The following is a 56880-nucleotide window of genomic DNA, read 5'->3' on the forward strand; positions in this document are numbered from 1 at the left end:
CAGCCGGTAGCTGTGGACGTGTTCCGGGGCGCGCTCAAGCTCGGCGAAGGCGGCAATCGCGTGCCGCGCCTCGGTGGACTGTTCGTGGTCCACCTCGAGCAGGATGGTCTTGTCGCTCTGGACGATCAGTGGGCCGTCAGGCATCGGTTGCTGCCCCTTCATCGAGTGTCAGTAGTTCAACGTCCATGATCCGGTGGATCGAGACAACTTTTTCCACCTCGTTGGCAGGGTCGATGACCCGCACCCTGCCGCCGGACACTGATAGTGGAACAAGGACCTGGCGGGTGGAATTCCCCTGGCTGTCGGCAAAGCCGAGCCGGACCGGGCTGCGGAGCCGGATGGCCTTGCGGAGGGTTTCCAGCCCCAGCAGGGTATCGCTCTCCGCAGTGGTCATCCCGTTGGCCGGTGAGGTGCCGGCGCCGCGCAGCACTTCGACCTGGTGCGTGATGTCCTCCGCCGACAGCGTCCACGGGTTCACGGTCACCCGCGACGACGACGGCGACCCCGCGCCACCCGCCGAGGCGGACCGCCCGGCTGTCGGCTGCAGGGGTGCCCCTTCAAGGGCGGGAGCATAGCCGAGGTCGCGCAGGACCGCCGCGAGTTCGGGGCCGGACGCCTGCGACACGACCACGGTGGGCGCGAGCTGCACCAGGCCCAGGGCGGCGGCCCGGGGGTCGGTGAGGAGCGCTGACAGTGCGGCGTCGTCGTCGCTGCGGACGTAGCTATTGGCCCGTCCGACGCGAAGCCTGCCGTACCTGGATGCGGTGTCATCCACCAGGTACTTCAGGGGCTGCGGAACGTCGGTAGCGGAGTGTCGCCCCAGGAACGCCAGGATGGATGGGGCGTCCTGCCCGGCGTCGAAGGCGCGCCGCAGCGAGTCAGCCGAGAACCGGTAGATGCTGGCCGGTCCCTGCCCCTCGGGGGTCGACAGGAGTGCCAGCTCGGCTGCAACTTCGGGTTCCAGGTAACCGGGGGCGACGGCGGTCAGATCGGCCTGGAGCATGAAGTGCCGCAACGGTGCGGGAAGGGCGGAGCGCAGGACGGCGGCGGCGTCGTCGAGCTTCCCCTCGGCGGTCAGCGCACCCAGCTCGGTGAGCGCGCCGGATCCGAGCAGACCCAGTCGTGTGGCCTCGGCCATCATGCCCGGAACCAGGCGCACAAAGCGCCTCTGTAGCCGGGGCTGGCTCCACGTCAGCCGTTCGACCACCGCGTTTTCCGTGAGGACCGGAGCCCGCCCGTCGTCGCCGGGTCCCCCCTCGGCGGCGGTGCTCAGCGCCGTCAGCGCCGCGAGCATCCGGGACCTGATGTGCGGCGCGTCCGGCCTGGCGGCCTCCGCGGCCAGCGCGTTGATGGTGGTGCCTGCGGTCAGCTGGGATCCGACGAGGGCTGGTGCGCGCTGTGCGTCCTGCCAGGCTGTCACCAGCCGCCGCCATTGCTCCACCCGGTCCTGGGTGAGCCAGGGCATGCCCGGTTCGACCCGCCAGCGGGAGGTATCCACGTCGAGGGCCAGGAGGCCGGCAATGGCGCCAAGCTCCACCAGCCAGGACGCCTGATCGGTGTCCACCCGCAGGGCCTCAGCGAGGCGGCGGATCTCCCTGACGCCCACCCCTCCGGACCGCAGGGTGGCGATCGGGTGCTCGCCGACCACTGCCACCAGTTCGGTGATCAGGCGGAGGGTCTCGGCGACGGCGCCGTGCGCCGCGTTGTCCCGCAGGCTGGTGCGAATGGCGCCCAGGTCCGGGGTCGGAGGGGCAGCCCGCAAGCGTCCGATGATCACGTGCCCCCGGGAGGCACGGCCCACCTCACGCGGCAGTTCCACGTGGTTGGCGTCGAGCCGGGCCAGCAGCCCGTGCCGGATCAACCACTGGATGGGAGAGGAATCGTCGCCGGCGGCGGCCGGTGAGGTGCCCACCGCCGAGACGCTGAGCCTGCCGAGGAGGTCGCCGGTCCGCTCGGGAGCCTTCGCCAGAAGCGTTTCCCAGCTGGCGGGGGAGGACACCGCCCGCTGGACAACCGCCGCGGCGTCGTCGGTGGTGGCTGCAGTGCCGGCCACGGGAACGTCGAGGCCCAGCCCGCGGAGCAGTTCCACAGCGGCCGGGAGCCGCTGGGCGTAGCTGGGCAGCAACCGGGCCAGCTGCGGCAGTTCGCGGCCGAGCCCGGCGGGGTAGGGGCCCAGCGCCTCGCCAAGCGATTGCACTGGCAGGTAGAACCGGCGGTTCCGGTCGGCGTCGGGGGCGTCCCCGGGGGGCGGGGCGCGGCGGACCAGGGCGAGGGAATGCAGGTGGGCGAGGATGCCGTCGAGGACCTTCACGGTGGCGCCAGCGATTTCCGTGCGGAGCCAGCCCGCGGTGGTGCTTTGGCCGGTGTCTGAGTGAGCGGTCAGCTGTACGGCCGTCAGGACGTCGAGTTCGGGTTCGGTGAGGTTTTCCAGGGCCCGCTGGACGCTGATCCGGGTGGATGCCCTGGCGGCAAGCGCGGCGAAGTCGGGCACTGGAGGAAGAATCAGATCCGGGCGCGCCGTGAGAAGGTCACGGAGCCGGGCGTCGCTCCGTGCAGCCAAATCGGAGGCCAGATCGCGGATAGCGGACATTATGACAACGTTACCCCGTCTACCTGTGACGGCACCTCCCTCGAAGGGCCGTCAGTAGACGGGACCGAGCTGAAAGGACTAGACCCGTCGTCGGGAGCGGACCCCAGAAAGCACCAGCGCAATCATGAGGACGAAAGCGATCGGGAGGCAGAAGTAGGCTCCAGCCATGAAGCCCGGCCAGACGTCGCCCTGCAGGAAGGCGGTGATGAGCACTGCCGTCAGACAGAGCAGGCCGACGGCGGCCAGCACCACTGCTGTCACCATCAGCACCAGTCGGGGCATACCCGGTGCAGGTTCGCGGGAGCCATGGTCAGGGGCGGGGCTATGGGAGGTATTTGACATAACGCTAACAGCGTACACAGAGTGTCCCCTTCACAGAGCACCCCGGTATAGGGGATATTCTGGAGGATAGAGACTTCCCCGACGAGACGCTGACCCGCCGCAAGAACCTTGGGCACCGGATCCTTACCATGGGATCGGCACGGTAATCGCAGCGTCCGACGCAGAACCTAAAGAACGAGGTAACGACGTGCCTATTGGCAAGGTCAAGTGGTTTGACGCTGAAAAGGGTTTTGGTTTCCTGGCTACCGACGACGGTCAGGAGGTCTTCCTCCATGCCTCGGCGCTGCCGGCGGGTGTGACCGAGGTGAAGGTGGGCACCAAGCTGGAGTTCGGCGTCGCCGACGGTCGCAAAGGGCTGCAGGCCTTGTCCGCGCGCATCCTCGAGGCGCCGCCATCAGTGGCGAAGGCGTCCCGCAAGAGCGCCGATGACATGGCGGTTATCACCGAGGACCTCATCAAGTTGCTCGACGACGTCTCCAACGGGCTGCGCCGCGGCCGGTACCCGGACAAGTCGCACGCCGGCAAGGTGGCAGCGGTGCTCCGCGCCGTCGCCGACGACCTGGACGCGTAGACCCCGATGGACTCCGACCTCGAGATTGTCGCCCACCCGGACACCACCGCGGGCTCCGACGCTGGACCCGGTGACGCCGGGACCGCCGTCGTCCCGCCGAAGCGCAGGGCGCCGCGGAAACCGTCGAAACCCGACTCAGTGCTGGCCGCCGCGGTGGAGTTCGCGCGGAACGGTGTGCTGCAGGTAGCCGAACCGGGGCAGGTCGGCGACCATGTGGGCGCCTACCCCGACGCCGAACGGGTGGTCACTCACCGTTTCGTGGCCCACCTGCCTGGGTACGGCGGCTGGCACTGGTTTGCCACCCTGGCCCGGGTCCCGCGCGGCAAGGAACCGACACTTTCCGAGGTGGGACTCCTGCCGTCGGAGATCTCGCTCCTCTCTCCGCCCTGGGTTCCCTGGGCTGAGCGGGTGCGCCCCGAGGACTCCGCTACCGACGACGATGCCGGCGTTGAGTCCGGCGAGGGCTCGTCCACTGCGACCGGCTCCCGGCACGACTCCGCCGGGGAAGAATCTGCCACCGGCGACACACGCTCCTCCGACGCTGCGCCCGGAGGCGAATAACCAGTTGACTCACGGTAGACGTGGAGTGCACCGAGCGGAATCCACCTAATGGGGATGTTCCGTTCGCTGCATATCCACAACTACCGGGTCTGGTTCTTTGGCGCACTGGTCTCCAACATTGGGACCTGGATGCAGCGCACCGCCCAGGACTGGCTGGTGTACGACATTCTCACCGACCAGGACGCCGCGGCGATGGGCATTGTGATGGCGCTCCAGCTGGGTCCCCAGCTGCTCGTCGCCCCCTGGGCCGGACTGATCGCCGACTCCGTCGACCGGCGCAAACTGCTGATCCTCACCCAGCTCTCAATGGCCGCACTCGGCGTCGGGCTGGGCCTGATGGTGGTCCTCGGAGTCGCCGAGCTGTGGCACGTCTACGCGTTTGCCCTGGCGCTCGGCTTCGTCTCCGCCGTCGACGCTCCAGCGCGCCAGACCTTCGTCTCCGAACTGGTCCGGGATGATTACCTGCCCAACGCGGTGGCCCTGAACAGCGCGTCGTTTAACGGCGCGCGGATGGTGGGCCCGGCGGTGGCGGGGCTGCTGACGGTGGCGGTCGGCGCCGGGTGGGTTTTCATGATCAACGCGCTGACCTTCGGTGCGATGATCTTCGTCCTGATGACCATCAGGCGCTCCGAGTTGCGGGTCCTGGAGAAATCACCGCCCGGCAAGGGCCGGATCCGTGAGGGCTTCCGCTATGTGCGCAACCGCCCGGATCTGATGATGGTGATGCTTGCTATTTTCATTGTCGGGACCTTTGGGCTGAATTTCGCTGTCTACATCGCGGCGATGGCCCGCACCGAGTTCAACAGTGGAGCGGGCGTTTTTGGTGTGCTGTCGTCGGTGATGGCCGTCGGCTCGGTGGCGGGCGCACTGCTTTCCGCCCGGCGCAGCAAGCCGCGCCTGAGGTACATCTACGGGGCAGCGGCCGCCTTCGGCGTCGCGTGCGGGGCCGCCGCGCTGGCCCCCACCGTCTGGCTCTTCGGGATCACGCTGGTCCCGGTGGGCCTGTTCGCCCTCACCCTGATGACCAGTGCCAACGCCTACGTCCAGACCACCACCGAGCAGGTGATGCGCGGTCGGGTGATGGCGCTGTACTTCGCCATCTTCCTGGGCGGCACTCCGATCGGCGCCCCGATCGTCGGCCTGGTCTCCAACGCCTTCGGTCCACGGTGGAGCCTCGCCGTCGCCGCGGCAGCCGGGATCATCGCGGCACTGGCCGGGATGATCTGGGCCTGGCGCGCTCATCACCTCAGGCTGCGGTACGACCCCGCCCCACGGCGACGGTTCCGGATTGAGACCGACTTCGGGAAACCGGCTACGGACCCCTGACGGGCCGGTTCCCCCCGCTTACCAAGCGAACCCGATCACTACTTCCCGATGACGAAGTCGATGCACGCGAGCAGGGCCGACACGTCGTCCGGGTCAATCGAGACGAACGTCGCGATCCGCAGTTGGTTGCGACCCAGCTTCCGGTAGGGCTCGACGTCGACAATCCCGTTGGCGCGCAGCACCTTCGCGACCAGTGCGGCGTCGATGGATTCGTCAAAGTCGATGGTCGTGATGACGTTGGAGCGGTCCTCCGGGCGAGCCACGAAGGGGGTGGCGACGTCGGACGCCTCCGCCCACCGGTAGATCCTGCCCGCCGAGTCGGCCGTGCGGGCGGCAGCGAACCCCAGCCCGCCGCTCTGGTTCAGCCATTCGACCTGGGCGTTCAGCGTGACCAGGGTGGCCAACGACGGAGTGTTGTAGGTCTGGTTCAGCAGCGAATTGTCGATGGCAGTCTTGAGGCTCAGGAAATCGGGGATCCACCGGTCCGTGGCGGCGATCCGCTCAGCGCGTTCCAGTGCGGCCGGGGAGAACAGGCCCAGCCAGAGGCCGCCGTCGGACGCGAAGTTTTTCTGCGGGGCGAAGTAGTAGACGTCGGAGGCGCTGACATCGACGTCGAGGCCACCGGCCGCCGAGGTGGCGTCGATCAGGACCAGCGCATCGGGTGCGGCGCCGTCGACCCGGTGTACGGGTGCGGCGACGCCGGTGGAGGTTTCGTTCTGCGGCCAGGCGTAGACGTCGACGCCAGCCTCGGCCTCCGGGCTGGGCCGCGTCCCGGGAGTGGAGGTGATCACCGACGACGCCTGCAGGAAGGGTGCCCGGTTGGTCGCCGACGCGAACTTGGACCCGAACTCCCCGAACGACAGGTGCTGTGCCTTGTCCTGCACCAGCCCGAAGGACGCGACATCCCAGAATGCTGTCGACCCGCCGACGCCGAGCACCACTTCATAGCCGGCGGGCGCAGAAAACAGCTGGTTGAGCCCCTCCCGGACCGAACCGACCAGGTTGCGCACCGGTGCCTGGCGGTGGGAAGTTCCCAGCAGCGTCCGGCCAGCCTGCGTCAACGCCTCCAACTGGGCGTCGCGAACCTTCGACGGGCCAGCACCGAAGCGCCCGTCGGCGGGGAGGAGCCCCGCGGGGATCTGTTGGTCCGGGGAAATGCTCATGGTCTCTCCAAGCGGTTGGTGCGGGACGTCGTCGGGATACATTCTGCCGCACGGCTGCCCAGCCCCCGCATTTATGAACAGCCCTCCGCCGCACCCCTGCTTGGGCGGCCAATTGCCGTGGCCAGCCCGAAATGGGTTAACCTTGGGAGGCGTAGAACTTGTGTTCGGCGCTGGCATCCGGCGCCGCGTTTGTACCGCGAAAGCTGCCGCTGTTCCATCCCGCACCAGTGCCTAGGAGCTGAACCGCATGACGGACCTCATCGATACCACTGAGATGTATCTGCGGACCATCCTGGAACTGGAGGAGGAGAACATTGTTGCCCTCCGCGCCCGGATCGCCGAACGGCTCCGCCACTCAGGCCCCACCGTCTCCCAGACCATCGGACGGATGGAACGCGACGGACTGGTGGTGGTGTCCGGCGACCGGCACCTCGAATTCACTGACCTGGGACGACGCCGCGCCATTGGTGTGATGCGGAAGCACCGCCTCGCTGAACGGCTGTTGTCGGATGTGATCGGCCTCGACTGGGCCTACGTCCACGAGGAAGCCTGCCGCTGGGAGCACGTGATGAGCGAACGGGTTGAACAGCGCCTGTACGAGCTGCTCGGCAAGCCGACCGAGTCGCCCTACGGCAACCCCATCCCCGGATTGGAAGCGCTTGGAGGCCCGCCCGCTGAAGACTTCTCCGTCGGGGTGCGCAGCCTGTCATCGGTGATCGGCACGTCCCCGGCTGGATCAGTGATCACCCTGGTCCGGCTTGCCGAGCCCATCCAGGTGGACCCGGAGCTGCTTTCCCAGCTGGATGAGGGCGGATTGCGCCCCGGAACCGCCATCTCCGTGCAGTCGGTGGGGGACTACGTCTCGGTTCGCGTGGACGGGATCGAGGGTGCGCTGGAGCTTCCACCCGAGGTGGCCGCGCACGTGTTCGTGTCAGTCTCACCAGCCGCCATCTAGCGCCCAAGGGCAGCCGCGTAGCGCCGATCCACGGATAGTCCAGATAAGTTATCCACATGAGGATAACGAACGCATCTCTTTTGCATCTGTCTTCGTAAAATGGAAAACTACCGTTGATACGTAAGCGTTATCTAATCAGCAGGATCTAAATCTTTGCGCTTTATCCTGCATCGTGCCAATCCCGTTGAGGGGTCCATGGCCGGGGCGCGAGTTGCCCGGGGGCAGTAAGTCACTTCGCCCTGAAACTGCAGTTCGATTTCGGTGCCGCACCGCGGCGTGGATCAGAGCCGAGTTCTCCGAATTCGCATCATTGACCCATTTCACCCGGCCTTTTGGAAAGGGAGCCTTTGTCGGAGGACAACGTTGTGGACGGCCAACGCCTGGCCATCCCGGATCAGACCCAGCGGCCCCGGGATGCCAGGCGGGACGAACGGCGACGCCGGGCCTCGCGCAGCGCCGATGGTGGGACCCTCGCGCGGATCGGCCAGAAACTGGCGATCTCCGCCGCGGTGTCCGGTCTGGCCCTGACGGTCACTCTGCCCACTACGGCAGCGACCCAGCCCATTGCGGTTCCGGCGCCCACGAGTGTCAGCGTCCTTCCCTCAGGCGAGGTGCATGCCGACTCCGGCGGGATCAGGGCGCCATCAACGGCGCCGGTCGACTTCAGCCGCACAGCCCTGCGGAGTACCTTCGACCCCGAGGCCAAGTTGAGTGAGATCCTGACCGCCGGCGACGGCGGGGTTCCCACCGCAGCCAAGGGATCCCTTTCTTTACCGGTCAAGGACGTAGAGATCTCCTCCCCGTTTGGGAATCGCATCAGCCCCATCACCGGCATCGGCGGCGAGCATCACTCCGGGCAGGACTTCAGCAGCCCGTGCGGCTCCGCTGTTCTGGCCGCGGCCTCAGGCACGGTCACCTTTGTGGGGTGGCACGGCTTCGGTGGAGGCAACCGGGTGGTGATCGATCACGGCAACGGACTGGAATCCAGTTACAACCACCTCGCCGTCAGTAGCGTCGAGGAGGGTGAGTCAGTTGACCGCGGCCAGACAGTGGCACAGACCGGCAGTACTGGTGCATCGACCGGCTGTCACCTGCATTTCGAAGTACTAGTCGACGGTGACCCGGTCGACCCGATGGGGTGGCTGTAACCATCTCCATACCGTTCCGTGACCGGAATGTGACATTAGGTCTGATCTGTTGTACCGTCGATCTCGTGCCCAATTCTTATAGGTTGGGCACTCTCGAGTGGATCGCCTAGCTCTGCCACTGCTCGAGATCCGTTCGCACAATTCGCATGGCAGAGGCGGGGGAACCACATTATTTGGATTTCGCAAGAAGTCCTTGGGGTTAAGTCGTGCCATTCCGAAGAGGAATTGCGCGGCCGGGTGACTCCCATCCGAATCCGACAGCTCACCTCGCAGGCAATTGGGAGAGGCAATCGAACGTGTCAAATAACTCTGCTCTGGGCCGCCACCGGGCCGCCCGCACCCACACCAGCGGTTTGACCGCCATTTCAGGCGCTGTCTCCTCCAACGCTGGATCGGTTGGCCGCCAAGCCGCGGTCATCGTTGCAGCAACCGGCCTGGTCCTGGCCGCCGGACTTCCCGCACACGGCATCGGCGAGTCGGAGCGCGTAGTACTCTCCACCCCCCTGAACGCGGCCGCCGTGACCGTTGACGAAGTCAGCGCCCCCGCCACCGCCAAGATCACCTTCGAGCGTGCGGCAGTCAAGGCGACGCCGGCCCCCGCCAAGACCGCCCCCGTGGTCGAAGCCAAGGCTGAAGCAGTCGAGCCGGTCGAGGTTGTCGAAGCAGCTGCCCCCGCAGCTCCCGTCGTCGAGCCCGTGCAGGCAGTCCCAGCCGTAGCGGTCCAGCCCGCCGTCGAGGAGTCCGCCCCCGTCGAGGCTCCGGTTGAAGCCCCCGCACCGGCCCCCGCCGCAGCACCAGCCCCAGCCCCGGCGGCTCCCAAGGCAGAAGCCCCGAAGGCAGAAGCCCCGGCAGCTCCCTCCAGCAACATTGCGGCCGGTCTGGTCGGATCCGCCTACTCCCAGATCGGCGTCGCGCAGGATTGCACCGCCATGGTCGAAAAGGCACTCCGTTCGGTCGGCAAGTCAGTGGGCGACATCGCTCCCAGCGGCTTCTTCGCCTTCGGTTCAGTGGTGGGCTCCCCAGCTCCCGGCGACCTGGTAATCACCGGTGGCCATGTCGCGATCTACGTCGGCAACGGCCAGGTCATCAGCGGCGGCCTCAACGGCATGAACACCGGTCTGCATTCCCTCTCAGATCTCCCCGGCGCCAGCTTCGTGCGCGTCAGCTAAGACATTTTCCCTAATCTCTGGAGTACGCAAGAATGACATCACGCGCAGCTAATGCACGTCACCGTGCCGCTAAGAGCAATACCGCCAGCCTCTCGGCACTTTCCAAGGCAGTTTCCGACAACGCCGGCGGGGTGGGCCGTCAGGCAGCAGTCCTCGCTGCAGCAACCGGCCTGGTACTGACCGGCGGAGTGTCAGCCAACGCAGCTGATCTGTCCCCCCAGGCTGCCGAGCGCGCCACGATCGCCTCCACCCTGGAAATCCAGGCTGCACCGGCAGTTGTCGAAGCTCCAGCAGACGCCAAGATCGCCTTCAACCGCACACCGGTCAAGGCTGTCGCCGCCCCCGAGGTAGTCGAAGCCCCTGCCGTCACGGTTCAGTCCGAGACGGTGGCCGAGATTGAGGAAGCCCCCGCAGCGGCACCGGCAGCAGCGCCTGTGGCTGCGGAGCCCGCAGTCTCCGAGCCTGTGACGGCACCAGCTGTCGTAGCTGAGCCCGCCGCGCCCGCTACCCAGGCAGCCCCCGCCGCACAGGCTTCACCGGCTGCCCCGGCACCGAAGGCCCCCGCCGCCAAGAAGACCCCGGCCGTATCCTCAGGCGTTGCAGCCACCATTGCTGCCGCAGCCCAGGGTCAGCTCGGCGTCACCCAGGACTGCACCCGCCTCGCGAGCAACGCCCTGGCAGCCGCAGGCATCAACTTCCACGGCTGGCCAGCCGGATACCTTTCCCTTGGCCGCACGGTCAGCGCTGGCGAGGCCATCCCCGGCGACCTCATCTACTACGCTGATGGCGGCGCGGGCGTTGCCCACATCGCCGTCTACATCGGCGGCGGCAAGGCCGTCCACGGGGGGTTCAACGGCAACCAGACGGTAGTCGCCCCCGCCGATCTCGGTTCCGGCCCGGTGTACATCCGCGTCGGCGGCTGACACACCACGAACCACCAGAAAGGACCCGGAGGATTTCGATCCCCGGGTCCTTTCTGCGTCCTGGACCGCCACCCCATTGGACGACACGCACGGCCACCATTGGGGAGAATTAGCAAACCAGGTGCCAGCCGAACTACCCTTACATAAAATAAGTCAGTTGTAGTCCTGTTTCCCCGGACCACAGGGACGCGGGCAATGGTCGGCAAAGAGGAATGTGCATGCGCACTCTCGTTCTGAATGCTGGATATGAGCCACTGGCGGTAGTGACCTTCCGCCGGGCGCTGGTCCTTGTGCTCGCGGGCAAGGCAAGCGTCGTAGCGGAGGGTGAGGAACCGGTGATCGGACCCAACGAGATCCTCGGGCGGCCCTCCGTCATCCTGCTGAACCGGTACGTGAAAATTCCCTACCGCCACACCCTCGTCGCCACCCGGCGCGGCGTCCTGCGGCGCGACAACCACCTGTGCGCCTACTGCGGCAAGGCTGCCGCCACCATTGACCACGTTTTCCCCCGGTCCCGCGGCGGGGACTCCAGCTGGGAGAACCTGGTGGCCTGCTGCCTGCGCTGCAACAACGACAAGGGCGACAAAACCCTCGCCTCGCTCGGGTGGCAGCTCCGGGTGACCCCGCAGCCTCCCCACGGCAACCCCTGGCAGCTTCGCGAAATTGAGAAGCCTGCCCCACAGTGGAGCGCCTTCCTTCGCTCGGAGACCGCCGCTTGAATCTTTCCCCACCCGCGATCTTCAATGCTGTAGTGCTGTCCGGGGGGCGCTCCTCCCGGCTGGGAGGCACACCGAAAGCCCGCCTGGAACTCGACGGGCGGAGCCTGCTCGACCTCACCTGCCTCGCCGTGGCAGACGCACGCCGTGTGGTGGTGGCCGGACCCGAGGAACAGCCGCTGGCCGCTGGAGTGGGTGAGCACAGCGAGAACACCCGTGAATTCGTTCGCGAGTCGCCGCCCTTCGGCGGGCCTGCCGCAGCACTGGCCGCCGCCGTCGACCATCTGGGCGACGACGACGCCCCATGGCTCCTGGTCCTGGCCTGCGACATGCCCCGGGTCCACCAGGCCATTCCTGCCCTGCTGGCAGCAGCGGCCGACGACGCCGACTCCTCGTTCATGGCCCACGACGGCGGGCGGGACCAGCCGCTGGCAGCGCTCTACCGAATGGATTCCCTCCGCGACGCGGTGGCAGCGGTCCACCGGAGCGGCGGTGCCCAGAATCTATCGATGAAGGCACTCCTTGCTAGGGTGCAATGGAGAGCAATCGACGTTCCGCCGGGTAGCACCGCCGACGTCGACACCTGGGCTGACGCCCAATCCCTCGGTGTCTCAGCCACACCGACCTAGACCTCAGGAGCAGCGATGAAAAAACAGGATCAGATCCTCCAGGAGTGGAGCGCCCAACTTATCAAGGCCTTCGAACTGGAAGGGACAACCATCGACATCGATGCCATCCTCTCCCTCGCAGGGGATGCAGCCCATTCGATCGTGCGTCCGGCAGCACCCCTGACCACCTTCATCGCCGGTTACGCTGCAGGCCTTGCGGTGGCCAGCCAGCAGGCCACCGAAGAAGTGGCCATGGAATCGGCCATCGAGGCGGCGCGGCGTCAATGCCCGCCCCTGGAGGAAAGCCCCACAGCGACGGACGCCCCGTGAGCGAATCCCCGACGGCGGCACCAGCAGCAGACGGGGCCGAAGCGCCGGCGACCGCACCGCCGAACCGCCAGAACCTCAGCTGGGAGCAGGCCCGACGGGCCGCTTTCCACGCCGGCAGCCCGCTGGCACACCAGACGGTCCCCCTGTCCGAGGCGCTCGGGCAGACACTGGCGGAACCAGTCACCGCGCTGCAGGCGATCCCGCACTACGCCTCCTCCGCAATGGATGGCTGGGCAGTCAACGGTGCCCCACCCTGGAAACTGGTCAGCCACGCGCCCAAGGAAGAACACCCGTGGCAGCGTCCTTCCCCGCACCGGGACTCCGGGGCGGGCCCATTGGCGCCCGGGGAAGCGACCTTCATCCTTACCGGTGGTGTGGTCCCCGGCGGCGCAACCGGGATCCTGCGCACCGAGCACGGGATGGTGCGCGGCGATGTCCTCGACCGCAACGACTCCGCCCGCCCCGACGAGCCCAGGCCCCAGGAACACATCCGGCCGGCAGGTGAGGAAGCGCCCGAAGGCAGCGTGACCATCCCCGCGAACGTGACGCTGAACCCCGCCCAGATCGCCCTGGCAGCAGTGTGCGGGTACGACACCCTGCCTGTGCTCCGCGCGCCCCGTGTGTCCCTGCTGCTCACCGGCGACGAAGTCATCGAAGCGGGCCTCCCCGAACCGGGACAGGTTCGCGACACCTTCGGCCCGCAACTTCCCGGGCTCGTCCAGCTGATGGGTGGCCACGTGGACACCTCCGGCCGGGCCAGGGACGATCTTGACGACGTCGTCGCTGCCATCAGTGCGGAAGCCCTTGACGAGCTCTCCCTCGCCCGGGCCTCCGGCGACGTGTTGATCACCACCGGCGGGACCGGCAGCTCCTCGGCGGACCACATCCGGCGAGCCCTGGAGACCCTTGAGGCGGAGTTCATCATTGATGGCATAGCAATGCGACCGGGTCACCCGACCCTGCTAGCGCGGCTGCAGGACGGCCGGTTCCTCGTGGGTCTTCCGGGCAACCCCCTGGCCGCGATGATGGCCATGTTCACGGTCGTGGGTCCGCTCCTCGCCGGACTGCGGGGCGCACCGTTCCCCGAAACCGAAGAAACCACCGTGGGGGAGGACTTCGACGAACTCCCCGGCCGCAGCCGACTCGTTCCTTACAAACTGGAGGAGGGCCGGGCGGTGGCTGCCACACATCAGCGTTCGGGCATGCTCCGCGGACTGGCCTCAGCAAGCGGCGTGATGGTGGTACCAGCCGAAGGCTGCGTCGCCGGGGACCGCCTCAAAGCTCTGCGCCTGCCCTGGATCAGCTGACGCACCCGCTCCTGAACACAAGACGCCCCCGTTCCGAGGAACAGGGGCGTCTTTTTATTGAGGTCGTCGAGAAGGTTACGCGATCTTTTCCAGTCGGATGATCACAGACTTGGACGTCGGGGTTCCGCTGACATCGGCGGTCGAATCCAGTGGCACCAGGACGTTGGTCTCCGGGTAATAGGCAGCTGCACAACCCCGGGGCGTCTGATAGGTGACCGCACGGAAGTTCTCCGCCCGGCGCTCCACCCCGTCGGAGAACTGTGACACCAGGTTCACGATCTCGCCGTCGGCAATACCTGCCGCGGCCAGATCATCAGCGTGAACCATGACCACACGTCGTCCGCCATGGATGCCGCGGTAGCGGTCGTCCTTGCCGTAGATGGTGGTGTTGTACTGGTCGTGCGACCGCAGTGTCTGCAGCAACAACCGTCCCTCAGGGATCTTCGGGTACTCCAGCGCGTTGCCCGTGAAGACCGCCTTGCCGGAGGGGGTAGTGAACTTCCGGCCGTCGCGGGGGCCGTTCGGCAGCACAAACCCACCGGTGTCAATCCGGGTGTTGTAGTTCTCGAAGCCCGGAATCACTGCCTCAATGTGGTTGCGGACCACCGAGTAGTCGGCCTGCGCCGCAACCCAGTCGATCTGCGGCGCGTTGTCGCGGAACGGGCTTTGCGGCCGGGCGAACAACCGGTCGCCGAGCTCGCAGACGATCGCGATTTCCGAACGCACGTCCGGTCCCGGGGGACGCAGCCGTCCACGGGAGGCATGCACAGCGCTCATTGAGTCCTCGACTGTCACGCGCTGGTCACCGCTGGCCTGGGTGTCCTTGTCCGTCCGGCCCAGGGCCGGCAGGATCAGGGCGCGGCGGCCGGTGATCAGGTGCGAGCGGTTCATTTTGGTGGACACCTGCACCGTGAGGCGCGTGTTGCGCAGCGCCTTGTCGGTGACGTCGGAGTCCGGGGTGGCGCGCACAAAGTTGCCGCCCATCGCCATGAAGACCTTCGCCTTGCCATCGCGCATCGCCCGGATGGCGGCAACGGTGTCGAAGCCGTGCTTCCTCGGTGAGGCGAAGCTGAAGTGGGAGTCAAGGGCGTCGTGGAAGCCGTCAGGCATCCGCTCGAAGATCCCCATTGTCCGGTCACCCTGAACGTTGGAGTGCCCGCGGACAGGGCAGACGCCCGCGCCCGGCTTGCCGATGTTTCCCTGCAGCAGCAGCACGTTGACGACGTCGCGCAGGGTCTTCACCGAGTGCTTGTGCTGGGTCAGGCCCATCGCCCAGCAGACGACTGTCCCGGGGGAAGCGATCATCCGGTCGCCCACCGAAGTGATCTGCGACTTCGGGATCCCACTTGCTTCGACGATCTCATCCCAGGAGACGTCTCGCAGTTCCTGCAGGTACTCCTCCAGGCCGGTGGTGTGGGCCTTGATGAACTCGTGGTCGAAGACCGTGCCGGTCTTCTCCTCCTGCTCCAGCAGGTACTTGCCGAGGCCCTGGAAGAGGGCCTGGTCCCCGCCGAGGCGGATCTGCAGGAAGTCGTCGGCCAGCTGGGTGCCGCCGCCGAACTTGGTGCCGAGGATGCCGGAGATCTTTTGCGGGTTTTCGAACCGCAGCAGCCCTGCCTCGGGCAGCGGGTTGATCGCGACGATCTGGCCGCCGTTCTTCTTCGCCTTCTCCAGCGACGTCAGCATCCGGGGGTGGTTGGTACCCGGGTTCTGGCCGGCCACCAGAATCAGCGGCGCCTTGTCAACGTCCTCCAGGGATACCGTTCCCTTGCCGATCCCGATGGTCTGGGTCAGCGCCGAGCCGGAGGACTCGTGGCACATGTTGGAGCAGTCCGGGAGGTTGTTGGTGCCGATCCCGCGGACCATCAGCTGGTACAGGAACGCCGCCTCATTGGAGGTTCGCCCCGAGGTGTAAAACACCGCCTCGTCCGGGCTGTCGAGTGCTGCCAGTTCCTCGACGATGATGTCGTACGCCATGTCCCAGGTGACCGGGCGGTAATGGGTGCCGCCCTCGTCCAGAAGCATTGGGTGGGTGATGCGGCCCTGCTGACCCAGCCAGTACTCGTCGCGCTCGTTGAGTTCGGCGACCGAGTGCTTCTCGAAGAACGACGGCGTCACGATCCGGCGGGTCGCCTCTTCAGCAACGGCCTTCGCGCCGTTTTCGCAGAATTCGGCCGTGTGTCGTTTGTCACCTTCGGGCCAGGCGCAGCCCATGCAGTCGAAACCCTTGACCTGGTTGACTGCCAGCAGCGTCTGCGCGCTACGCACTGGACCCATCTGATCCAGCGAAATTTTCAGGGAGTTCAGGACAGCAGGAAGACCTACTGCTTGCCTCTTGGGCTTACCGACCTTAATCTCGGCTTCGTTGATTCCATCTTTCGGCGCTCGAGTCGCCATAGCCATCACATCCTCGTGTCAGAAGTCCACTAGTCTCATCCTAGGACAATGGCAGGAGTAGAAATTGAAAAAGCGCGTCAGTCAGCGCCGCCAGATCACCCGATTCCGTCTCGGCGCTACAGAAAATGGCACCAGCAGGCGCGAGGACGTGCTCGCCGGTGAGGAACCCCTGGAGATCAGATTGGGGTCAAAGTCCTTCTCTGTGACCATGCGCACACCCGGTGACGACTTTGACCTGGTAGCCGGGTTCCTGGTGTCCGAAGGCATCGTTTGGGAGAGCGGTCAGTTGATCAGCCTGCGGTATTGCGCGGGGGTCGACGACGCCGGACAGCAGACGTTCAACGTGGTCGAATCCCAGCTCCGGCCCGACGTGGTCCTCCCGGACACCACGATGGAACGCCACGTTTACACCTCCAGTTCCTGCGGGATCTGCGGGACCGCGTCGATCGATGCAGTGCGTAAGTCATCGCGCTTCGACGTCCACGACGACGACGCCCAGGTCGCCCTGCCGGCCCTCGCCGCCCTGCCCGACCGGCTGCGCGAATCGCAGAAACTCTTTGACAGCACCGGTGGCGTGCACGCTGCGGGTCTGTTCACCCGTGAGGGCGAATTGTTATGCCTTCGTGAGGACGTAGGACGACACAACGCCGTCGACAAGGTGGTGGGCTGGGCACTGCGGGAAGGAATGCTGCCGCTGAAGGGCACCATCCTGCAGGTGTCCGGCCGCGCGTCGTTCGAGCTGGTGCAGAAAGCACAGCTCGCGGGGATCCCTGTCCTCTCGGCTGTCAGCGCGCCGTCGTCGTTGGCTGCCGATCTGGCTGAGGAAACCGGGATCACGCTGGTCGGCTTCAGCCGCGGCACCTCGCTGAACTGCTACACCCACCCGCAGCGGATCGCCGCCTAGGGTCCACCGACCTACCCGCCACAGGAGCTGCTCATGGAACTTGGTATCTACAGCTTCGGGGACATCCACCCCAACCCGGTGACGGGGGAGCGGGTCTCGCCGCAGCAGCGCATGACCGATCTGTTGGAGCGGGCGCGGCTCGCGGACCAGGTGGGCCTGGACTACTTTGGCATCGGTGAGCATCACCGGCCGGACTACGCCGTGTCATCGGTGGTGCCCGTGCTCGCCGCCGCCGCAGCGCAGACGTCCACCATCCGGGTCGGGTCTGCCGTCACCGTGTTGAGCACCGAGGACCCAGTCCGGGTCTACCAGCAGTTCGCCACCCTCGACCTGCTCTCCGGGGGCAGGGCGGAGCTCACCGCCGGCCGGGGGTCCTTCATCGAGTCGTACCCATTGTTCGGTGCGGCCCTCGGGGACTACGAGGAGTTGTACGAGGAAAAGATCCGGCTACTGCTGCAGCTCGACGATGCTGAACGCATCACCTGGCGGGGCAAGTTCAGGCCAGCGCTGGACGACGCCCTGATCCTCCCGCGTCCAGTATCCGGCCACCTGGACATCTGGATCGCGACCGGCGGTACCCCGGCGTCGTCGGTGCGGGCAGCACGGCTGGGCACACCGGTCATCTACGCGCTGCTGGGCGGGGCGGTCGGGAACTTCGCCCAGCACGCCCAGCTGTACCGTGAGACGGCTGCCCAGGCCGGGCATGACCCGTCGACGCTGAAGGTGGGGCTGAGCGGCGTCGGGCTAGTGCTGCGGAAGGACGCCCGAGCCACCTTCAAGCCGTATTGGCTGGACACGATGAAACGGATCTCCTCGGAGCGGGGCTTCCCAATGCCGAGTGACGTCACCTACAACATGCAGGCCGCGCGCTCCGGCGCGATCTTCGTGGGGAACGCCGAGGAAGTGGCGGAAAAGATCGTCCTCGCCCACTCCCAGATGGGCCATGACCGGCACATCCTGCAGCTCGACTGGTCCTCAGTGCCGCAGGCACAGGTCCTGGAGTCGATCGAGCTGCTCGGCACCGAGGTGCTGCCCCTGGTCCGCCGCGAACTGGGCTAGGCGGGGATGCGCTCGCCGGCCTCCACCGGGACACTCACCCGGTTTCCTTCCACCGGCATAGGGCAGGTGCCAAAGGGCGTGAAGGCGCTCGGGTAGTTCAGCGAACGGTTGAAGTCGAGGGTGACCTGACCCTCGGGCGCCACCCGGCCGGTGACGAGGAACCGCCACCCAGCGGTTGAGCGGCCGTTCGTCTCGTCGTGGAACGCCACTTTCAGGGACCCATCTGGCTGCTGCTCGGCTCGCAGCGTATGCGTGGTGCCGCCGAGGGTGAACGACACGGTTCCGGTCGCGTGAACCACATCGTCGACGTCGGGGTGCGCCGTCCGGATCGGGACGGCATCCGGCGTCGGGTAGGCGGTGTAGGAACCTTCGACCACGGCGGACGGGTCATAGGCGTAAGCGGGAACGCCGTCGAACCCGGTCAGGGTGGGCGCCGAGTTGTCACGGGTGCGCACCACGTACCGGTTGCCGCGGACGGCGAGCTCGACGACCGTGTCGCGGAAGCGCACCCAGTTCTCAGAGCCGCCGTCGGACAGGGACAGCGTGATCGTCCCGACGACAGGGTCGCCGGTGCTCACCAGCGTCAGGGAGTCCGACGCGCGGGCAGTGAGCGTGGCGGCCCCCGGCCCGGCGTCGGGGATGCTGGCACTCCACAGGCCGGGCACCAGTTCCAGCGCCGTAGGCTCAGCCGGCAACCACTGCAGGGAGGTCAGTGTCAGCCAGCCGTGCCCGACGGCGAGGGAGGCGTCCCGGCGCTCGCGGAAGCGGCGCCACTGCCCAACCTCGGAGAGCTGGGCGTCGTTGGGCTGGGTCATGGTTGGTCTCCTTGGATCAGAACGCTGGTTCCCGTGGATCAGAGCGAGGTGAGGTGGATCAGGAAAAGTGCCACGGGCTCCCTGGGCGCCCGGGTCAGAACGGGTGAAGGAGGCGTTGGACGAACCGTTGGGTGCGCTCCTGCCGGGGATTGCGCAGCACTGTGTCGGGGTGGCCGCATTCCACCACCACGCCGCCGTCCATAAATACCACCTCGTCAGCGACCTCGCGAGCGAAGGCGAGCTCATGGGTGACGATCATCATGGTCCATTGTTCATCGGCGAGTTCCTTGATCACGCCCAGAACCTCGCCGACCAGTTCGGGGTCGAGCGCGGAGGTGGGCTCATCAAAGAGCAGCAGCGCGGGCTTCAGGGCGAGCGCTCGCACGATTCCTACCCGCTGCTGCTGGCCGCCGGACAGCTCGAACGGGTACTGGTCCTTCTTGTCCGCCAGGCCCACCCGGGCGAGCAGTGACTCGGCGTCCCTGATGGCATCAGCGCGGCGCATCTTCTTCACCTGGATGGGGCCCTCGATGACATTCTCGAGGACTGTCATATGCGGGAAGAGGTTGTAGTGCTGAAAGACCATCGCGCTCTGGTCGCGCAGGTCCGAGAGGTCCTTTGCCCTGACTTTGCCGCCGAAATCCACTGTGGGTCCGCCGGCGACCGACACGATTCCGCCGTCGGGGGTTTCGAGCCCGTTGAGGCATCGCAACACGGTGGTCTTACCCGAGCCCGAGGGGCCGATCAGGGCCGTCACCTGACCGGGCCGGATGGAAAGGTCAATCGATTTCAGCACGACGTTCTCGCCGAAGGCCTTGCTGAGGCCGGTCACGGTCAGCAGGTTGCCGTCTTGACCGGCGGCTGCCGGGGTGGGCTCAATGTGCGACATAGCGATCCAACCTTTTCTCCAGATAGGACTGCCCGCTGGAAAGCACGAAACAGAACACCCAGTAGACCAGGGCGGCCTCCAGGTACAACATCATGAACTGCTGGCTGAACGCCGCGATTTCCTGGGCCTGCCGGAACATCTCGGTCACCAGGATCAGGGACGCGAGCGAGGTGTCCTTGACCAGGCTGATGAACGTGTTGGAAAGCGGCGGGACGGACACCCGGGCAGCCTGCGGCAGGATAATGCGGCGCAAAGTCCGGGTGCGGGACATCCCGATGGTGTGCCCTGCCTCCCACTGGCCCTTGGGAACCGACAGGATGGCTGCCCGAATGATCTCCGCCGCATAGCCCGCCACGTTCAGGGAGAAGGCAATGATGGCGCTCGGCCACGGGTCGATCACCAGTCCGATCGAGGGCAGGCCGTAGAAGATCACGAACAGCTGCACCAGCAGGGGGGTACCCCTGATGATTGACACGTACACCCGTGCCGCTCCCGACGCCAGCCGGTTCCGGCTCAACCTCATCAGCGCAATCAGGAGCGCCAGGAGCAGACCGAGAACAAACGACGCCAGGGACAGCGGGATGGTTCCGGTCAGGCCGCCCAGGGCCAGGGGCCACAGTGATTCCCAGAACAGTGTCCAGTCGATGGTGTTCCTCCGTGTACCTAGCGGGTGCTATTCGGTGACGTCGGAGCCGAAGTACTTCTCCGAGATCTCGGCAAGCGTACCGTCTGCACGCAGGCTGGCGAGCGCCTCGTTGACCGCGGCGATCAGGTCGTCGCTGCCCTTGACGAAGGTGAAGGCGCTGAGCGACTCTTCATCGGTCTCCGCGGCAATCTTGATCGCATCGGTGGGGTTGGTCTGCTGGTAGTCCAGGTAGGTCAGCGTGTCGTTGATCGTGGCGTCGACCCGTCCCTGCTCCAGCAGGGTCACTGACTGCGCCCAGCCTTCGACAGCCTCGATCTCCGCGCCGCTTTCCTGGGCCAGCGCATGCCAGTTGCTGGTCAGCGACTGGGCGGTGGTCTTGCCCTGAAGGTCCTCGAAGGAGGTGATATCGGTGTTGTCTGCGGTGGTCACAATGACACCGGTGCTGACCGTGTAGGGATCGGAGAAGTCGTAGTTCTCGAGACGCTCATCGGTGATGGACACTTGGTTCGCGATGACATCGAACCGCCCTGCGTCAAGTCCGGCGAAGATCGCGTCCCACTGGGTTTCCTCGAACTCGGCTTCCACACCGAGTTCCTCGGCGACGGCGGTGATGACCTCGACGTCGAACCCGGTCAGGTCGCCAGCGCCTCCCTCGTGGAAGCTGAAGGGGCGGTAGGTCCCCTCGGTGCCGACGGTGATGACCCCTGCATCCTGGATTTCCTGCAGGCTGGTGGGTCCCGCGGAGGCGCTGCTGTCAGCTGGCTCTCCGGTCGACGCGCCGCCGCCGCAGGCCGCCAGGCCCAGGGTGAGAGCGGTGGCTGCGCCAAGGATTGAAAGACGACGGGTCAACATTTTGCGGGTCCTTAATAACTGGGGATGGTTCAGGGGTCTCCTGCCGTTGTACAGGGCAGGGTTATGTGGCACAACGTGCGGAGCCACATAGTGCAACAAAGCCGACAGCGAAAATAGTTCCGGGCGCCCGTGTGATCCGCCCAACTCGCCCATTGGCGGGGGCTGGGCGGGCATAAGCTGAGGACCTGAGCAATGGAGGCAGTACATGAGTATGGAAGGCGCGGCCTGGAACTCCCTTTACCGGATTTCCACCGCCAAGGACAGCAACAACAAGTTCTCCAAGGAGACGCTGAAGCGGATCCTGAGGTTTGCTGTGCCGTACCGGACCAAACTGATCTTCTTCATCGCGCTATCGGTGGTGTCCGCGTTCCTCGCGGTCGCGACGCCGGTCCTCGCCGGCCAGGTGGTCAACGAGATCATCGCCGGTACGGGGCTTGAGACAGTCATCTGGCTCGCCGTCGTCATCGCGCTCGTAGCGGTTGCCGACGCCGGGGTGTCCATGGCGACCCGCTGGTTCTCCTCGAAGATCGGCGAGGGAGTCATCCTGGACCTGCGCACCACCGTCTTCGACCACGTGCAGAAAATGCCGATCGCCTTCTTCACCCGCACCCGGACAGGCGCGCTGGTGAGCAGGCTCAACAACGATGTGATCGGCGCGCAGCAGGCCTTCAGCGGGACCCTCTCCGGGGTGGTCAGCAACATCGTGGCGCTCGCTCTGACCCTCGTGGTCATGCTGACGACATCGGTTCTGGTCACCGTGCTGGCCGTCATCATGCTGCCGATCTTCCTGCTGCCCGCCCGCCGGATGGGCAACCGCCTCGCCGCCCTGCGCCGCGAGGCAGCCGACCACAACTCGGCGATGAGTACGCAGATGACCGAACGCTTCTCTGCTCCCGGCGCCACGCTGGTCAAACTGTTCGGCCGCCCGGACGAGGAATCGCGGGAATTTGCTGTCCGCGCCGCCCGGGTCCGCGACATTGGCGTCCGAATGGCGATGCTCCAGTGGGTCTTCGTCACCGCGCTGATGCTGGTCTCCGCGCTCGCCCTCGCCCTGGTGTACGGTCTCGGCGGTGCACTGGCCCTGGGCGGTGCACTGAACACGGGCGAGGTGGTCACGCTCGCGTTGCTCCTCACCCGCCTTTACGCGCCCCTGACCAACCTGGCGAACGCCCGGGTGGAAATCATGAGCGCACTGGTCAGCTTCGAGCGTGTCTTCGAGGTTCTCGACCTGGATCCTCTGATCAAGGAGAAGCCCAACGCAGGCAGCATCCCCGACGGTCCGGTGTCAGTTGAATTCGACGATGTCCGGTTCGCCTACCCCTCGGCGGACAAGGTTTCCCTCGCCTCGCTGGAGGAGGTCGCCATCCTGGATACCCGGGGCGGCGAGGAGGTGCTGCACGGGGTGTCCTTCCGGGTGGAACCGGGGCAGACCATCGCCCTGGTGGGAACGTCAGGCGCCGGAAAATCGACCATCGCCCAGCTGCTGGCTCGGTTGTACGACGTCGACAGCGGTGCGGTCCGGCTCGCCGGGACCGATGTGCGGGACGTGACCTTCGAATCCCTCCGGCACACCATGGGCATGGTCACGCAGGACGGCCACCTTTTCCACGAAACCATCAAATCGAACCTGTTACTGGCGCGGCCCGAGGCGACCACCGAGGAGCTGTGGGACGCCGTCCGGAGGGCGCGGCTCGAACCGCTGCTGCGGTCACTGCCCGACCAACTGGACACCATGGTGGGGGAGCGCGGCTACCGGCTCTCCGGTGGCGAGCGTCAGCGGATGACCATTGCCCGCCTGCTGCTCGCCCAGCCGCGGGTGGTCATCCTGGACGAGGCGACGGCGGCCCTGGACTCCACCTCGGAGGCCGCGGTCCAGGCGGCACTGACGGAGGCCCTGGAGGGGAGGACCGCCATCGTGATCGCCCACCGGCTGTCCACCATCCGCACAGCCGACCAGATCCTGGTCATCGAGGACGGTCAGATCGCCGAGCGGGGCACCCACGACGAACTACTGGAACTCAGTGGCAGGTACGCCGAGCTGCACCGCACCCAGTTCGCCGTCAGCAAGAACGTCGCCACCGGCCTTTAGAGCCAGTTCACGGTGAGGCAACTTCCGAAGGGGGTCGGGGCACCTAGAGGGTTTTGGCGACCCGGGCGCGCGGTTCCGGGATATGCAGCAGCGGCAGGGCGGCGTTGACCATCGGGCCGATGAGGAGGGCGAAGGCTACCGTGCCCGCGCCGACTGTCCCGCCGAGCAGCCACCCGATGGTCAGGACTGTCAGTTCAATCACCGTCCGGACCTTCCAGATCTTCCAGCCCCACTTCCGGTGAATGCCGGTCATCAGCCCGTCGCGCGGGCCAGGACCCATCCGCGCCCCGATGTACAGGCCCGTCGCCACGGCCAGGAGAGTCAGGCCCCCGGCGAAGAGGAGGATCTGTGCCCACAGCTCGGTGGGCATGGGCAGGACCGCCAACCCCACCTCGGCGCTGGGTCCCACGAGCAAGACGTTGAGCACAGTCCCGATCCCGGGCTTCTGCCGGATCGGGATCCACAGCAGCAGGACCATAAGGCCAATCATGTTGGTGGCGACCCCGAACGGCAGACCGGTTTGCAGGGCCGTGCCTTGGCCCAGGACGTCCCACGGCGACACACCGATCCCAGCCTGGATCATCATGGCGATGGCGAAGCCATAGCAGAACAGGCCAATCAGCAGTTGGGGCACGCGTCGGACGAAGAGATGGGTCATAGTGCAAGTCAATACCGATATTGGCCTTCTCACAAGGCGCCAATTTGCCTAAACTGGTCTGATGCAGGTGATCTCGGCTACTAAATTGGACTCTCTCCTGACGGGGTGGCGGAATGGGTCATCGGCCTACACGGCGTTGGCTGACCGCATTCGGTTGCTGATCCTCGACGGCCGCGTCCCCGTGGGCGCACGGCTCCCCGCTGAACGGGACCTCGCGGTCCGGCTCATGGTCAGCAGGACCACCGTGTCATCGACCTACGCACGGTTGCGGGAGTCCGGTTACCTGAGCAGCATCAGGGGATCGGGCAGCGTCGCCCAATTGCCCGGGTCGCAGGGTGCTCCCGCCGAGTCCAGCGCCGGTGGGCTGCTCGACTTCAGCAAGGCAGCGATGCCAGCCTCGCCTCTGCTCGCCGGGGCCGCCATGCAGGCCGCGGTGGAACTGCAGCAGTACCTGGGCGGCGCTGGATACGATCCGGTCGGCCTTCCCCAGCTGCGTGCTGCGGTCGCCGCCCGCTACCGAAGTCGCGGCCTGCCGACCGGTCCCGAACAGATCCTGGTCACGCTGGGCGCCCAGCACGCGATAGCCCTGCTGACCCGCCACCTGATGGACCGCAGTGACAGCGCCATTGTGGAATCGCCGAGCTACCCTCATGCCTATGAGGCAATCCGGGCAGCGGGTCGACGGCTGGTGCCGGTCAACGTCACCACGGAGGAGGGCTGGGACGACGACGCCCTGCAGCAGGCGTTCCGGCGAACCAGTCCCGCCATCGCCTACCTGATGCCGGATTTCCACAACCCGACGGGACGGGTCATGGGGGAGGACCAGCGTCGGCGGGTGCTCGCCGCGGCGGAGCGCCAGGGGACTGTGGTAATTGCCGATGAGACCATGGCGGAACTCGCGATCGACTCCCTTGACCTCCCGCTTCCCCTCGCTGCCTATGGGCCCGCGGTGCTGATCGGATCGCTGGGCAAGACCATCTGGGGTGGGCTGCGGATCGGCTGGATCAGAGCCGAGACGCCGCTGATCGACCAGCTCGTTCGTGCGCGCGCAGCCTCCGACCTGGGCACTCCCATCCTTGAACAGCTCATCGCCGCGGAGCTGCTGGGCAGCTACGACCAGATTCTCGCGGAGCGGCGGAACCAGCTCCGGGCCGGCCGGGACCACCTGGTCGCCGCTCTCCGTGACAGGATCCCCGCCTGGTCGGTGCCGTCCGCCGCCGGCGGCCTCTCGCTGTGGGCGAATCTGGGGCGCAGCGTCAGTTCGCAGCTCACCCTGGCGGCCCGGCAGGAGGGGCTGCTGATTGCGGCGGGTCCACGGTTCGGGATTGACGGTGCGTTCGAGCGCTTCCTGCGCCTGCCCTTCAGCTACTCGATCGAGGACACCGACCGTGCGGTGGGGATGCTCCAGCGTGCCTGGGACCTGGTGGGGCAGGGGCGCCTGGCTCCTGACCCGGGTCTACTGGCCGACGTCGTATAGCCGGAACCGTCGAAGGGTGGACTAGCTGTCCTGGGTCACCAGGGGTACCGGGGGCGGCTGGGTCACCCGGGTCAGGTGGGTGTCCAGCGTCAGATCCTTGGCCGGTCCGCTGACCCGCCAGGTATACCGCCAGCGATCGTGATCCAGCAGGACGAATGACCCCAGGTAGTGGTCGGGCGCGCACGGGTGCGCTGGTGTGTCCCGGCCATCGGTCAGGTCAAGGACGTGGAAGAAGCGGCCGTCGGCGAAGAACACCTCAGCCGCCGCAGCGGACCTGGTTGCCCGCCAGAGCAACTCGCGGGTGGCTTTCGTGGGAAGTGCACCGGCCCAGGCGAGCGAGCCGCACTCGCGGTGTCGGAGGGCGTCGTCGTCGTCCGCGAAGGTGGCGATGCCGGTGAAAACGCCTGTCAGTCCTGAGGTGTGGTCCTGCAGCGTCCGTTCCACCGACCAGGTCCCGCGGAGGTGATCGAGGAGGGTAGTGGCGGCGCCGAGCCGGAACGGCTCACATTCATTCATCTGGAACCCGTCGTGCGATGGTGCCCCTGGCCGGAATCGAACCGACGACCTTCCCTTTAGGAGAGGGACGCTCTATCCTACTGAGCTACAGAGGCGGGTACAGCGGTACCAGCTTACCTGCTTTCGGCAGTCAACCCAGCCGGTCCGACCGGTCGCACGGGAACCTTGCCGCGGACCGTGGCCGGGAGCAGCACGGCCAGCAGGCCACCGACGCAGGAGAGTCCCAGCAGGACCCAACGGGCCACCGTGAGCGCGGAGGCCAGCGCCACCTGGCCGTCGTCGGGAGCCGAGCCGGCGAGAAGAGCGTCGACCGCGACGTTCTCCCAGAGGTCCACCGCCGCGAACAGGAGTGGCGGCAGCCAGAGCAGCCACCTGAGCCAGCGACGGTCCACGTTCAGCTGGATCAGCAACAGCCAGGCGATACCGAAGATCAACGGGAAAAGGGTGCCCGCGGTCTTGTGCAGGTAGCTGAGCTGGCCGAGAGCGTCCTCATCCATGGCAGCCCGCAGATCAGCGATGTGCGCGGCGCCGTAGCCGCCGAACATCATGTCGGGCATGGTCAACCCGTTGGCGAGCTGGCTCATCTGGCCCAGCGCAAGCAGGTGATAGTACCCAAACAGGAGCACCGCCGTGGCAGCCGCGGCAATGAGCAGCATGTTTCCATTGCTGCGGGGCGCGGTGGACGGGGCGGGTGCCGATGCCGCGTCGGGAATCCCGGCAGCGGCTGCTCCATGTTTCCGGGCGATCTGGGCGCGGGTTTTTGACATGTCTCGATTATCCCTCGCATAGGACGTGCGCGATGTCACACGGAGAACTGGGGATCATCTGTGAAGCACGTTACGTTTTGATGTCATTTTGGCATATATGCCCTCTGTGATTGCAAACACACTACCGTTTGCGGTTGTTTTATGAGATGGCAATTAACCAAGCACTACCTATGACCAGCGTCTCGGATGAAATCGGCTGGCTCGCTGCTGTCGAGGATGCGATCGATTCGGTCTTCGCGCCCGTGACCCAAGTGTTCTCCAGCATCGTGTTCTTCCCCATCACGATTGGGGACGTCAGCTTTCCCGTAGTTGTCGCGTGGCTGATCGCTGCCGGCATCATCTTCACGATCTACTTCGGATTCGTCCAGTTTCGGCACATCAAGGTGTCGTACGAAGTGGTCAGGGGTCGGTACTCCTCCAAGGATGACCCCGGGGAAGTGCCCCACTTCCAGGCACTGACCTCGGCCCTGTCCGGAACGGTAGGGCTTGGCAATATTGCCGGTGTGGGTGCAGCGATGGCGCTCGGCGGGCCGGGCGCCACCTTCTGGATGATCCTTGCCGGCCTGTTGGGTATGGCCACCAAATTCGCCGAATGTACCCTCGGGGTGAAATATCGCGAGGTGCATGCCGATGGCACCGTCAGCGGCGGGCCGTTCAAGTATCTGCCGATCGCCTTCGAGAAGTTCGGCCGGCTGCCAGCGAAGGTCCTGACCGGGATCTTCGCCGTCGCAATCCTCATCTTTGGTGTGGCTGGCGGCAACATGTTTCAGGCCAACCAGACTTTCGCCCAGGTGCAGAATGTCACCGGCGGAGACGACGGCTTCCTCGGAAGCGCCGGCGCTGCCCTGATTTTCGGCCTCGTTCTGGCCGCCCTCGTCGGCGCCGTCATCCTCGGCGGCATCAAGTCGATCGGTGCCACCACCAGCCGCCTGGTCCCTGCCATGGCGGCCGTCTACATCACTGCCTGCCTCTTCGTGATCATTGTCAACATCGGCAACGTTCCTGCCGCGTTCGGTTCAATCATTGAGGGTGCTTTCGCTCCCGCCGGGATGGCCGGTGGCTTCATCGGCGTCATGATCGTCGGGTTCCAGCGTGCAGCATTCTCCAACGAGGCAGGACTTGGCTCCGCAGCAATTGCCCATTCGGCTGTCAAGACCCGGCGTCCCGTCAGTGAAGGCTTCGTGGCGATGTTCGAGCCGTTCATCGACACCGTGGTCATCTGCACAATGACAGCCCTCACGATTGTCATTGCCAGCGCTCCGAGCCTGCAGGCAGGAATCGATCAGGTCCAGGGCGGCGGCGACGCGCCCGACGGCGTCATCCTCACCTCCGATGCGTTCGCAACTGTCATCTCCTGGTTCCCGATCGTGCTGGCCATCGCTGTGGCGCTCTTCGCGTTCTCCACCCTGATCACCTGGTCGTACTACGGGCTGAAGGCCTGGGAGTACCTCTTCGGCCGCAGCAAGGTGTCCGAGATCATCTACAAGTGCGTATTCCTCTTCTTCACCGTTGTGGGTACCGTCCTGACCTTCGGCCAGGTGCTGAACTTCGCCGACGCGGCACTGTTCGTTTGCGCATTCGTGAACCTGCTCGGCGTCTACATGCTGCTGCCGGTCATCAAGCGCGAGATGAAGGCCTACCTGGCCGATCGCAAGAGCGGAACGCTGCTGCAGCTCGGTATCGACGCTGACGATATTGAAGATGCCAAGCCCTAGGTAGCGCTTCAAGCCAGCCCCACCACCAAGCGGACAGCGCCCGCCGGTTCACCCGAACCGGCGGGCGCTGTGCGTTGCGGGCACCCGGCCACACCTGTTTCGTCAGAGGCAGCAACTAGACTTGATGGCACCATGGATATGCTTTTCGACCCACACCTCGGTTCATCACCCGCAAGCTCAGGGAAGCGGTCGACGTCGTCGGCCCGGCCCGGCCCTGCCGGACCCGAGTCTGCGGATACGCCGCGCCCCGCGGGCGGACGCCGGGACGACGCCCGGGCGCAGGAACTGCTGGTAGGCCTGAACCCGCAGCAGGAAGAGGCAGTCCGGCACAGTGGGTCCCCCCTGCTGATCGTGGCGGGCGCCGGCTCCGGCAAGACCCGCGTCCTCAGCCACCGGATCGCTTACCTGATGGCAATGGGACGTGCGCACCACGGTGCAATCCTGGCCATCACCTTCACCAACAAGGCCGCAGCCGAGATGCGTGAACGCATCGAAGCTCTGGTGGGGGATGTCGCGAAGCGGATGTGGATCTCCACCTTCCACTCCTCCTGTGTGCGGATCCTGCGACGCGAGGCCGCATCGGTGGGGCTGAACTCCAACTTCTCCATCTACGACTCGGCTGACACGCTCCGGTTGATCACCCTGGTGGCGAAGGGGCTGGACCTGGACCCCAAGCGGTTCACCCCCAAGTCCATCCAGCACAAGATCTCAGCGCTGAAGAATGAACTGATCGACGAGGAAAGCTACGCCAGCTCCGCCAACTACTCGGACCCGTTCGAGCAGGCGGTCGCCGAGGTCTACAAGGGCTACGCCCAGCGGATGCGCCAGGCCAACGCGATGGACTTCGATGACCTGATTGCCCAGACCGTCTACATGTTCAGGGCCTTCCCCGGGGTGGCCGACTACTACCGCCGCCGGTTCCGGCACGTGCTGGTGGACGAATACCAGGACACCAACCACGCCCAGTACGCCCTGGTCCGCGAGATCGTCGGGATCACCCAGGACCCCGCTGACGGTGCCGAGCTGATCCCGAACGCCGAACTGACCGTGGTCGGCGACTCCGACCAGTCCATCTACGCGTTCCGCGGCGCCGATGTCCGGAACATCGTCGAGTTTGAAAACGACTACCCCAACGCGCGCACCATCCTGCTGGAGCAGAACTACCGGTCCACGCAGACCATCCTCAGCGCCGCCAACGCTGTCATCTCCCGCAACCCTGACCGGCCGGACAAGAAGCTGTGGACTGCCGAGGGTGACGGCGAGCCGATCGTCGGGTACGTCGGGGAGAACGAGCACGAGGAAGCCCGCTTCATCGCCGAGGAGATCGACCGCCTCCAGGACGAGGAGGATTTGCGTCCCGGCGACGTCGCGATCTTCTACCGGACCAACGCGCAGTCCCGATCCATCGAGGAAATCCTGATGCGGGTCGGCCTGCCCTACAAGGTGGTGGGCGGCACCCGGTTCTACGAGCGCAAGGAAATCAAGGACGCCCTCGCCTACCTGAGGGTGCTGGTAAACCAGGACGACGTCGTCAACCTCCGCCGGATCCTCAACGAACCCAAGCGGGGGATCGGAGACCGCGCCGAGTACGCCGTCGCGGCGCTCGCCGAACGGGAGCGGATGTCCTTTATGGCGGCCCTCCGCCGGGCGGACGACGCCCCCGGGCTGGCCACCCGGTCGCTGAACGCCGTCAATGGTTTCGTGAAGTTGATCGACGACCTCGCCGAAGTGGCCGACGGGTCGGGCGCGTCGGCGGCGCTCGAGGCGGTGCTGGAGCAGACCGGTTACCTGGCGCAGCTCAGGTTGAGCAACGACCCGCAGGACGAGTCACGGGTGGAGAACCTCGCCGAGCTGGTCGCAGTGGTGCGTGAATACGAGCAGGAGAACCCCGAGGGGACGCTCGGTGACTTCCTCGAACAGGTCTCTTTGGTAGCGGACGCCGACCAGATCCCCGATGCCCCGGAGGGTTCGGCAGCCGAAGTGGAGCAGGCCGTGGCGGAGGCGAAGCGCCTGGGCGTGGTCACCCTGATGACCCTGCACACCGCCAAGGGGCTCGAATTCCCTGTGGTGTTCCTGACCGGCATGGAGCAGGGAATATTCCCGCACCAGCGCTCTGCCACCGATCCGAAGGAGCTCGCCGAGGAACGCCGGCTCGCCTACGTCGGGTTGACCCGGGCTCGGAAGCGGCTGTACATCACCCGCTCCGAGGTGCGCAGCATGTGGGGTCAGAGCCAGTACAACCCGGCGTCGCAGTTCGTCGGCGAGGTGCCCAGCGAGCTCATCACCTGGAAGCGTGAGGGCGCCTCGGGGCCGATGTGGGCTGGCGGAGGCGCGATCGGTGGGGGCAACAAGTTCAGCGGGTCCTACTGGGGCGCCGGTGCCGGCGGCGACGACAGCGGTCGGGGCCTGCCCACCCGCTCGGCGACCGTCGTCGGGCGCGTCCAGCCACAGAAGGAGGTCCTCGCCGTCGCGGTGGGGGACAAGGTCAACCACACCAGCTTCGGCAACGGGACCATCCTGGCCGTCGAGGGAGCGGGGGACAAGACGGTGGCGAAGGTGTCGTTCGACGTCGGTGAGAAACGCCTGCTGCTGAGGTACGCACCGCTCACGAAGACCGGGTAGTTCCTTAGCTCATCGCCTTACTTTTCTACAAACCATAGAAGTGTGCCCTTGGTCACTAAACCGGTAGTCTGTGAAAGGCGCCGAACGCCAAGGGACTAAAGTTCCCTGTGTAAACCTACTTCGACGTAGAAGGACACTGGCCTGTGGATCTGTTCGAATATCAGGCGCGCGATCTTTTTGAGGCACACGGAGTACCCGTGCTCGCCGGCATCGTGGCGCACACCCCCGAGGAAGCAAAGGCGGCAGCCGAGAAGATTGGCGGCGTTGTCGTCGTCAAGGCTCAAGTCAAAGTTGGAGGCCGCGGGAAGGCGGGCGGCGTCAAAGTCGCCAAGACCCCCGACGAGGCATTCAAGTACGCCTCGGACATCCTGGGCATGGACATCAAGGGTCACACCGTCCACAAGGTGATGATCGCGCAGGGCGCTGACATCGCTGAGGAGTACTACTTCTCGGTACTGCTGGACCGGTCCAACCGCAACTACCTGGCTATGTGCTCGGTGGAAGGCGGCGTGGAGATCGAGCAGCTGGCCGTGGAGCGCCCCGAGGCGCTGGCACGCATTGCCGTTGACCCCGCTGTGGGTATCGACCAGGCGAAGGCCAAGGAAATCGTCGAGACGGCGGGGTTTGCCCCCGAGCTGCACGACGGCGTCGTCAACGCGATCATCAAGCTGTGGGACGTCTTCGTCTCCGAAGACGCCACCCTCGTTGAGGTCAACCCGCTGGTGAAGACCGGAGCCGGTGACATCATCGCCCTCGACGGCAAGGTCACCATCGACGAGAACGCAGCGTTCCGTCAGCCCGGCCACGCCGAGCTTGAGGATCAGGACTCCACCGATCCCCTCGAAGCCAAGGCCAAGGAAAACGACCTCAACTACGTCAAGCTCGACGGTGAAGTCGGAATCATCGGCAACGGCGCAGGCCTGGTCATGTCGACGCTCGACGTCGTCGCCTATGCAGGCGAAGCCCACGGCAACGTGCGTCCCGCCAACTTCCTTGACATCGGCGGTGGAGCATCAGCGGCCGTCATGGCTGCAGGGCTCGACGTCATCCTCAACGACCCTCAGGTCAAGAGCGTGTTCGTCAACGTCTTCGGCGGCATCACCGCGTGCGACGCGGTTGCCAACGGCATCGTTGAAGCCCTGAAGATCCTGGGCGACAAGGAAAACAAGCCACTGGTAGTGCGTCTCGACGGCAACAACGTCGAAGAAGGCCGCCGCATCCTCGCCGAGGCGAACCACCCAATGGTCACCCTCGCCGACACCATGGATGAAGGCGCCGACAAGGCCGCCGAACTGGCTTACGCCGCCCGCTGATCGAGCCTGCACTTCCCGGCTCACGTGCTGCCGGGTCCAAAGGATTAAGGAATAACGTATGTCAATTTTTCTCAACAAAGACTCCAAGGTCATTGTGCAGGGCATCACCGGCGGCGAAGGCACCAAGCACACCGCTTTGATGCTCGCCGCTGGCACCCAGGTGGTCGGTGGGGTTAACGCCCGCAAGGCCGGTACCACGGTCACCCACGGCGACGTCACCCTGCCGGTATTCGGCAAGGTCAGCGAAGCCATGACAGAAACCGGCGCCGACGTGTCGATCGTCTTCGTTCCACCGGCCTTCACCAAGGACGCGGTCATCGAGGCCATCGAGGCCGGCATCGGCCTCGTCGTCATCATCACCGAGGGCGTCCCCGTGCAGGACTCGGCCGAGTTCTGGGCGCTTGCCCAGTCCAAACTCGACGCCGATGGCAACCAGGTCACGCGGATCATCGGCCCCAACTGCCCCGGCATCATCACGCCGGGCGAGTCGCTGGTCGGGATCACCCCTGCCAACATCACCGGCAAGGGCGGCGTGGGCCTCGTGTCCAAGTCCGGCACCCTGACCTACCAGATGATGTTCGAGCTGCGCGACCTGGGCTTCTCGACCGCCATTGGCATCGGTGGCGACCCCATCGTCGGAACCACCCACATCGACGCACTTGCTGCGTTCGAGGCGGACCCCGAAACCAAGGCCATCGTGATGATCGGCGAAATCGGCGGCGACGCCGAAGAGCGTGCCGCCGAGTTCATCAAGGCCAACGTCACCAAGCCGGTTGTCGGCTACGTGGCAGGCTTCACCGCACCCGAGGGCAAGACCATGGGCCACGCCGGCGCCATTGTGTCGGGCTCAGCGGGTACGGCACAGGCCAAGAAGGAAGCCCTCGAGGCTGCAGGCGTCAAGGTCGGCAAGACGCCGTCCGAGACCGCCAAACTCCTCCGTGAGGTCTACGCAGGACTGTAGCTCTCCTTGGGAGGCCCCGGCAGCTGGATTCGTCCAGCGGTCGGGGCCTTTTCTGTCAGGCGACCGCGCTAGGCTAACTAGTTCACCCACCACACCAGTTTGAGGAGTACGCATGCGCGCCACCATCATCCACGGCCCCGGCGACATCAAGGTTGAGGACCGCGACTACCCCACGATCAAACTTCCCACCGACGCCGTTGTGAAGGTCACTGCCTCCTGTGTCTGCGGATCGGACCTCTGGCCCTACCGGGGTATCAGCAAGAACCGTGGCACCCGGGCGATCGGGCACGAGTTTGTCGGCGTCGTCGAGGACATCGGCTCCGAGGTGACGGAGCTGGCCGTCGGCGACTTCGTCATCGCCCCCTTCGTCGACAGCTGCGGCAAGTGCCCGCAGTGCCTCAACGGAGTGACAGTGGCCTGCGACCACCTCACCTCCTGGGGCGGTGACGACGAAAACGGTCATTATGTCGAGGGCGCGCAGGGCGAAGCCGTCCGCGTACCCCAGGCGGAGGGCACTCTCCGTAGGGTCGACGGGGTTACCGACCCGGACAAGGAGCTGACCGCCAGCCTCCTCACTCTCTCCGACGTCATGTCCACCGGGCACCACGCGGCCGTCAGCGCCCAGGTGGGGCCGGGCCGCACCGTGGTGGTGGTGGGCGACGGAGCCGTCGGGCTATGCGGTGTCCTCGCGGCGAAGCGCCTCGGCGCGGAACGCATCATCGCTATGTCCCGGCACGAGGACCGGCAGGCACTGGCCCGCGAGTTCGGTGCCACCGATATCGTCGCCGAGCGCGGTGACGCCGGCGTCGAGAAGGTCCGCGAACTGCTCGGGGGAGTGCTCGCCGATTCGGTGCTGGAGTGCGTCGGTACCAAGGAGTCGATGGAGCAGGCCCTCGCCAGCACCCGGCCCGGCGGCAACCTCGGGTTTGTAGGTGTTCCCGCGGGCGGTGCCGAGCTCCCGATCGGGCTGCTGTTCTCCAAGAACATCACGGTCGGCGGCGGCATGGCCCCGGCCCACACCTACATTCCGGAACTGCTGGCTGACGTCCTCGCCGGAAACATCAACCCCGGCAAGGTGTTCGATGTCGAGATGCCCCTCGAGGACGCCGCCGAGGCGTACAGGGCCATGGACGAGCGGCGCGCCATCAAGGTGCTTCTCAAGCCGTAGGGCTCTCGACCGCCACAAACCCGCGACGCCCACTGATGCGCCGGTAGCTGTGTTCACACGGCTACCGGCGCGTTTTGCGTTTAACCGTCAGGCTCGCCGCGATGCTCTCAAGAAAAATAATGCAGCGCCGCAATTTTGCAGTTGTGTAAAACGTTGCTGGGTGTCACAATAGTTCGGTGAGTCAACTACTTTCCCTCCGGGACCGAAAACGCACCGAGACCTGGGCTGCCCTGCACAACGCCGCCGCCCGGCTCACCCTCGAGAACGGGCCGGACCGCGTCACCACCGAAGCCATCGCAGCCCAGGCCAACGTCTCGGCCCGGACCTTCTTCAACTACTTCAGCACCAAGGAGGACGCGATCCTTGGCCTCCAGGACCCCTCGATCGACGACACCTGGCTGGAAGCCTTCGACGTCGATGCGAACCTCCTCGACCAGGTGTCCCGGCTGCTCGTGAACGTGGTGCACTCCACCGAGGGCGGCGCCGACGGCGACAGCCTCCGCATGGAGGTGGTGCAGCGCTTCCCCCAACTCCGCCAGCGCCGTTTCGGCTACTTCCTGAAGGTGGAGCAACTGGTCCGCGATGTCGTCACCGAGGGCATTACTGCCTCCGCCAAATGGGTCGACGTCGCCCAGCACCACCGCGCCGAGGACATCTCCCGCATGATCGTGCTGATCGCAGGAGCACCCATGCGCTACGCGATGCAGGAATCCGCTCACGCACCAACACTCGACAACCAGTTCGCGGCTCTCAGTACCGCCAACGCACTCCTCAGAGAGGTCCTCCCGGAAATCCAATGAGTACCGATACCAGAACCACCCCCGAAGCCGTTGTCGAGAAACCCACTGGCATGCTGCTGCTCTTCATCGGGCTGATGCTCTCAATGCTCCTGGCTGCCCTCAGCCAGATGATCCTTAGTACGGCGCTTCCCACCATCGTGGGCGAGCTGCACGGCGTCGACCAGATGCTCTGGGTCATCACCGCCTACATTCTGACCGCCACTATCGTGATGCCGATCTACGGCAAGCTCGGTGACCTGATGGGCCGCAAGAACCTGCTGCTCATCGCCATCAGCATCTTCATGGCCGGCTCCATTGTTGGCGGGCTCGCCCCGGACATGCCCTGGCTGATCACCGGCCGCGCGATCCAGGGGCTCGGCGGTGGTGGGCTGATGATCCTCGCCCAGGCAATCATTGCCGACGTCGTCCCCGCCCGGGAGCGCGGCAAGTACATGGGCGTTATGGGCGGCGTGTTCGCTTTCGCCTCGGTGGCCGGCCCATTGTTGGGCGGCTTCTTCACCGAGGGCCCTGGCTGGCGCTGGATGTTCTGGATCAACATGCCGCTGGGCGTGCTCGCACTCCTGGTCGTCGTTTTCTTCCTGCACTTGCCGAGCAAGGAACGCCAGCGGACCAAGCCCGACGTCGCCGGCATGGCCCTTCTCGCGATCGCCACCACCTCGATTGTGCTGGTCGGCACCTGGGGTGGCACCCAGTACGACTGGACCTCAGTAACCATCCTCGGACTGGCCGCGGTAGCCGTCATGACCAGTGTCGCCTTCGTGATGGTCGAACGGCGGGCCGACGAGCCCATCCTCCCGATGCATCTGTTCCGGGAACGCAACTTCAACCTCACCACCTCCGGCGGCCTCCTGATCGGCGTCACCATGTTCGGTGCCGTCGGGTACATGCCGACCTACCTGCAGATGGTCACCGGCGCGAGTGCCACCAATGCTGGCCTGCTGATGATCCCGATGATGGGCGCGCTGCTGCTGTTCTCCACCGGATCCGGGGTATTAGTCAGCCGCACCGGTCGGTACAAGTGGATGCCGATCGCCGGTTCGTTGATGATCGCCGTTGCGCTGTTCCTGCTCTCGACCATCAAGCCGGACACCGCACTGTGGATCATCTGTACCTACATTGGTCTGCTCGGCGCGGGGCTGGGTCTCAGCATGCAGATCCTGGTGCTGATCGTCCAGAACACGTTCCCCAACCGGATGGTGGGCACCGCGACCGCCTCCAACAACTACTTCCGCCAGATCGGTGCCACCCTGGGCTCAGCGATCGTCGGGAGCCTCTTCACCGCGCGGGTCGCCGACCTGCTCACCGAACGGCTTCCCGGCGGAGCGGTCACCACCGAGGGCGGCGCCAACTCGCTGACCCCGGAGCTGGTCTACACGCTGCCCGACGCGGCAAGGAACGCGGTGATCGAGTCCTACAACGACGCGCTCACCCCGCTGTTCCTCTACATGGCTCCGCTGGGCATCATCGCGGCGATCCTGCTGTACTTCGTCAAGGAAGCACCCCTGGCGACGTCGATCGCTGCGGAGCCTGAAGTGGCTGCCGGGGCCAGCAAGGCAGAATAGGATCATGAGCCCCTACCTGATCACCCGTGAACGATTCATCAACGCGCCGGCCAGCGACATCTTCGAGGTCCTGGCCACCCCGGCGCTCCACAGTGTGATCGACGGCTCGGACACCGTCCAGGGCGAGCAGCCCGGCGGGCCGCAACGCCTGTACCAGGGCGCCAAATTCGGAATGGACATGCGCATCGGGGCGAAGTACAAGATCCTCAACAAGGTGGTCGAGTTCGAGGAAGGGCGCCGGATCACCTGGCGTCACTTCACGAAGGCCACCTGGAGTTACGTGCTGGAGCCGCGCGACGGAGGCACCCTGGTCACCGAGCAATGGGATGCCCGCTCGGTGACCGGGAAGATTGTCCTCCGGCCGATGGGGTTCCTGCGCAAGAACCCCATCGCCATGGAGAAGACGCTGGCCAAGCTCGAAAACTACGTCACCCAGAACTAACCGGTTAGTGGGTCGGACCGGCTAGAGCAGCCCGACCCCGAACAGCAGGCCCAGCAGGTAGGTGGCGGCGGCCGCACCCAGGCCGATCGCCACCTGCCGCAGCGCCAGTTTCAGCGGTGAGGCTCCGGAAAGCAGCCCGACGACGGCGCCCGTTCCCAGCAGCGCCAGACCCACCAGGATGCAGGCGACGATGATCGCCGTCGTTCCGCTGAGACCAAACAGATACGGCAGGATCGGGATCAGAGCGCCCGACGCGAAGAAACAAAAGCTCGCCCCCGCGGCGCCGAGGCCGGTGCCGATCTGCTCGTGATGGTCCCGGTCCCCCTCCGTCTCCGGCTGAAGGGACAGGCTGGGGTCGCAGTCGCAGTCCCGGAGCCCCAACCGCTCCTCCGCGCGGTGCTGGGCCGCTTCCGGGGACATGCCCCGTGCCCGATACACGAGCACCAGTTCATTGGCGTCGATGTCCAGTTCCTTCGCGGCGGTGAGAGTGATCTGGGTGGGGCGGGATGCGGCCAGCAGTTCCCGCTGCGACCGCACCGACACATACTCCCCGGCGCCCATCGACAAGGCTCCGGCGAGGAGACCGGCGATCCCGCTGAACAACACGAATCCGGTGGAGACGCCGGTGGCGCCCACCCCGAGCACCAGCGCGAGGTTGCTGACCAGCCCATCGTTGGCGCCGAACACGGCAGCCCTGAAGTTGCCAGACAACCTGTTGCGCCCACGGGTGGCGAGGCCGCGGATAACTTCTTCATGGATCTGCTCGTCGGCTGCCATGGCGTGGGTAGCCATTGGGTCGGACGAGTACGGCGACCTGCTTTCGGCGCGCTGCGCGAGGGCCAGCACAAAGACGCTTCCGAACCGCCGGGCCAGGAACCCGAGCACCACATTCCTGAAGGACGGACGGGCGGGCTTGCCCTGATGGTCGCCGAGCAGGGACAACCAGTGGGCTTCGTGACGGCCCTCGGCCTTCGCCAGGGCGAGCAGGATTTCGCGTTCCTCGCCCTCGCGGCGGCTTGCGAGATACCGGTAGGTGGCGGCTTCGGCGCGTTCATCGGCCAGGTACTGGCGCCACCGGCGAATATCTGCCGGGGATGGTTTGTTCTGGGTTGCTGTCACTACGGTCTCCTGGAATATAGCGACCAGGACCGTGACGGGGCTCCGGCCGTCGTTAACGCGGCCGAAGGTCTCGCTCGCCGGAAACTCTCTCCGGTGGACTGCCGGGCATCATCATCGATAGCCAGTGTGTCGACAGGCCTCCGCTCAGGATTCGCTAAACCGGATCCGAACAGGAGCTACTCCCCTTCTCGGTATCAATCGTAGCGTGACTTCGCCCCGTCCTCGACCCCGCACCATGCCGGGACGGGGGAGGGCAGTGGAACGGGGTCGCTAAGATGAAGCGATGGCCGCCCCACCCGAAAAGCCGCCCCGCCGCGGCTCACTGTCCCGGTGGCTGCTGGGCGGCGGGACCGATCCGGATCCCCGGTTCACCCTGGCCAACGAACGGACCTTCCTGGCCTGGATCCGCACGTCCCTGGCCCTTCTTGCCGGTGGCATTGCAGTTGAGGCGTTCACCGTGGATCTTTTCGATCCCTTACTCCGCAAGACCATCGCGATCCTCCTGCTCCTGTTAGCCATGCTGATCGCTGCTGCCGCCAGCGGACGGTGGCTCACGGTGGAGCGGGCGATGCGGCACGGATTACCGTTGCCGCTGCCCCTCCTGGCTCCGGTGCTGGCGCTCGGCGCGACGCTGGTGGCAGTCGTCGTCGTAGTGGTTGTCATCCTCCGTCCGGCCTGATGATGCGCCATGACTGAATCGAACCCCACGAGCTCAGTTGATCCGGGCCTGCAACCGGAGCGCACGTCGCTGGCCTGGGGGCGGACACTGCTCGCCCTGGTGATCTGCGGCGTGTTGTTCATTCGCTGGGTACCCCAGCACGGAGATTTTTCGCTCACACTGGTGGCGGCGTGCTTCGCGGCTGCTCTCGGGATCTATCTGAGCCAGGAGCTTCGCTACCGCCGCAGTCTCAAAGGGATCAGTAGCGGGGTGTTGAAGGCCGACGTGGCGGCGGTGCTCTGGACCGCGGGGGTGGTGGTCGCCGTCGGTGCCGCGGGGATCTACGCCGTGCTGTTCCGCCCGCTACACGAGTGACATCGGGGGGCCTACGGGCCCCGGGGACCGGCCCGCCGGCCAGGCAGGATAGAGTTCAACAGGCCAAGACAGGAAGTAGACTGATGACTTTTGATTCCACCGCCCCGTGGGTGCGGAACTACAGCGCCGGGGTACCGGCTGCCGTCGACCTCCCTGAGGGGTCCCTCGTCAATCTCGTCGAGGACGCGGCGAAACAGTACGGTAGGAATGTTGCGCTCGAATTCTTCGGTGCGGAGACCAGCTACCGTCAGCTCGGCGAATCGATCCAGCGGGCAGCCGAGGGGCTGCGCCGGCTGGGGGTTGTCGCCGGCGACCGGGTGGCCCTGGTCTTGCCGAACTGCCAACAGCATGTGGTGGCGTTCTACGCGGTGCTGCGCCTTGGCGCCATCGTGGTGGAACACAACCCGCTCTACACGGACCGCGAACTGAGGCACCAGTTCGAAGACCATGGTGCCACGGTGGCGATCGTCTGGGACAAGGCCGCCCAGCGGGTACAGGACCTGCCAGCCGACGTTCCGGTCTCCCGGATCGTGACGGTGGACCTGACGCGGGCCATGCCCTGGACCAAGCGGACGGCGCTGCGGCTTCCCGTCAAAAAGGCCCGGCAGGCGCGGGCAGCCCTGACTACTACCGCCAAACTGTCCGGAAACCGGAGCGTCACCAGCTGGGACCACCTGGTCAGCAACCGGCCCCTCGCCGCAACGCACCCCGGGCCGGTGGCCACCGACGTCGCCGCCCTGCAATACACCAGCGGCACCACCGGCCACCCGAAGGGCGCGGTCCTCACCCACCGCAACCTCCTCGTCAACGCAGCGCAGGGGCGCGCCTGGGTTCCCGGGCTGCAGGACGGCAAAGAGGTCATTTACGCTGTCCTGCCGATGTTCCATGCATACGGACTGACGCTGTGCCTGACCTTCGCGATGAGCATCGGGGCGAAGCTCGTCCTGTTCCCGAAGTTCGATGAGGATCTGGTCCTGGACGCGGTGAGGTCAAGCCCGCCAACCTTCCTGCCTGCCGTTCCCCCAATCTATGAGCGGCTGGCCAAACGGGCCGTGGAACGGGGCATCAGCCTGAAGAGTGTGCGCTTTGCGTTCTCGGGTGCGATGAACCTTCCTCCCGCAACCATCGAACTGTGGGAATCCGTGACCGGCGGCTACCTGGTGGAAGGGTACGGGCTCACCGAGACCTCGCCCATATCCCTGGGCAACCCCATTGGCCCCACCCGCAAGCCCGGCACCGTGGGGGTGCCCTTCCCCAACACGGAGATCCGGGTGGTCGACCCGGACGACCCTGCCCGCGACCGGGCACCCGGCGAAACGGGGGAACTCCTCATCCGCGGCCCCCAGGTGTTCCAGGGCTACTGGCGGAACATTGAGGACACCCGCGCCGTCCTGACCGCCGACGGGTGGTTCAAGACCGGCGATATCGTGCGGGTTGATGAGGACTCGTTCGTCACGATAGTGGACCGGATCAAGGAGATCATCGTCACTGGCGGCTTCAACGTCACCCCCACCGAGGTGGAGGAGGCGCTACTCGCCCACGACAGTGTCGCCGACGCGGCTGTGGTCGGGATGCCCCTGCCCGGAGGCGGCGAAGAGGTGGTGGCCGCCGTCGTCGTCCGCGATGGTCAGCCGTTCAGCGTCGACGTGTTGAAGGCCTTCTGCCGGGGTTCCCTCGCCGCCTACAAAATACCGCGTCGTATTGTTGAGGTAGACGAACTGCCAAGGTCACTGATTGGCAAGGTGCTGCGACGCCAGGTTCGTGACCAACTTATTGCCGGGGACAGCTGAACTGCGCCTCCGGAGGAAGCAAGGAGAACCAGAAGTGCTTAACATTTTCAGGCGCACCAAGGGTGCCCCCCGCGGCGAGGAGTACCGCGAGGTAGCAGTCCGCGCCGATCCGCCGGAGGGACCTGGCAGTCCGTGGAAGGACTCCCTCGGACGCGCGAGCACCCGTGCGGCGCAGGTGCTGTTGATCCTCGTCCTGGGTTCCATAGTGATCTTTGGCCTCCTGCAGGTCACGCTCGTCGTCATCCCGCTGATCATTGCGCTGATCCTGGCGGCGGCTATCGGGCCGCTGGTGAACTGGCTCCGGCGGAAGGGCTGGCCGAGCGCGCTCGCGACGGCGTTCTCCTTCCTCCTGCTGCTGGGCGTCCTGGGCGGAGTCATTACCGGCATCGTCTTTGCTGTTCAGAGTCAGGCTGATGAGCTGGTCGACAGCGCGACACAGGGCTTCGACAAGATCTACGACTTCATCATCAGCGGCCCGATTCCCGTCGATGAGCAACAGATCGCCGATGCTCAGGAGTGGTTGATCGACTTTGCGACCAGCGCAACGGTGGGTGCCGGTGCGGTGACCGGAATTACTGCTGCCGGCGAGTTCCTCACCGGGGCGGTGCTGATGGTGGTCATCCTCTTCTTTTTCCTCAAGGACGGCGACAAGATCTTCGCCTTCATCCTGCGCCCCTTCAAAGGTGAGCGACTGGTCAAGGCCCGTCGCGTCGGAATCCACGGACTGGAGACCCTCGGCGGCTACGTCCGCGGAACCGCCATCATCGCCCTCGTGGACTCGGTGTTCATCGGAGTCGCACTCTTCTGGCTGGGCATCCCGCTTGCACTGCCGCTGGCGGTCATCGTCTTTGTCGGCGCGTTCATCCCCATCGTCGGCGCGACGTTCGCTGGGGCACTGGCTGCCCTCGTGGCTCTGGTCTCCGACGGGCCCACCACCGCGCTGATTGTCATTGTGGTAGTCATCGCCGTGAACCAGATCGAAGGCAACTTCCTCCAGCCGGTGGTCATGGGCCGCTCCCTGAGCGTCCATGCTCTGGTCATCCTGGTGGCGTTGACCGCCGGCACGATCCTTGCAGGCATCGTCGGAGCGATCCTGTCCGTGCCCCTCGCGGCAGTGACCTGGAGTGCCATCAAGTCCTGGAACGGTGAAGAGGACGGTCCGATCACTCCTGCTGAGATCAAGCGAGCCGAAATCGATACGAAGGCCGACGCCGTCGGGCGCGGCCGCAGCAGCAGGCCCGGCCGCAGAATCGGATCCTCGATCGCCAAGCCGTAACCGGTGACATAACAAAAGGCCGGCGTCCACTGACATCTTGTGGACGCCGGCCTTTGTTGTGCCGGGTGCAGGTTCGGCTTCTAAGCTAGAGCCAGCCAGGAACAAGAACTGTGAGCCAGGCGAGTCCGGGCCCGACGGCGACGACGATTCCCGCGTAAACGAGCATGTGGCGGTAGAACTTGTCCCGGTCCGCCTCATCCACATTGGCAAGGACCAGCGCGCCATTGGTGGAGAACGGGCTGACATCCACGATGGTGGCGGCAATGGCCAGGGCCACAACGAAACCAATCGGGTCAATGGCCCCGGACTGCAGGAATGGCACAGCCAAGGCAATGGCGACTCCGATGATGCCAACCGAGGATGCCATAGCGGATGTGATCCCTGCGAGATAGCACAGCAGCAAGGCCGCGACGAGGGGAATGCCGATTGCCGAGATGCCGGAGCTGACGTAGGCGATGGTGCCCGCGGTTTCCAGGACGTTGACATATGTCAGCACGCCGGCGACGAGGATGACGGTTGGCCAGCTGATCTTCGTCATTGCCTCCTTTGAGGCTTTTGGCGAGGCGATGGCAAGGACTGAAGCGATGCTCAGGGACAGAACGCCGACGTCAAAGCCGAAGACAGCTGTACCGAGCGCCAATACGGCAAGACCCAGCAGTGTCAGCTTCTGGTAGGGGGTTGCCCGGGAGGTGCCTGCGACTGCACTGGGACTGGTGAGCACTGATGCGGACACGCCTTTGGAGCCTGGTGTGCCGGATAGTCCAGGTCCGCCTGATGCGGAGGTGGGAGCGGAGAGTGCGCCGGTGCCCTGACCCTCAGCATTATCATCGATCTTCAACCCGCGGAGCTGGCGCCCACCCATTGTCAGGTACACGATCGACGCAACCACCAGGTTGAAGACCAGGGGTACGAGGAACAGCGCCAGGGGGTCGGTGGGGAGCCCTTCCTGCTGCAGATAGCCATTGATAAAGGCTCCATAGACGCTGATAGGCGAGAACGCTCCCGCCAATGCACCGTGAACCACCATCATGCCCATCATGAGCTGATTCATGCCGTATCTGCGGGCAAAGGGAATGGCCAGGGGAGCAACCACCGCGACAGCGAAGAGGGCTCCGACCGAGATAAGCATGGCGGACAGGGCGAAGAAGATCCAGGGCGCTGCAGCGACCCTGCCGCGAACAGCCTTGAGACTCCACTGCACCAGCAGATCGATGCTTCCGTTTTGCTGGGCGAAGCCGAACAGGAAGGTAAGGCCCATCAGCACCAGAAAGAGATCTCCGGGGAAGCCAGCGACAACGTCTTCGGTGGTCATGCCCGCGACCGGAACGCCGACAGCAAACGCCGCGACGAATGCCAGGATGCCCATATTGACCGACCGGATCGTGGCCACGAGAAAGAGCAGGGCCAGGACGATGATCGAGATAATTTCAGGAGTCATGAGGTCTTTTCCCTAGGAATTATTCGGGACGTGATATTGCATACATTGCATACAATCTGGCCACCGTAGCATAGGATGTGACGTGGGGCACAGTCCCGGTTGCAGGCGACCTGCGGCAGCGTCGGCGTTTATGAGGAGAAATTCAGTGGGCAGTCAACCCGGCGAGGGTCCAGTCGAATTCATCCGTTCGGCCATCCTGAGTGGGAGCTATGCCCCGGGCGAGAGGCTCAAGGAGGCCGAAGTGGCGGTCCGCCTGGGCGTCAGTCGGACCCCTGTCCGAGAGGCCTTCCGGGTATTGGAAACCGAGGGCCTAATTGAGGTGCTGGCTGGCAGGGGTGCCAGAGTGCGGCTGTTTACGGCCGAAGATGTTCAATTGATCCATGAAATTCGCAGCGTCCTTGAGGGGATGGTGGCGAGACAGGCCACACTGCACGTCTCCAAGAGTCATCTGGCAGCTTTGGAATCGAGCTGCGACCGGCTGGAAAATCTCCCCGATGGCTCTGTCTTGGAATGCGACCAGGAGAACCAGTATTTTCATGGACTGATTTTCGACATTGTGGGAAACGATCGGCTCACCCATATTGCCCGCCGGCTGTTGGAGGTGCCGTTGCCTTACAAAGAGGACTATTGGAGTACCGAGGAGGTCAAGGCATCCTCCGTCGCCGCTCACCGCAGGGTGTGTGAAGCACTGCGGACCAACGACGCCGTTGCAGCCGAAGAAGCAATGCGCCAGCACGTCAGGGATGCCGGCGCCGGCGTCGCCAGGAACGCCAAACTACACCCGGCGGGCACCAGTCCCGCTGGCTGAACCTCGCTGTGGCACAAGAAAGGCCGGCGGCCACTGATATCCAGTGGCCGCCGGCCTTTTGTTATGCCGGGCGCCTTTTACTAGCGGCGCGCGGCCCTGCGGGATTCGGCGACGGGAACCTCATCCTCGGCAGCACCTGCTACGCGGCGCTCCCAGGCGGCCATGACCGCCGGATCGGTGCGCTTGGTCGCGAGCGACACGATAACGAACACAATGGCCGACGCGCCGAGACCCCAGTAGATCGGGTCATTGGCGTAGATACCGTCGTACTGGTTCTCGGCGTTGACCTCAAGGTAGATCATCGTGCCGAGCGTGAAGACCGTACCCGCTGCCATTGAGGCCGCGGCCGCGACGCCGGTGGCCCGCTTCCAGACCAGCCCGCCGAGGATCGCGACCAGCAGGCCGCCCACCAGGATGGCGTAGGCAATGGTCAGGGCGGCAACGACGTCCTGGACGATGACGGCCAGCGAAATGGTGACTAGGCCCAGGCCGAGTACCCACCAGCGGTTGGCGGTCACGTCGTGCTCCGGGTTCTCGGCCTCGGCTTCGGTGGTGGTGTCGATGCTTGTCTGTCCGCCCCGGCCGAACCAGCTGCTGACAAACGGGACGACGTCTGCACGTGCCACGGTCGCTGCGGCGATCAGTGAACCGGAAGCGGTGGACATCATGGCTGCGACGGCTGCAGCGAGCACCAGCCCACCGATGCCGATCGGCAGGACGTTGATGGCAATGTCCGCGTACACGTCGTCCTGCGACTCAATGTTGGGCAGGATGACGCTGGCCGACATGCCGATCACGGCTCCGGCGACACCGTAGAGGATGCAGTACACGCCAGCGGTGACGCCGCCCCAGCGGGCGACGGTGGGTGTCTTGGCGGTGAAGACGCGCTGCCAGATGTCCTGACCGATGAGCAGGCCCAGGGTGTAGACCACGAAGTAGGTGATGATGGTCTGGGCGCCGATGCCGGTGATATTGAAGAACTGGTCCCCGGCACGCTCGGAGATGCCGCTGAAGCCGCCGGCGTTGATGAGGGCGAACGGGAGCATCAGGGCGAACACGCCGACGGTTTTGATGATGAACTGCGCCATATCGGCGAGAGTGATGGACCACATGCCACCGATCGTCGAGTAGATCAGCACGATCGCGCCGCCGACAGCGATGGACACGGCTCGGTCCCAGCCGAACAACACCACGAAGATAGTGGCGTATGCGCCGGTCGAGGTGGCGCACAGCATCAGTGTGTAGGCCAGCATCACGATGCCTGAAGCCTTGGTGGCCTCGGCGCCGTAGCGCAGGGTGAGCATCTGCGAGACCGTGTAGATCTTCAGCTTCTGCAGGGTCGGGGCAAACAGGAGGCTGAGCAGCAGCACCCCGAGGCCGATCGCGACGACGAGCCACATGCCGGAGATGCCGTAGGTGTAGCCGAGGCCAACGCCACCGACGGTGCTGGCGCCACCGAGAACAACTGCCGCCATGGTGCCGGTGTAGAGGAGGGGGCCGAGGCGGCGGCCAGCGACCAGATAGTCGCTGGTGTTCTTGGTGCGTGACTTGCCCCACCAGCCGAACGCCAGCATGCCCACGAGGTAGACCACCACGATCGCTATGTTGATGAATTCCATGGTGCTCCTGAATAAGTGGTTGCGGTTAGAAAGTAACCTATAGAAAACTTATGTTTCGCTATAGGCTAGTTGTGACCTTGCTAACAGGTCAAGTGTGGACCAACCAGGTTACAAACAGATTCCTCGGTATGCTCATAGTCGTGTGTCAGCCCGGGGAGGCGACCTAGAGCGGAGAGATGGTACGTAGTGAAGGCTCTGCCTGTAGAACCCAGTAACGCCCCCGTCGCCATTGGATCAAGGATCCGTGCCGCGCGGCAGTCCCAGCGCATGACCATAGAGCAGGTGGCCGCCGCGACCGGCCTCACCAAGGGTTTTCTAAGCCGGGTGGAGCGTGACCTGACGTCGCCGTCGGTCGCCTCCCTCGTCACTTTGTGCCAGGTACTGTCAGTGTCGATTGGCGACCTGTTCCTGGTGCCCGAAACGCACCTCACCCGGCTCGGTGAGGCGCCGCACATCAGTCTCGGCGGCGAGGGTATCAATGAGCGGCTGATTACTGCGCGGTCGGAGCGCCGGCTGCAGATGATCCGCGCGGTGATCGCCCCGCACGGTCGCGGCGAGACCGAGCTGTACTCGGTGGACTGCGAGGTGGAAACCCTCCACGTCATCGCCGGCAGCTTTGTGCTGATTTTCTCCAATGACCGCTACGAGCTGGAGGCAGGGGACACCGTGACGTTCCCCGGCCGTGAACCCCACACCTGGTTCAACCCCACCGGCGTCGAGGCGATAGTGCTCTGGACCCTGGTCCCGGCGGCATCCGGCGGGTAGTACCCTAGCCGACGTGCACCCAGGGCCTGCGGCTTACGTCGGGCTCCGCCTCGCGCAGCACCTCACGGGTCACCGGCGCAATCTCCCCCTCACCGGTGATGAGGAACTTGAACAGGTTGGTGAGCGGGTGCCCCTCGGTCCACCGAAAGTACACGTGCGGCATCAGCCCGGTGATATCCCGGATGTGCAGCATCACCGCGGCAATCGTGGTGGGAACATTCGACCCGTGCACTTCGAGGATCCGGTACCCGTGCCGGGTGATACCCCGCACCTGGAGGGCGGTGGCGAACTCGGACGAGTCGTCGACGATCACCTCGATGAACAGCGGGTTGTCGGCAGGGGTCAGATGGCTGACCGTGCACGCGTGTTCCAGTTTTCTGCGGTAAGCCCCGGCTGTGAGCCGCTGCGGCTCGTGGGCGATCAGGAGGATTTCGCCGTCGTCGGTGGACGCCACGAACCGCAGCGCCTCGTCATCCAGCCTGATCCCGGTGCTACGCAGCTCGAACGCACGGCGGAAACGGGAAGCGAATGACACCACCACGATCCCGAGGATGAACAGCCCGGCGATCCGGACGCCGTCGGGCCGTTCCACCATGTTGATCAGGGTGGTCAGGGACAGGACAACCGTGACCACGCCGAAGCCCACCGTCGCCAGGCGCTGCCGACGGCGTCGGGCGGACAGGGTGACCGCCACGGAGGCTGAGGTGATCAGCACCAGGACACCGGTGGCGTACGCGCCGCCCTGCGCCTCGACGTCGGCCCGGAAGGCGATGGTGACCAGGAATGCGACGGCCGTGAATACGATCACCAGCGGCCGCACGGCCCGGGACCAGTCGGGAGCCATTCCGTAGCGTGGCAGGTAGCGGGGGACCAGGTTCAGCAGGCCGGTCATCGCCGACGCGCCAGCGAACCAGAGGATGGCGATGGTGCTGATGTCGTAGGCGGTGCCGAACCCGTCACCGAGGTACTTGTGCGCCAGGTAGGCGAGGGCTCGGCCGTTCGCTTCGCCGCCCTCCTGGAACTCGGCGGCGGGGATCAGGATGGTGGTGGCGAGGCTTGAGGTGATGAGGAAGCCGCTCATGATCAGGGCGGCGGAGGTGAGCAGCTTCTTGGCCCCGGCGATGCGCCCCGCGAGGTCCTCGTGCTCGCCACCCGGGTGTCCCTTGATGAGCGGCATGACGACGACGCCGGTTTCGAATCCCGAGAGGCCCAGGGCCAGCCGGGGGAAGATCAGCAGGGCCACGACCACCATCAGCATCGGGTTGCCGTGCTGGGTGTTCAGTGCGGTCCACCAGTCCTGCACCAAGGGAGGATCAAGGACCACCTGGCCTAGGGCCACGACGATGACCACCAGGTTCAGTGTCAGGAACACGGCGACCAGCGCGACGGCGATTCCCACGGCTTCCCGGAATCCCCTCAGGAACACCACCGAAAGCAGTCCCAGGAAGACCAGCGTGATGATGACCTCCTGGCCGTGCATCCAGCCGGGCGCGAACGGGTTTTCAATCAGGTGGGCGCTGGCATCGGCTGCGGACAGCGTCATGGTGATCAGGAAGCTGGTCGCAGCGAACCCGAGGAGGACCAGGACAAACAACTTGCCGCCCCAGCGGGGGAGGAGCCGTTCCAGCATGGCGATTGAGCCCTCGCCGTGGGGGCTCTCCTCGGCGACCCGTTTGTAAACCGGGAGGGCGCCGAGCAGGGTGACCAGGACCAGGACGATCGTCGCGATGGGGGAGAGCACGCCAGCGGCGACGGCGGCGATGGCCGGCTGGTAGCCGAGGGTGGAGAAGTAGTCGACGCCCGTCAGGCACATGACCTTCCACCAGGAATGGGTGGCGGTGTGGTGGGGTCGTTTGGGCTTGCGCTGGTTCTCGTCATCCAGCAGCCAGTGGCCCAGCCGCCGGGCGCGGCGGGATTCCCTGATGCTCTGGAGGGTGCTGGTCAATGTTGTAGTCACGGCTTGACTGTAGGCCCGTGGGTGGTGCGGAAGGACGGGTTTTTATGGATCCTTTACGGGGCAGTTTTTAGCCTGTTTCCGGGGGTAATGTTGACCGAGACGGACATCACAATTAGCCTTATGAAAAACAGTTGATGCTTATATGGCAACTTCTGACCCATTCGAAAGACTTGTGCGGGCAGCTCCTGCCCCAACCCGGAGGTACCCATGGACCAGCCGCGCGTCACGGCCAACGGAAATATTGGCCCCATCGACTCTTCACGGATTCCCCGGTACGCCGGCGCCGCGACCTATGCCCGGCTGCCACGGCTCGATGAGGTGGAACGCGCCGACATCGCCGTCGTCGGCGTGCCTTTCGACTCGGGGGTTTCCTACCGCCCCGGGGCGCGGTTCGGCTCGAACCACATCCGCGAGTCCTCCCGTCTGCTCCGGCCGTACAACCCGGCCCTGGATATCTCCCCGTTCGAGCGGGTGCAGGTCGCCGATGCCGGCGACATGGCGGTCAACCCGTTCAACATCAACGAGGCGATCGAGACCATCCAGCAGAATGCGCTGGACCTGACGCGCGACGGCGCACGGCTGGTCACGCTTGGTGGCGACCACACCATCGCGCTGCCGCTGCTGCGTGCCGCCGCCGAACGGGCTGGCCAGCCCGTGGCAATGCTGCACTTCGACGCGCACCTGGACACCTGGGACACCTACTTCGGCGCCGAGTACACGCACGGCACACCGTTCCGCCGTGCCGTTGAAGAAGGAATCCTCGACACCGAGGCCATCTCCCACGTGGGTACCCGAGGACCGCTCTACGGGGTAAAGGATCTGGAGGATGACCGCCGGTTTGGCTTCGGCATTGTCACCTCCTCCGACGTGTTCCGGCAGGGTGTGGACGAGGTGGTCGCCAAGCTGCGCGACCGGATCGGCAACCGTCCGCTCTATATCTCAGTGGATATCGACGTGCTGGATCCCGCTCACGCGCCCGGTACGGGAACCCCCGAGGCTGGCGGCATCACCAGCCGGGAACTGCTGGAAATCCTCCGCGGGATGCGCGGGATGAACCTGGTCGGCGCCGACGTCGTTGAGGTGGCCCCGGCCTACGACCACGCGGAAATCACCGGCGTCGCTGCCTCCCACGTCGCCTATGATCTGGTCAGCCTGATGGCCGACCAGGCAACCTCCACCCGCGCCACCCCGAACAGTACGACAGAGGAACGCTAAATGGTCACCACCGACAGTGTCGCAGCAGCACCCCCGCAGCCCCTCACCGGAGGAGAACGCAACGGTGGGGACCTCGTCGTCGAGACCCTCAGTGCGCTGGGCGCCACTACGGTATTCGGCATCCCCGGCCAGCATGCACTGGGTTTGTTCGACGCGCTGTCGCGCTCGGATCTGCGGTTCGTGTCCTCGCGGGTGGAGAACAACTCGGCGTTCGCCGCTGACGGCTTCTCCCGTGCCACCGGACAGGTCGGAGTGCTTTTCCTGTCCACCGGTCCCGGCGCCCTGACGGCGCTCGCCGGGCTGCAGGAGGCCTACGCCACCGGTGTGCCGATGGTGGTCATCGCCAGCCAGATCCCGCTGGAGGGCCTCGGCGCCCGGCGCAAGGGTATGCTCCACCAGCTCGATGACCAGAAGGCCTCCGCCGCCAACGTCACCAAAAGCCAACGCCTGATCCAGCACGCCTCGGGCATTCCCTCCGCCATCCAGGATGCCTGGACCGAGGCCGTGTCGTCGCCGCAGGGTCCGGTCTGGATCGAGGTGCCACAGAATGTCCTGCTGGACCCGGTGATGGTCCCGCAGGTGGAGGACGCGCTCGCCGAGCCGTTCGACAACCCGCCCCGGGTGGAGCTGGTCCGCGAGGCAGTGAAGTGGTTGACCGAGTCGAAGCGTCCGGCCATCGTTGCCGGCGGAGGCACGCGCCGCGGCAACGCCGAGCACTGGTTACTGTCCATCGCCGAGAAGCTCGGCGCCCCCGTCCTGTGCTCGCCCGGCGGAAACGGTGCGTTCCCCTGGGAGCACGAGCTGTCCCTGCAGGCCTGGGTCGAGGACCGCTACGTCACCGAGGTCCTGGAAGACGCCGACGTGCTCCTCGTGGTCGGGTCCTCCCTCGGTGAGGTCACCAGCAACTACTTCACCCTCGAGCCCCGCGGGCGCATCATCCAGATCGACGCCGAACCCCGCGTCCTGGAATCCAATCGCCCGGCACTGGGAATCCGTGCCGACGCCGGCCAGGCGCTCGCCGCGCTTGACGAGGCGCTGCCCACGCTCGACCGTGACCGCACCGACGGGTACGACGCCGTCACTCTGGTCGCGGAGACCCTCGCCAAGGTGCAGGGCCGGTTGGACTCGCAGGATCTTGCGATGGAGCGCAAGTTCATGGCTGACATCCGTGCCGCAGCACCTGCCGGGCTCCAGACCTACTGGGACATGACCATCGCTGCCTACTGGGCCTGGAGCTGCTGGGATGCCAAGGACGGCCAGTTCCACTCGGCGCAGGGTGCCGGTGGGCTGGGCTACGGATTCCCCGGTGCCATTGGTGGCGCCGTCGGGCTGGGGGAGCGCGTCCTCGCGGTGTCCGGTGATGGCTCGTCGATGTACTCGATCGCCGAGCTGGCGACCGCCAAGCAGCACAACCTGCCGGTCACCTGGCTGATTGTCGATGACGGCGGGTACGGGATTCTCCGCGAATACATGGAGGGTGCGTTCGGGAAAGCCACCGCCACGGAGCTGACACGCCCCGACTTCGTGAAGCTCGCCGAGGCGTTCGGCGTACCGGCGGTCAAGGTGGCGCCGGGCGATGTGCGGCAGGCGCTGGAGGACAGCTTCGCCGCCGAGGGGCCCAACGTCGTCGTCGTCGAAACCCTGCTGCGGCTCTTCGCTCCGACCCACCTCTAGGGTCCGGCGCCTCCCCGGGGTAGGTGAAGGGGCGGAAATATTTCCGCCCCTCCACTGGTTACCAGTACTACATGCAAACGCATCTAGAAGAGGTAGTCAGAATGACCAAGATCGTGGTGGTGTCGGCAGGGCTCTCAGTTCCCTCCTCCAGCAGGATGCTCGCCGACCAGTTGAGTGGATCCGCAGCACAAGCGCTCGCGGAATTCGGTGACCAGCCCGATGTTCAGACCATCGAGTTACGCGACTGGGCGGTCGAGATTGCGAACAACTTCGTCACCGGTTTCGCGTCACCCCGGCTCGCCGAAACCATCGACGCGGTGGTGAACGCCGACGCCCTGGTGGTGGTCAGCCCCGTATTCTCCGCCTCGTACAGCGGCCTGCTGAAGTCCTTCTTCGACGTGATTGAGCCCAAGGTGCTCGACGGCATGCCCGTGCTGATCGGTGCCACCGGCGGCAGCGCCCGCCACTCGCTGATGCTCGATCATGCGATGCGCCCGCTGTTCAGCTACCTGCGCGCCCGGGTGATCCCTACAGCCGTCTACGCGGCGACCGAGGACTGGGGAGCCGGCGACGGCGGCTCGCAGCTTGAAGCCCGGATCGCCCAGGCCGGCAAGGAGCTGGCCGCACTGGTGGTTGCAACTCCGCGACGGACCGGCCAGGCCGCCGAGGAATCGTTGCCGTTCGAGCAACTGCTGGCCAACCTCCAGTCCCGGTAAGCCCCGCGACGCCCCAGATAAAAGGGGCTACTGCATGGTGAAGGTGCGGGCGATCGTGTCATGCACTGCGGGCACCCGGTTGAACCGGCCGAAGAGCGCGTTCCGGAGGGTCAGAACCGGCGCCGGAAGCGGACGTCCCAGCGCCATGTTCAGGTGGGCCTGCCGCGCTGCGGTCACGGCAGCTCGACGACGGCCCGTAGCGAAGGCGGCCAGCGCCTGTCCTACGTCCTCGCCGCCGATCAATGAGGCGGTGATGATCGGCACCAGAGCAGTGACGTCGAGCCAGCCGAGGTTCATGCCCTGCCCGCCGATGGGGCTGACCTGGTGCGCGGCATCGCCGATCAGCACGGTCCGGCCCGTCACAAAGCGCCGGGCGAGCCGCCGGTGCACGTCGAACGCGCTGAGCATCGAGTTGCTGTCGACGTCCACCCAGACCCCGGTCCGGTCGAGGATCAACTGACCCAGCATCCCGGCGGTGGGGGAGTCGACTAACGACGGCGTCCGCACCACCCACCGCCGCACCCCGTCCGGGAGCGGGAAGGACTCGACGATCCCGCCCGATTCCAGGTACAGCACGGCCGTCGACCGGTCGTCGGAGGTGTCCGCGAAGTCGCCCATCAGGTAGGTGTCTGGGTAGCGCTGCAGTGACGAGGTCACGCCGGCGCTGTCCCGGACGGTGCTCTTGCCGCCGTCCGCCCCGATCACCAGCCGCGCCTGCAACACGTCCCCCGACGCAGTGGCCACCAGCATCGAGGGGCCGGTATCAAACACGCCGGTCACTTCGACGCCGCGGCGGAACGCCCCGGGCGCGACGGCGGCGAGCCGGTCCTCGAGGACCTGCTCCGTCTGGACCTGCGGGACGGTGAGGACAAACGGGTAGTCGCCGGGCAGCCCGGTGAAGGATAGCCGGGTGACCTCGTGGCCAGCGCTGCGCGCCACCCCCTCGCGGATGGTTATCCCGCGAAGGATCAGCTCGTCGGCGACCCCCGCCTTCGCCAGCGCCTGCAGCGCGGGAGGGTGAATGCCGATGGCCCGCGAATGGCTGCTCCGCGTGGGCCGCTGCTCCAGGACCACCACGTCGAGGCCAGCCTGGCGGAGCAGGATCGCGGCGTACAGGCCCACCGGACCTCCCCCGACCAGGATCACGTCATGCATTGGACGCCCGATGGATCAGCAGGTTGTGCGACGGGAATCGTCCCCTGACCGTCCAGTGGGCAGGGACGACCGCCGTCAGCTCGGCGGCCGTGTAGCTGCGGCGGATCGAGGTGAGCCCGTCCCGCCGGATCAGTGACCGGCGTAGCGGCAGGGTGCCCATGGAGAAGAGCAGGTAACCGAGGCGGCTGCGTTCAATATCGTTGTGCACCGCGATGCCGCGGGTCAGCCGCTCCGAATCGGCCAGCAGCCCGGCCAGCTGCTCAGGGGTTAGATGATGCAGGAGGTGGTTGGAGGTGACGACATCGAACCGCTCGCCCTCCGCCACCAGCTCGGCGCTGAACGCCCGCCGGAAGCGAAGCCCCGGAAGTGGGGGCTGCGCGATGGCGAAGGCGTGGGCCCGTTCATCGGGGTCGATGGCCAGGATAGACAGCTGCAGCCCGTCCCGTGCCGCCCAGCGGGCGAACGCCCGCGGCATGTCCCCGCCGCCTGATCCGATGTCCAGCAGCGTCGAGGGGCGCGACGTCGACAGCTGCGGCCGGATCTGCTGCGCCCAGGTGCGGCGCCAGCCAGCAACGGTGGCGTTGATCAGCCCGAACTGGGCGTAGGTCCGATCCAGCAAGACCGGGTCGCAGTCCGGTTTGTCCATCTCCTCCACCGCGTGAGGGTCGCGGTGAGTGAGGAACTGCACTCAGGGACCCACCTTGGTGAACAGGGCGGTCTCCACGGTGAGGCCAGGGCCAAACGCCATGGAGCAGATCCGCTCGTCCTGGCCGTCGAAGGGCTGCTCAAGGATGTGCTTGAGCACGAACATCACTGTCGCGCTGGACATGTTGCCGTAGTCGCGCAGCGTTTCCCGCGCCGGGACCAGTTGGTCTTCCTTGAGGTCCAGCTTGGCCTCGACCTTGTCCAGGATGCTGCGCCCGCCCGGGTGGATCGCCCAGTGCTCGATGTCTTTGTACTGCAGGTTCGCGAGGGTTTCGTCGCGGGCGAGGAGCGGTTCCAGCGCACCCACGATGTGTTCGTCGATGATGTGCGGGACGTAGGTGCCGAGCACCATTTCGAATCCCTCGTCACCGATGTTCCAGGCCATCGATTCTTCGCCCACCGGGGTCAGCACGGTCTCGAAGAAGTCCAGGCTCAGTGCGGGTGCCGTCGGCGTGTACTCGCGGGCGCTGATCACGGCAGCGGCGGCGCCGTCGGCGAACAGGGAGGAACCCACGATGGTGTCCGGGTTGTTCGAGGACCGGACATGCAGTGAGCAGAGTTCGGCGGCCACCACCAGGACGACGGCGTCGGGCTCGGCCTCGCAGAAGGATTTGGCGGCGCGCAGGGCTGGGAACGCAGCGTAGCAGCCCATGAAACCCAGGTGGTAGCGCTGGGCGGCCGGGCTCAATCCCAGGGCCCGGACCACCTTGTAGTCCGGCCCCGGGTTGAAGAACCCGGTGCAGGACACGGTGATGACGTGGGTGATGTCGGCCGCTTCGATCCCGTCGGCGGCGGCAAGTGCCTTGCTGGCCGCCTCGATGAAGAGCTTGGTGCCCTCCTCCGCGTACACCTCATTGCGGACCTTCGTGCTGGGGGAGAGAATACGCCGGTCTGCCGCGTCGAAGAACACCGGGTCTTCGGAGGAGGCTTCCAGCGTCATTTCCTTTACCGCCGTGTACCGGCGTTCGATCCCTGAGGAATCGAACGCCGCACCGACCAGGCGGGTCCCGAGCCGGCTCAGGCCGGGCTGGGCGGCGAAGACGTCCCGTACATCCGCTTGCACCATGACGGTCTCTGGAACTGCGGTTTCAAGGGACCTCATGATTACTGTCATAGTTCATTCTTAGGGGTGGGCGCCCGTTAAGACAACGTGGACAGGCTTTCGGCTAGCTGTTGCCGGGGGCGGGGTACTGGGCGTTGTCGTTCTCCAGCAGCGCCTGCAGGTTCGTCAGCACCGGCGACCATTCAGCGCTTACCCTCTCAACGTCCGACGGCGAGGCCAACCGGTCGTGCGTGAGGCGGAACCGCATCCCGCCGCCGTCGATCTGCTCCAGGTCAACGCTCACCCGGGTGGCCGCGTCCTCCTGCGGATCGGCGAGGCCATCTTCGCCCTCGGGTACCTCGCGGAACGAGTAGGACAGGTGGCGCGGCTCGTCGGCTTCCAACACCACACCGTGATGCGTGATGGTCTCGGAGCTTCCGTCGTAGAAGCGGATGGGGGACCCGGGAACCCAGCTGGATTCCAGGCGGCGTCCGAACCAGTAGCGCCGGGTCACATCGCCTTCGGTCAGTGCTTCCCACAGTCGGATCGGGGAGGTGGCAATTTCGGTTTCATGCACGAACTCTGGCTCTGTCATGGCTAAAGCGTAGCCCAGCACCTGTAGCGTTAAACCCGCGTTTGATCCACCGACACTCTCGCCGAGGAATGACATGCGACACACCAGCCAGCCACGCCAGTCCCTCCGCCGCTCCGCGGTGCCGTTCGCGGCTGCTCTGTGCCTCCTGCTCATGGGGTGCGTTCCCAGTGAACCGGCAGCGGATGGGGCCAGGGGCCAGGCCGTCGACAGTACGACGACGGCGTCGCCCTCGCCCGCCGCGGGTGCCACCCCCAGCGGCGGTCCGAGCGTGTCTCCGACTCCGAGCCCGTCACCTACGCCGACCGCTGAACCCCTTGAACTGCCTCGCGGCGGCACGGACCTGTTCCCCGACTACCGGCTGGTCGGATTCAGCGGCCACCCGACATCCGAGGGTATGGGCAGGCTAGGTATCGGTGACATCGACGAGCGGGTAGACGAGATGGAGTTGCTCGGCGAACAGTACGCTGACGGGCGGAAAGTGATGCCGGTGCTGGAACTGATCACCGTCGTCGTGCAGGCTTCCCCGGGGGCCGATGGCCTGTATCGGGCGGCAGCGAACGATGACTTCATCAGCTCCTACCTGGAAGCGGCGCGCCGGCACGACGCACTGTT

At 65.7% G+C, this 56880-nt stretch carries 53 protein-coding genes, 1 tRNA gene and 1 riboswitch (2 of these 55 cut by a window edge); of the genes, 33 read left to right on the forward strand and 21 right to left on the reverse strand.

The window, feature by feature from the left end; all coding sequences use genetic code 11:
* The 3 genes from HMI57_RS14350 to HMI57_RS14360 all read right to left on the reverse strand — a co-directional run.
* Positions 1 to 144: the 5' end (the start) of a DNA repair helicase XPB gene (locus tag HMI57_RS14350; RefSeq protein WP_171586682.1), read on the reverse strand. It extends 1500 nt beyond the left edge of the window; 144 of the gene's 1644 nt are visible here — the first part of the coding sequence; the start codon lies at positions 142 to 144; its stop codon lies beyond the left edge, outside the window.
* On the reverse strand, positions 137 to 2590 hold the full coding sequence (locus tag HMI57_RS14355; RefSeq protein WP_171586683.1) for a helicase-associated domain-containing protein: 2454 nt from the start codon (positions 2588 to 2590) through the stop codon (positions 137 to 139). Before HMI57_RS14355 ends, HMI57_RS14350 begins: the two co-directional genes overlap by 8 nt.
* A gap of 78 nt (positions 2591 to 2668) precedes the next feature.
* Complete coding sequence (locus HMI57_RS14360) at positions 2669 to 2932, reverse strand: hypothetical protein (RefSeq protein ID WP_171586684.1); 264 nt, start codon at positions 2930 to 2932, stop codon at positions 2669 to 2671.
* 187 nt (positions 2933 to 3119) lie between these two features.
* Between HMI57_RS14360 and HMI57_RS14365 the strand changes: the two genes are divergently transcribed.
* From HMI57_RS14365 to HMI57_RS14375, 3 genes are read left to right on the forward strand one after another with little or no spacing between them, the layout of a single operon-like run.
* A complete protein-coding gene (locus HMI57_RS14365) occupies positions 3120 to 3503 on the forward strand; it encodes a cold shock domain-containing protein (protein ID WP_171586685.1) in 384 nt (127 codons plus the stop codon).
* Between the two features lie 6 nt (positions 3504 to 3509).
* Positions 3510 to 4064: a DUF3027 domain-containing protein gene (locus HMI57_RS14370; RefSeq protein WP_171586686.1), complete on the forward strand. Its 555-nt coding sequence runs from the start codon at positions 3510 to 3512 to the stop codon at positions 4062 to 4064.
* A gap of 48 nt (positions 4065 to 4112) precedes the next feature.
* Positions 4113 to 5390 carry an MFS transporter gene (locus tag HMI57_RS14375; protein WP_171586687.1) on the forward strand — a complete coding sequence of 426 codons (1278 nt, stop codon included), beginning with the start codon at positions 4113 to 4115 and terminating at the stop codon, positions 5388 to 5390.
* 38 nt (positions 5391 to 5428) lie between these two features.
* On the opposite strand, the gene serC is transcribed toward HMI57_RS14375, so the two are convergent.
* Positions 5429 to 6553, reverse strand: coding sequence for a phosphoserine transaminase (serC, locus tag HMI57_RS14380; RefSeq protein WP_171586688.1), 1125 nt, complete (start codon positions 6551 to 6553; stop codon positions 5429 to 5431).
* 247 nt (positions 6554 to 6800) lie between these two features.
* On the opposite strand from serC, the gene HMI57_RS14385 reads away from it, so the two are divergent.
* The 8 genes from HMI57_RS14385 (at position 6801) to HMI57_RS14420 (ending at position 13709) form a co-directional block, all read left to right on the forward strand.
* Entirely contained in the window at positions 6801 to 7508 is a 708-nt protein-coding gene (locus HMI57_RS14385; protein WP_171586689.1) for a metal-dependent transcriptional regulator, read from the forward strand.
* A 365-nt stretch (positions 7509 to 7873) separates the two neighbouring features.
* Positions 7874 to 8656 carry a M23 family metallopeptidase gene (locus HMI57_RS14390; RefSeq protein ID WP_346655222.1) on the forward strand — a complete coding sequence of 261 codons (783 nt, stop codon included), beginning with the start codon at positions 7874 to 7876 and terminating at the stop codon, positions 8654 to 8656.
* Between the two features lie 109 nt (positions 8657 to 8765).
* Positions 8766 to 8947: riboswitch (cyclic di-AMP (ydaO/yuaA leader) on the forward strand.
* 5 nt (positions 8948 to 8952) lie between these two features.
* Positions 8953 to 9825 (forward strand): peptidoglycan-binding protein LysM, encoded by an 873-nt coding sequence (locus tag HMI57_RS14395; RefSeq protein ID WP_171586690.1) that lies wholly within the window; start codon positions 8953 to 8955, stop codon positions 9823 to 9825.
* Between the two features lie 32 nt (positions 9826 to 9857).
* Entirely contained in the window at positions 9858 to 10748 is an 891-nt protein-coding gene (locus HMI57_RS14400) for an NlpC/P60 family protein (RefSeq protein ID WP_171586691.1), read from the forward strand.
* Between the two features lie 218 nt (positions 10749 to 10966).
* A complete protein-coding gene (locus HMI57_RS14405) occupies positions 10967 to 11467 on the forward strand; it encodes an HNH endonuclease (protein WP_171586692.1) in 501 nt (166 codons plus the stop codon).
* Positions 11464 to 12093, forward strand: a complete 630-nt coding sequence (locus tag HMI57_RS14410) for an NTP transferase domain-containing protein (RefSeq protein WP_216607514.1) — start codon at positions 11464 to 11466, stop codon at positions 12091 to 12093. The genes HMI57_RS14405 and HMI57_RS14410 overlap by 4 nt, the downstream gene beginning before the upstream one ends.
* A 15-nt stretch (positions 12094 to 12108) precedes the next feature.
* The gene (locus HMI57_RS14415; RefSeq protein ID WP_171586693.1) at positions 12109 to 12402 is read left to right on the forward strand and encodes a DUF6457 domain-containing protein; all 294 of its coding nucleotides are present in this window, start codon (positions 12109 to 12111) and stop codon (positions 12400 to 12402) included.
* Positions 12399 to 13709 carry a molybdopterin molybdotransferase MoeA gene (locus HMI57_RS14420; RefSeq protein ID WP_346655223.1) on the forward strand — a complete coding sequence of 437 codons (1311 nt, stop codon included), beginning with the start codon at positions 12399 to 12401 and terminating at the stop codon, positions 13707 to 13709. The genes HMI57_RS14415 and HMI57_RS14420 overlap by 4 nt, the downstream gene beginning before the upstream one ends.
* 75 nt (positions 13710 to 13784) lie before the next feature.
* On the opposite strand, the gene HMI57_RS14425 is transcribed toward HMI57_RS14420, so the two are convergent.
* Positions 13785 to 16106: an FdhF/YdeP family oxidoreductase gene (locus HMI57_RS14425; protein WP_171586695.1), complete on the reverse strand. Its 2322-nt coding sequence runs from the start codon at positions 16104 to 16106 to the stop codon at positions 13785 to 13787.
* Positions 16107 to 16170: 64 nt separating this feature from the next.
* Here HMI57_RS14425 and fdhD point away from each other — a divergent pair, with 64 nt between their 5' ends.
* Both fdhD and HMI57_RS14435 read left to right on the forward strand, forming a co-directional pair.
* Positions 16171 to 17010 (forward strand): formate dehydrogenase accessory sulfurtransferase FdhD, encoded by an 840-nt coding sequence (fdhD, locus tag HMI57_RS14430; protein ID WP_171586696.1) that lies wholly within the window; start codon positions 16171 to 16173, stop codon positions 17008 to 17010.
* A 33-nt stretch (positions 17011 to 17043) separates the two neighbouring features.
* Positions 17044 to 18069, forward strand: coding sequence for an LLM class flavin-dependent oxidoreductase (locus HMI57_RS14435; protein ID WP_171586697.1), 1026 nt, complete (start codon positions 17044 to 17046; stop codon positions 18067 to 18069).
* On the opposite strand, the gene HMI57_RS14440 is transcribed toward HMI57_RS14435, so the two are convergent.
* From HMI57_RS14440 to HMI57_RS14455, 4 genes are all read right to left on the reverse strand, one after another.
* Positions 18066 to 18884, reverse strand: coding sequence for a DUF1684 domain-containing protein (locus HMI57_RS14440; RefSeq protein ID WP_171586698.1), 819 nt, complete (start codon positions 18882 to 18884; stop codon positions 18066 to 18068). The genes HMI57_RS14435 and HMI57_RS14440 overlap by 4 nt on opposite strands.
* 94 nt (positions 18885 to 18978) lie before the next feature.
* Entirely contained in the window at positions 18979 to 19773 is a 795-nt protein-coding gene (locus HMI57_RS14445) for an amino acid ABC transporter ATP-binding protein (protein WP_276568921.1), read from the reverse strand.
* The gene (locus tag HMI57_RS14450) at positions 19760 to 20419 is read right to left on the reverse strand and encodes an ABC transporter permease subunit (RefSeq protein WP_171586744.1); all 660 of its coding nucleotides are present in this window, start codon (positions 20417 to 20419) and stop codon (positions 19760 to 19762) included. Before HMI57_RS14450 ends, HMI57_RS14445 begins: the two co-directional genes overlap by 14 nt.
* Before the next feature lie 27 nt (positions 20420 to 20446).
* Positions 20447 to 21271 carry an amino acid ABC transporter substrate-binding protein gene (locus HMI57_RS14455; protein WP_171586699.1) on the reverse strand — a complete coding sequence of 275 codons (825 nt, stop codon included), beginning with the start codon at positions 21269 to 21271 and terminating at the stop codon, positions 20447 to 20449.
* 205 nt (positions 21272 to 21476) lie between these two features.
* Here HMI57_RS14455 and HMI57_RS14460 point away from each other — a divergent pair, with 205 nt between their 5' ends.
* The gene (locus HMI57_RS14460) at positions 21477 to 23360 is read left to right on the forward strand and encodes an ABC transporter ATP-binding protein (protein ID WP_171586700.1); all 1884 of its coding nucleotides are present in this window, start codon (positions 21477 to 21479) and stop codon (positions 23358 to 23360) included.
* 43 nt (positions 23361 to 23403) lie between these two features.
* On the opposite strand, the gene HMI57_RS14465 is transcribed toward HMI57_RS14460, so the two are convergent.
* Entirely contained in the window at positions 23404 to 24018 is a 615-nt protein-coding gene (locus HMI57_RS14465; protein WP_171586701.1) for a hypothetical protein, read from the reverse strand.
* A gap of 85 nt (positions 24019 to 24103) precedes the next feature.
* Between HMI57_RS14465 and HMI57_RS14470 the strand changes: the two genes are divergently transcribed.
* Positions 24104 to 25495 (forward strand): PLP-dependent aminotransferase family protein, encoded by a 1392-nt coding sequence (locus HMI57_RS14470; protein WP_228721129.1) that lies wholly within the window; start codon positions 24104 to 24106, stop codon positions 25493 to 25495.
* Between the two features lie 21 nt (positions 25496 to 25516).
* On the opposite strand, the gene HMI57_RS14475 is transcribed toward HMI57_RS14470, so the two are convergent.
* The 3 genes from HMI57_RS14475 to HMI57_RS14485 form a co-directional block, all read right to left on the reverse strand.
* A complete protein-coding gene (locus tag HMI57_RS14475) occupies positions 25517 to 26011 on the reverse strand; it encodes a DUF6314 family protein (RefSeq protein WP_171586703.1) in 495 nt (164 codons plus the stop codon).
* An 18-nt stretch (positions 26012 to 26029) separates the two neighbouring features.
* Positions 26030 to 26106: transfer RNA gene (locus HMI57_RS14480), tRNA-Arg, on the reverse strand.
* Between the two features lie 18 nt (positions 26107 to 26124).
* Entirely contained in the window at positions 26125 to 26778 is a 654-nt protein-coding gene (locus HMI57_RS14485; protein ID WP_171586704.1) for a hypothetical protein, read from the reverse strand.
* Between the two features lie 170 nt (positions 26779 to 26948).
* Here HMI57_RS14485 and HMI57_RS14490 point away from each other — a divergent pair, with 170 nt between their 5' ends.
* The 8 genes from HMI57_RS14490 (at position 26949) to HMI57_RS14525 (ending at position 37361) form a co-directional block, all read left to right on the forward strand.
* On the forward strand, positions 26949 to 28493 hold the full coding sequence (locus HMI57_RS14490) for an alanine/glycine:cation symporter family protein (RefSeq protein WP_228721130.1): 1545 nt from the start codon (positions 26949 to 26951) through the stop codon (positions 28491 to 28493).
* 138 nt (positions 28494 to 28631) lie between these two features.
* Positions 28632 to 31115, forward strand: coding sequence for a DNA helicase PcrA (pcrA, locus tag HMI57_RS14495; protein ID WP_171586746.1), 2484 nt, complete (start codon positions 28632 to 28634; stop codon positions 31113 to 31115).
* A gap of 143 nt (positions 31116 to 31258) precedes the next feature.
* Positions 31259 to 32428, forward strand: a complete 1170-nt coding sequence (gene sucC, locus HMI57_RS14500; RefSeq protein WP_171586706.1) for an ADP-forming succinate--CoA ligase subunit beta — start codon at positions 31259 to 31261, stop codon at positions 32426 to 32428.
* A gap of 58 nt (positions 32429 to 32486) precedes the next feature.
* Entirely contained in the window at positions 32487 to 33389 is a 903-nt protein-coding gene (gene sucD, locus HMI57_RS14505; protein ID WP_171586707.1) for a succinate--CoA ligase subunit alpha, read from the forward strand.
* Positions 33390 to 33501: 112 nt separating this feature from the next.
* On the forward strand, positions 33502 to 34557 hold the full coding sequence (locus HMI57_RS14510; protein ID WP_171586708.1) for a zinc-dependent alcohol dehydrogenase family protein: 1056 nt from the start codon (positions 33502 to 33504) through the stop codon (positions 34555 to 34557).
* Between the two features lie 176 nt (positions 34558 to 34733).
* Positions 34734 to 35357 carry a TetR/AcrR family transcriptional regulator gene (locus tag HMI57_RS14515; protein ID WP_171586709.1) on the forward strand — a complete coding sequence of 208 codons (624 nt, stop codon included), beginning with the start codon at positions 34734 to 34736 and terminating at the stop codon, positions 35355 to 35357.
* Entirely contained in the window at positions 35354 to 36919 is a 1566-nt protein-coding gene (locus HMI57_RS14520; protein WP_171586710.1) for an MDR family MFS transporter, read from the forward strand. Before HMI57_RS14515 ends, HMI57_RS14520 begins: the two co-directional genes overlap by 4 nt.
* 4 nt (positions 36920 to 36923) lie before the next feature.
* Entirely contained in the window at positions 36924 to 37361 is a 438-nt protein-coding gene (locus HMI57_RS14525; RefSeq protein ID WP_171586711.1) for an SRPBCC family protein, read from the forward strand.
* A 21-nt stretch (positions 37362 to 37382) separates the two neighbouring features.
* Here the strand turns inward: HMI57_RS14525 and HMI57_RS14530 are convergent, their stop codons facing one another.
* Positions 37383 to 38480, reverse strand: a complete 1098-nt coding sequence (locus tag HMI57_RS14530) for a VIT1/CCC1 transporter family protein (protein ID WP_346655224.1) — start codon at positions 38478 to 38480, stop codon at positions 37383 to 37385.
* Positions 38481 to 38763: 283 nt separating this feature from the next.
* Between HMI57_RS14530 and HMI57_RS14535 the strand changes: the two genes are divergently transcribed.
* From HMI57_RS14535 to HMI57_RS14550, 4 genes are all read left to right on the forward strand, one after another.
* Positions 38764 to 39159, forward strand: coding sequence for a DUF202 domain-containing protein (locus tag HMI57_RS14535; RefSeq protein ID WP_171586712.1), 396 nt, complete (start codon positions 38764 to 38766; stop codon positions 39157 to 39159).
* A gap of 9 nt (positions 39160 to 39168) precedes the next feature.
* Positions 39169 to 39513, forward strand: coding sequence for a DUF202 domain-containing protein (locus HMI57_RS14540; protein ID WP_171586713.1), 345 nt, complete (start codon positions 39169 to 39171; stop codon positions 39511 to 39513).
* An 83-nt stretch (positions 39514 to 39596) separates the two neighbouring features.
* Positions 39597 to 41303 (forward strand): long-chain-fatty-acid--CoA ligase, encoded by a 1707-nt coding sequence (locus HMI57_RS14545; protein WP_171586714.1) that lies wholly within the window; start codon positions 39597 to 39599, stop codon positions 41301 to 41303.
* Positions 41304 to 41337: 34 nt separating this feature from the next.
* Positions 41338 to 42579 carry an AI-2E family transporter gene (locus tag HMI57_RS14550; protein ID WP_171586715.1) on the forward strand — a complete coding sequence of 414 codons (1242 nt, stop codon included), beginning with the start codon at positions 41338 to 41340 and terminating at the stop codon, positions 42577 to 42579.
* 85 nt (positions 42580 to 42664) lie between these two features.
* Here the strand turns inward: HMI57_RS14550 and HMI57_RS14555 are convergent, their stop codons facing one another.
* Positions 42665 to 44017: an SLC13 family permease gene (locus HMI57_RS14555; RefSeq protein WP_171586716.1), complete on the reverse strand. Its 1353-nt coding sequence runs from the start codon at positions 44015 to 44017 to the stop codon at positions 42665 to 42667.
* Between the two features lie 145 nt (positions 44018 to 44162).
* On the opposite strand from HMI57_RS14555, the gene HMI57_RS14560 reads away from it, so the two are divergent.
* Positions 44163 to 44825 carry a GntR family transcriptional regulator gene (locus tag HMI57_RS14560; protein WP_171586717.1) on the forward strand — a complete coding sequence of 221 codons (663 nt, stop codon included), beginning with the start codon at positions 44163 to 44165 and terminating at the stop codon, positions 44823 to 44825.
* Positions 44826 to 44905: 80 nt separating this feature from the next.
* Here HMI57_RS14560 and HMI57_RS14565 read toward each other — a convergent pair whose 3' ends face one another.
* Complete coding sequence (locus tag HMI57_RS14565) at positions 44906 to 46444, reverse strand: sodium:solute symporter (RefSeq protein WP_171586718.1); 1539 nt, start codon at positions 46442 to 46444, stop codon at positions 44906 to 44908.
* A gap of 186 nt (positions 46445 to 46630) precedes the next feature.
* On the opposite strand from HMI57_RS14565, the gene HMI57_RS14570 reads away from it, so the two are divergent.
* A complete protein-coding gene (locus HMI57_RS14570) occupies positions 46631 to 47209 on the forward strand; it encodes a helix-turn-helix domain-containing protein (protein WP_171586719.1) in 579 nt (192 codons plus the stop codon).
* Positions 47210 to 47213: 4 nt separating this feature from the next.
* Here the strand turns inward: HMI57_RS14570 and HMI57_RS14575 are convergent, their stop codons facing one another.
* Positions 47214 to 49022: an amino acid transporter gene (locus HMI57_RS14575; RefSeq protein ID WP_171586748.1), complete on the reverse strand. Its 1809-nt coding sequence runs from the start codon at positions 49020 to 49022 to the stop codon at positions 47214 to 47216.
* 351 nt (positions 49023 to 49373) lie between these two features.
* Here HMI57_RS14575 and speB point away from each other — a divergent pair, with 351 nt between their 5' ends.
* From speB to HMI57_RS14590, 3 genes are all read left to right on the forward strand, one after another.
* Positions 49374 to 50381, forward strand: coding sequence for an agmatinase (gene speB, locus HMI57_RS14580; RefSeq protein ID WP_171586720.1), 1008 nt, complete (start codon positions 49374 to 49376; stop codon positions 50379 to 50381).
* On the forward strand, positions 50382 to 52055 hold the full coding sequence (locus HMI57_RS14585) for a thiamine pyrophosphate-binding protein (RefSeq protein WP_171586721.1): 1674 nt from the start codon (positions 50382 to 50384) through the stop codon (positions 52053 to 52055).
* 101 nt (positions 52056 to 52156) lie between these two features.
* Positions 52157 to 52771 (forward strand): FMN reductase, encoded by a 615-nt coding sequence (locus HMI57_RS14590; protein ID WP_228721132.1) that lies wholly within the window; start codon positions 52157 to 52159, stop codon positions 52769 to 52771.
* Positions 52772 to 52798: 27 nt separating this feature from the next.
* On the opposite strand, the gene HMI57_RS14595 is transcribed toward HMI57_RS14590, so the two are convergent.
* The 4 genes from HMI57_RS14595 to HMI57_RS14610 are packed head-to-tail and all read right to left on the reverse strand — an operon-like array spanning position 52799 to position 56268.
* A complete protein-coding gene (locus tag HMI57_RS14595) occupies positions 52799 to 53926 on the reverse strand; it encodes an NAD(P)/FAD-dependent oxidoreductase (RefSeq protein WP_171586723.1) in 1128 nt (375 codons plus the stop codon).
* Complete coding sequence (locus HMI57_RS14600) at positions 53919 to 54614, reverse strand: methyltransferase domain-containing protein (RefSeq protein ID WP_171586724.1); 696 nt, start codon at positions 54612 to 54614, stop codon at positions 53919 to 53921. Before HMI57_RS14600 ends, HMI57_RS14595 begins: the two co-directional genes overlap by 8 nt.
* Positions 54615 to 55745: a type III polyketide synthase gene (locus HMI57_RS14605; RefSeq protein ID WP_171586725.1), complete on the reverse strand. Its 1131-nt coding sequence runs from the start codon at positions 55743 to 55745 to the stop codon at positions 54615 to 54617.
* A gap of 52 nt (positions 55746 to 55797) precedes the next feature.
* Entirely contained in the window at positions 55798 to 56268 is a 471-nt protein-coding gene (locus HMI57_RS14610; protein WP_171586726.1) for an SRPBCC domain-containing protein, read from the reverse strand.
* Between the two features lie 73 nt (positions 56269 to 56341).
* On the opposite strand from HMI57_RS14610, the gene HMI57_RS14615 reads away from it, so the two are divergent.
* Positions 56342 to 56880, forward strand: the 5' portion of a protein-coding gene (locus HMI57_RS14615; RefSeq protein ID WP_216607518.1) for a hypothetical protein. The gene runs 496 nt beyond the window's last position; only the first 539 of its 1035 coding nucleotides appear in the window; the start codon lies at positions 56342 to 56344; the stop codon falls past the right edge of the window.

Origin of the sequence: Arthrobacter sp. 260, assembly GCF_013116745.1 — a bacterium.
In the GTDB taxonomy this organism is placed as follows: Bacteria; Actinomycetota; Actinomycetes; order Actinomycetales; family Micrococcaceae; genus Arthrobacter_D.

Excerpts from the sequence above, each read along its gene's own strand:
- HMI57_RS14355 (WP_171586683.1), bottom strand. The coding sequence starts at position 2,590 with ATGTCCGCTATCCGCGATCTGGCCTCCGATTTGGCTGCACGGAGCGAC.
- HMI57_RS14360 (WP_171586684.1), bottom strand. The coding sequence starts at position 2,932 with ATGTCAAATACCTCCCATAGCCCCGCCCCTGACCATGGCTCCCGCGAA.
- HMI57_RS14370 (WP_171586686.1), top strand. The coding sequence starts at position 3,510 with ATGGACTCCGACCTCGAGATTGTCGCCCACCCGGACACCACCGCGGGC.
- HMI57_RS14375 (WP_171586687.1), top strand. The coding sequence starts at position 4,113 with ATGGGGATGTTCCGTTCGCTGCATATCCACAACTACCGGGTCTGGTTC.
- serC (WP_171586688.1), bottom strand. The coding sequence starts at position 6,553 with ATGAGCATTTCCCCGGACCAACAGATCCCCGCGGGGCTCCTCCCCGCC.
- HMI57_RS14385 (WP_171586689.1), top strand. The coding sequence starts at position 6,801 with ATGACGGACCTCATCGATACCACTGAGATGTATCTGCGGACCATCCTG.
- HMI57_RS14400 (WP_171586691.1), top strand. The coding sequence starts at position 9,858 with ATGACATCACGCGCAGCTAATGCACGTCACCGTGCCGCTAAGAGCAAT.
- HMI57_RS14405 (WP_171586692.1), top strand. The coding sequence starts at position 10,967 with ATGCGCACTCTCGTTCTGAATGCTGGATATGAGCCACTGGCGGTAGTG.
- HMI57_RS14415 (WP_171586693.1), top strand. The coding sequence starts at position 12,109 with ATGAAAAAACAGGATCAGATCCTCCAGGAGTGGAGCGCCCAACTTATC.
- HMI57_RS14425 (WP_171586695.1), bottom strand. The coding sequence starts at position 16,106 with ATGGCGACTCGAGCGCCGAAAGATGGAATCAACGAAGCCGAGATTAAG.
- HMI57_RS14435 (WP_171586697.1), top strand. The coding sequence starts at position 17,044 with ATGGAACTTGGTATCTACAGCTTCGGGGACATCCACCCCAACCCGGTG.
- HMI57_RS14440 (WP_171586698.1), bottom strand. The coding sequence starts at position 18,884 with ATGACCCAGCCCAACGACGCCCAGCTCTCCGAGGTTGGGCAGTGGCGC.
- HMI57_RS14445 (WP_276568921.1), bottom strand. The coding sequence starts at position 19,773 with ATGTCGCACATTGAGCCCACCCCGGCAGCCGCCGGTCAAGACGGCAAC.
- HMI57_RS14455 (WP_171586699.1), bottom strand. The coding sequence starts at position 21,271 with ATGTTGACCCGTCGTCTTTCAATCCTTGGCGCAGCCACCGCTCTCACC.
- HMI57_RS14460 (WP_171586700.1), top strand. The coding sequence starts at position 21,477 with ATGAGTATGGAAGGCGCGGCCTGGAACTCCCTTTACCGGATTTCCACC.
- HMI57_RS14465 (WP_171586701.1), bottom strand. The coding sequence starts at position 24,018 with ATGACCCATCTCTTCGTCCGACGCGTGCCCCAACTGCTGATTGGCCTG.
- HMI57_RS14475 (WP_171586703.1), bottom strand. The coding sequence starts at position 26,011 with ATGAATGAATGTGAGCCGTTCCGGCTCGGCGCCGCCACTACCCTCCTC.
- HMI57_RS14485 (WP_171586704.1), bottom strand. The coding sequence starts at position 26,778 with ATGTCAAAAACCCGCGCCCAGATCGCCCGGAAACATGGAGCAGCCGCT.
- HMI57_RS14490 (WP_228721130.1), top strand. The coding sequence starts at position 26,949 with ATGACCAGCGTCTCGGATGAAATCGGCTGGCTCGCTGCTGTCGAGGAT.
- pcrA (WP_171586746.1), top strand. The coding sequence starts at position 28,632 with ATGCTTTTCGACCCACACCTCGGTTCATCACCCGCAAGCTCAGGGAAG.
- sucD (WP_171586707.1), top strand. The coding sequence starts at position 32,487 with ATGTCAATTTTTCTCAACAAAGACTCCAAGGTCATTGTGCAGGGCATC.
- HMI57_RS14510 (WP_171586708.1), top strand. The coding sequence starts at position 33,502 with ATGCGCGCCACCATCATCCACGGCCCCGGCGACATCAAGGTTGAGGAC.
- HMI57_RS14520 (WP_171586710.1), top strand. The coding sequence starts at position 35,354 with ATGAGTACCGATACCAGAACCACCCCCGAAGCCGTTGTCGAGAAACCC.
- HMI57_RS14525 (WP_171586711.1), top strand. The coding sequence starts at position 36,924 with ATGAGCCCCTACCTGATCACCCGTGAACGATTCATCAACGCGCCGGCC.
- HMI57_RS14535 (WP_171586712.1), top strand. The coding sequence starts at position 38,764 with ATGGCCGCCCCACCCGAAAAGCCGCCCCGCCGCGGCTCACTGTCCCGG.
- HMI57_RS14540 (WP_171586713.1), top strand. The coding sequence starts at position 39,169 with ATGACTGAATCGAACCCCACGAGCTCAGTTGATCCGGGCCTGCAACCG.
- HMI57_RS14545 (WP_171586714.1), top strand. The coding sequence starts at position 39,597 with ATGACTTTTGATTCCACCGCCCCGTGGGTGCGGAACTACAGCGCCGGG.
- HMI57_RS14555 (WP_171586716.1), bottom strand. The coding sequence starts at position 44,017 with ATGACTCCTGAAATTATCTCGATCATCGTCCTGGCCCTGCTCTTTCTC.
- HMI57_RS14565 (WP_171586718.1), bottom strand. The coding sequence starts at position 46,444 with ATGGAATTCATCAACATAGCGATCGTGGTGGTCTACCTCGTGGGCATG.
- HMI57_RS14575 (WP_171586748.1), bottom strand. The coding sequence starts at position 49,022 with ATGTGCCTGACGGGCGTCGACTACTTCTCCACCCTCGGCTACCAGCCG.
- speB (WP_171586720.1), top strand. The coding sequence starts at position 49,374 with ATGGACCAGCCGCGCGTCACGGCCAACGGAAATATTGGCCCCATCGAC.
- HMI57_RS14585 (WP_171586721.1), top strand. The coding sequence starts at position 50,382 with ATGGTCACCACCGACAGTGTCGCAGCAGCACCCCCGCAGCCCCTCACC.
- HMI57_RS14590 (WP_228721132.1), top strand. The coding sequence starts at position 52,157 with ATGACCAAGATCGTGGTGGTGTCGGCAGGGCTCTCAGTTCCCTCCTCC.
- HMI57_RS14595 (WP_171586723.1), bottom strand. The coding sequence starts at position 53,926 with ATGCATGACGTGATCCTGGTCGGGGGAGGTCCGGTGGGCCTGTACGCC.
- HMI57_RS14605 (WP_171586725.1), bottom strand. The coding sequence starts at position 55,745 with ATGACAGTAATCATGAGGTCCCTTGAAACCGCAGTTCCAGAGACCGTC.
- HMI57_RS14610 (WP_171586726.1), bottom strand. The coding sequence starts at position 56,268 with ATGACAGAGCCAGAGTTCGTGCATGAAACCGAAATTGCCACCTCCCCG.